The sequence below is a fragment of the Rhizobium skierniewicense Ch11 genome (assembly GCF_023757665.1).
GTDB lineage: Bacteria > Pseudomonadota > Alphaproteobacteria > Rhizobiales > Rhizobiaceae > Agrobacterium > Agrobacterium skierniewicense.
This window is the reverse complement of the sequence record NZ_RXPG01000006.1, coordinates 1-56,136: the sequence shown is the minus strand read 5'-3', so window position 1 is coordinate 56,136 and position 56,136 is coordinate 1. Positions and strand designations below refer to the sequence as shown.

Genomic DNA, 56,136 nt, shown 5'->3' with positions numbered 1-56,136 from the left:
CAAGCGTCCTCAACTCTCCGACCTTCGCGAATCGGGCTCCATCGAGCAGGACGCGGACGTGGTGCTGTTCGTGTTCCGTGAGGAATACTACGTCAAGAACATGGAGCCGCGCGATATTTCCGACCCGAAATATGCCGAATGGGAAGCGCTGTTCGACAAGGTCAAAGGCACAGCAGACGTCATCATCGCCAAACAGCGTCACGGACCGACGGGCACGGTGAAGCTGGCGTTCCAAGCGGAGTTTACCCGCTTTGCGGATCTGGCAGATCCATCGTTCACGCAATACGAAGAGCATTGATTTCCAATTCAGCCCCGCCACGAACGTTGCGGGGCTCAGTCTTTTCAAGCGCTTGGTGATATCGATTTACAAACCGATTCCGCGCAGCACAGCCACCGTCACCACGCCCGTTGCGGCGGCGGGCAGCAACGACAGGCGCGTTGCCGCAAGCGCCGTCACCGCGCAGGCAATGCTTTCGGCAAGACCGGTTGAAATGGCTGTGGGCGTGACAACCGCCATGAGTACGGCTGGTGGAACAGCCGTCAATGCTTTCTTGGTACGGCCGGTGAACTCCACGTAACGAAGGAGAAGCAGTCCGCCCATGCGTGTCGCGATTGTTGCGGCCGCCATGGCGAGGATGACAAGCAGGGTGTTTGCATCAAGCGTCATGCTGGCTGCTCCGCTTTTTGCCCGGTGAAAGCAGCAACCAGAAGCCCGGCCAGCGCACCGGCGGCGATGTACCATGCGCCTGCAATATAAGTATGCGTAAGGTAGGAAGCGGTCGCGCTTGCCAGCAGCACAAGACCCGTTTCGCTGCCCTTCCAGAAACCCATCAACAGCACGATGAAAACCGCCGGAAAGGCGAAATCCAGACCGATAATTGCCGTATCGCCCATGACCGACCCCAGCAAAGCGCCCGCCAGCGTGGAGATGTTCCACAGCGCGTAAATCGACAAGGCAGCGGCGGTGAAAAAGGCTGGCGTCAAATGGGTGCGCATGGCGCGAAATTCCGACAAGGCCCAGGATTCATCCGTAAGCACTGGCATGGCGGCGAATTTCTGCCATTCCTTGAAACCTTGCATTTTTCCCCGCAATCGACGCGCTCATTAACACATGCCGCAGGTTCACAAGCAGTGCGGCAAAGCCTAACGCTGTCCAGCTTGCCGGATGCCCCCATGAATCCATGGCCACGAATTGCGCGCCACCCGCAAAAACCAGAACTGACATGAGACAGGCTTCGAGTGGAGACAAACCCTTGGCCACAGCGACGGCACCGAACACCGCCCCAATCGGCACCATCGCAACGAGCAGAGGTGCGGCGGCTTTCAGTCCGGCGGCGAATTCGGCAGTCTCTATGGTCCGTGGCATGGCAATCTCCTATTTTGGAGATGCGATTAATGCTTGGTCGGTATCGCCGTCTTGAACGAAAATGACATCTGCCCTACGCCGCACGAAATTGTCCCGGTGTAATGCCCATCCGCGCTTTGAAATGGCGATTGAAGTGGGCCTGATCTGCAAAGCCGCACAGTGCTGCAATATCTGCCAGCGGTTCCCCGTTACGTAGAAACTTTTTGGCTTTGCGGATCCGCACATCCGTCAGATAGGCATGGGGTGTGATGTGGAACTCTTTGCGAAACGCCCGAATGAGATGGGCGCGGCTGAGACCTGCTGTTTTCGCCAGTTCCTCCAGCCCTATATCCACATCGAAATTGTCGTTCAGGTAATCCCGCGTGGTGTGGACCGCTGTTTTCTCACTCTTTTCCAACGGCAGGATGATGCTGCTGCCGTAACGGCGAAAAAGTTCCGCCATGACGCAATACATGCCCTCATCCGCCTCCAGAGCGCCAACCTTCATTTCCATGCGATGGTGGGCGATCTGAAATGCTGTGGCCATTTGCGGATCATACGGCAGGAAACGTGGGAAGGATGGCGTGCCGTGGAACGCGCGGCCTGTCACATCTTCAATCACATTACGCAGCAGAGCGATGGTTGGATAAATCATGCGGTAGCGATATCCGCAGCCGCCCGGGGCACCGTCGTGTATATCATCGGGGTTGATGAGGTAGAGATGCCCAGGCCCGGTCTGCTCTGTGGTGCCCTGAATGGTCGAGATTTGCAAGCCGCTTTCGATGGCGCCGATTGAAAATGTCTCGTGCGCGTGCGGAGAATATTCATGCGTCAGAAATGTCGCGCTCAGGCATTCCATGCCATCAAAACGCCCATCGCGCCAGAAACGTGTGGTTTCCGTTGCGGCAAGCGGCATGACATCTATGGCCTGTTCCTGCGAAACATTGGGCATAGCCACAGTTTAGTCCAAACGGACATTACCGTCTTGAACAAAAGTGATACAGCAATAACCATCCCCTCACCGGACGCCCGACGATGAATGATGAATTCGATGACACTCTGCCCGACGCGGAAATGGACGCTTTCGAGGCCGCTCCGCTTCGCCTGACGGTGGATCTTGGCGCACTGGCTGATAACTGGCGCGACATGAACACACGTTCCGGCAAGGCGCGCGCCAGCGCGGTGGTGAAGGCCGATGCCTATGGCATGGGGATCGAGGATTGCGGTGCGACGCTTTATCATGCAGGCGCGCGGGACTTCTTTGTCGCCACCGTGGCGGAAGGTGCCACACTTCGCCCGCATGCGCCGGAAGCCCGCATCTTCGTGCTATCGGGCATCTGGCCGGGGCAGGAAGCGCAGGTGTTCAACAACGACCTTGTGCCGGTGGTCGCCTCGGAAGAACAGCTTTCCTTCTGGATGAGCCTGATGGCAGACCGCGGCGATCATCCTTTCGCGCTGCATGTGGACACCGGTTTCAACCGGCTGGGTCTGCCGCTGGAGGACGCGCTCTATCTGGCCGATGATCCGACCCGTCCCGCCAGTTTCGACCCGGTGCTGGTGCTGTCTCACCTCGCCTGCGCCGATACGCCATCGTCGCCCATGAACAGGGCACAACTCGAATCATTCCGCAGGGTTAGCGCCGCCTTCGAAGGCATCGAATCAAGTCTGTCGGCTTCTGCCGGAATTTTCCTCGGCGCGGACTATCATTTCGATCTCACCCGTCCCGGCATCGCGCTCTATGGCGGTGAGGCCGTCAGCGACATGACCAACCCGATGCGGCCGGTCGCCAAGGCAGAAGCCCGCATCATCCAGATCCGTGATGCCGGTGAAGGCCAGACGGTGAGTTATGGCGGGACGTTTCGCCTGACACGCGCCAGCCGGTTGGCCATTGCCGCCGTCGGTTACGCCGACGGCTATCACCGCTCGCTCTCCGGATCGGGCATTCCGCTGCGCGACATGGGCTATGGCGGCGCTTACGGCTTCATCAACGGCTACGAAGTGCCCATTGCTGGCCGCGTGACAATGGACCTGACGATTTTTGACGTGACGGACGTCCCGCCAAACGCCATCCGTGCTGGAGACTACATCGAACTTTTCGGACCCAATGTGCCGGTGGATGAGGTGGCACGCGCGGCAGGCACCATCGGTTACGAAATGTTGACCGGCCTTGGATTGCGCTATGAGCGGCAATATCTGATCGAAGACGCGTGACGCTTTTCTTGCCTCTTGGAAAGCTGTTGTGACCTGTGCTATACGAGAACAAAAGGAGATCGAAATGACCGAAATTCATCTCAGCGAACAGGATCGCAAGTTTATTGATGAGCAGGTGAAGGCCGGCGTGTACAGGGACGCCGACGCGGTTGTTCATGCAAGCTTGCAGTTACTTGGAAGTGAACAAGAAGAACTCAAGCGAATGATTGCGGAAGCGGACGCGCAGTTTGAGCGTGGGGAATACCTCACATTCACGACAGCAGACAATTGGGCTGATTCTATTATAAAAAGAGGAATGAGCGAATTAGACAGAAGCAGCTAATTTACTCACCTCTCGCTGATCAAGACCTTCTTGAGATGTTTCTTTGGATCGCGGCTGATGACACGATGACGGCCTCAGCATTCATCCGCGATATAACAAGAAAAATAGAATGGATCGCGACCAGTGGTTTCCCTGGTCTACCGCGCGATGGGCTTTCCCAAGGATTGAAAGCGTTACCTTACAGGCAACGATGCATATAGTTTCGTATCGAGGCCGATACCGTACGCATTTTGCGTGTCATGCATGGCCGCAGACACCTGTCTCCTAAAGACTTCAAACAAGAAGAAAACTGACATTCATGGCCAAAGCCAAGACACAATTCATCTGCCAGAACTGCGGTACGGTCCACACCAGATGGGCGGGTAAGTGTGAGGGATGCGGCGAGTGGAACACCATCGTCGAAGAGGACCCGATGGGCGGCATCGGCTCTGGCCCCGGCAAAACGCCGAAAAAGGGCAGACCCGTTACCCTCACTTCACTTTCCGGTGAAATCGAGGAAGCGCCGCGTATTCCAACCGGTATGAGCGAGCTGGACCGGGCGACCGGCGGCGGCTTCGTGCGGGGGTCTGCGGTCCTGATCGGCGGTGATCCCGGCATTGGTAAATCCACGCTGCTGATGCAGGCGGCGGCCGCACTGTCGCGCCGCGGCCACCGCATCGTCTACGTCTCGGGCGAAGAGGCGGTGGCGCAGGTACGGCTGCGTGCGCAGCGTCTGGGTGCTGCCGACACAGATGTTCTCCTGGCGGCGGAGACCAATGTCGAGGACATTCTGGCGACGATTTCGGAAGGCAAACGGCCTGACCTGATCATCATCGACTCGATCCAGACGCTGTGGAGCGATACCGCCGATTCCGCTCCCGGCACGGTGACGCAGGTCCGCACCGGTGTTCAGGCGATGATCCGCTTTGCCAAGCAGACGGGGGCCACTATGGTTCTCGTCGGCCATGTGACGAAGGACGGACAGATCGCGGGGCCGCGCGTGGTGGAACACATGGTGGATGCCGTGCTCTATTTCGAAGGCGATCGCGGCCACCACTACCGTATTCTGCGCACCGTAAAGAACCGCTTCGGACCCACCGATGAAATCGGCGTGTTCGAGATGTCGGACAAGGGTTTGCGCGAGGTCTCCAACCCTTCCGAATTGTTCCTTGGCGAACGCAACGAGAAATCTCCCGGTGCAGCCGTCTTCGCGGGCATGGAGGGTACGCGCCCGGTACTGGTGGAAGTGCAGGCGCTGGTCGCGCCGACATCGCTTGGCACGCCGCGCCGTGCGGTCGTCGGCTGGGATTCATCGCGGCTTGCGATGATCCTTGCCGTGCTGGAAGCCCACTGTGGCGTGAAGCTTGGAAGCCACGATGTTTACCTCAATGTCGCAGGTGGCTATCGCATTTCCGAACCGGCGGCAGACATGGCGATTGCCTCTGCACTGGTTTCATCGCTTGCCGGTGTTGCACTGCCAGCCGATTGCGTCTATTTCGGCGAGGTCAGCCTGTCGGGTGCTGTCCGGCCCGTTTCGCACACGGGGCAGCGATTGAAAGAGGCTGAGAAGCTTGGCTTTGCCACCGCATGCCTGCCTTCGGCCTCTGCCGAGTTGCCAAAGGGTGCCAAAGGGCGCTGGACGGAAATCGAGAGCCTGCCGGATCTCGTGGCGCGTATCGCGGGTTCGGGTAACCGGTTCAGACAGGTTGAGGAAGAATGAGATTGATCCTTTCGCTGGCTAAGCGGCTAGTGTAATAGGAACGAAAGTTGGCACAGTGGCGCTCCCATTCAGTGTCGCGACCTCCGGAGTTGGTAAATGCCCATTACGATTTTCGACGGCATCGTTCTCGCCGTTGTCCTTTTCTCCGCTGTTCTCGCCATGGTGCGGGGGTTTTCGCGTGAAATTCTGTCCATCGCCAGCTGGGGCGGTTCGGTCGCCGCCGCCTATTATCTCTACCCGGTGTTGCTGCCCTATGCGCGCAACTATACCGATGACGACAAGATCGCGATTGCCGGTTCGGCAGGCATCATCTTCCTCGTCGCGTTGATCATCATCTCGTTCATCACCTCGCGCATTGCCGATTTCATCATTGACAGCCGCATTGGCGCACTCGACCGCACGCTTGGTTTCCTGTTCGGCGCTGCCCGCGGCATTCTGCTGCTGGTCGTTGCCGTTGCTTTCTGGAACTGGCTGGTGGATGTGAGAACGCAGCCAGAATGGGTCACACAGGCAAAGTCCAAGCCATTCCTCGATGGCCTCGTCGCCAAGCTCGAAGCCGGGCTGCCGGACAATATCGAACCGCAGATCCGTGCACGCATTCTCGGCAAGCCGCCAGAGGGCGCGACTGAACAGACGCCGGTGGACGATGCTCCGGCAACGACCGCCCCGACCACGACGAATTGACGCTGATGCGCGTCTTGCAATGCATGCAAGGCGCGCTATGTGTGCTAGACATTCACTTCAAGCAGCAGACAGACCACACTGGTAGAACAACGCTTACCAGGGCGGTTTTTGTTTTTGGTACTTAAGCAAAGGCAAGCCAGATGAACGAGCCGCTTTCGCATTCCACACTCAATGAAATCCTGGATGGCGATACCCTGCACGAAGAGTGCGGCGTGTTCGGCGTTCTTGGGCACCCGGATGCGGCGGCACTGACGGCACTTGGTCTGCACGCTCTCCAGCATCGTGGGCAGGAAGCCGCAGGCATGGTGTCGTTCGATGGCAAGCGTTTCTATCAGGAACGCCATATGGGCCTCGTCGGCGACCATTACACCAATCCGGCCACGCTGGCCCGCCTGCCTGGTTCGATCTGTATCGGCCACACCCGTTACTCTACAACCGGTGAAGTGGCGATGCGCAATGTGCAGCCTCTGTTTGCCGAGCTGGAAGAAGGCGGCATTGCGGTTGCCCACAACGGCAACTTCACCAACGGCCTGACGCTTCGCCGCCAGATCATCGCGACCGGCGCCATCTGTCAGTCCACGTCCGATACCGAAGTCGTGCTTCACCTCATCGCCCGCTCGCGCCATTCCTCCACGGCAGATCGCTTCATCGATGCCATCAGGCAGATGGAAGGTGGCTATTCGATGCTGGCCATGACGCGCACCAAGCTGATTGCCGCGCGCGATCCCACGGGCATTCGCCCGCTGGTGATGGGCGATCTCGACGGCAAGCCGATCTTCTGCTCGGAAACCTGCGCGCTCGATATTATCGGCGCCAAGTTCGTCCGCGATGTGGAAAATGGCGAAGTCATCATCTGCGAGATCCAGCCGGACGGTTCCGTGACCATCGATGCGCGCAAACCGGTCAAGCCGCAGCCGGAGCGTCTTTGCCTGTTCGAATATGTCTATTTCGCCCGCCCCGACTCTGTCGTTGGTGGTCGTAACGTCTACACCACCCGCAAGAACATGGGCAGCATCCTTGCCAAGGAAGCGCCGCTCGAAGCCGATGTCGTGGTGCCGGTGCCGGATGGCGGTACGCCAGCGGCGCTCGGCTTTGCGCAGGAGAGCGGGATTCCGTTCGAATACGGCATCATCCGCAACCACTATGTCGGCCGTACCTTCATCGAGCCGACGCAGTCGATCCGTGCGCTGGGCGTAAAGCTGAAGCATTCGGCCAACCGGGCGATGATCGAAGGCAAGCGCGTCGTTCTGGTGGATGACTCCATCGTGCGCGGCACGACATCGGTCAAGATCGTGCAGATGATCCGTGAAGCCGGGGCCAAGGAAGTTCACATCCGCGTTGCCAGCCCGATGATCTTCCACCCGGATTTCTACGGCATCGATACGCCTGACGCGGACAAGCTGCTGGCCAACCAGTATGCAGACGTCGCTGACATGGCGAAGTTCATCGGTGTCGATTCGCTGGCGTTCCTGTCCATCAATGGTCTCTATCAGGCCGTTGGCGGGGTGGACCGTAACAATGCGCGCCCGCAGTTCACCGACCACTATTTCACCGGTGAATACCCGACCCGCCTGCTCGACAAGAATGGCGAGTCCATGGGCAACAAGATTTCCATGCTGGCCAGCAACGGCTGACCACCCTTGCCCGCGCTTTGCGTGCGGGCTTTCGGCTCATTGCCGAACACATATCATTCTCGGGGGAGACTATGACGACAGACCTAAAGGGACGCATCGCGCTCGTGACCGGCGCATCCCGTGGCATAGGCTATTTCACGGCACTGGAGCTGGCAAAGGCAGGCGCCCATGTCATCGCCTGCGCCCGCACCGTTGGCGGCCTTGAGGATCTCGACGATGCGATCAAGGCTGTCGGTGGCACGGCCACGCTGGTACCCTTCGATCTTGCCGATATGAACGCCATCGATGCGCTCGGCGCGTCCATCAACGAACGCTGGGGCAAGCTGGATATTCTCGTTGCCAATGCTGGCGTACTTGGCGTCATCTCCCCGGTTGGCCACATCGAGGCGAAGGTGTTCGAAAAGGTCATGACGATCAACGTCACGGCGACATGGCGGCTGATCCGCTCGGTCGAGCCGCTGCTATTGAAATCCGATGCCGGCCGCGCACTCATCCTCTCCTCCGGCGCGCCGCATTCCTGTCGCCCATTCTGGGGTGCCTACTCCACCTCCAAGGCCGCGGTCGAGGCGCTGGCCCGCACATGGGCCGCCGAAACGGAAGCCACGGCTCTGCGTGTCAACAGCATCAATCCCGGTGCGACCCGTACGGCCATGCGCGCGCAGGCCATGCCGGGCGAAGACCCCGATACTCTGCCCCACCCGTCCGAGGTCGCCGCAGCCATTCTGCCGCTGGCGTCACCGGACGCCAAGGAAACAGGCAGGATCTACGTTGTGAGGGACCGGAAATTCGTGAGCTACCAAGCGCCTGCGTGAGGGTGCGCACCATCGCTCTTGACCAAATCCGCGCGCCGTTTCATAACGCAAGCCATGAAAACGATGATCTGCTGCTGTTGCTGAGTTAAATTTTGCTGGTCTCGCACCCGGCCAGATCGTTTTCGTCTTCCGAAAGGTCAAAGCAGACAAACGTTCCGGCTTGGGAAATGATTGCCCTTGAGGAAAATCCTTATGTCCCTGCGCCTGAAACTCCACAACACACTGACCCGCGGAAAGGCTGAGTTTCAGCCGATCTATACCGATAATGTGCGCATGTATGTCTGCGGCCCGACGGTCTATGATTTCGCCCATATTGGCAACGCGCGCCCCGTGATCGTCTTCGATGTTCTCTATCGTCTGCTGCGCCACGTCTATGGCGACGCGCATGTCACCTATGCGCGCAACATCACCGACGTTGACGACAAGATCAACGCACGGGCGCTGCGCGATTACCCCAACCTGCCTCTGAACGACGCGATCCATGCCGTGACAGAAAAGACCGCACAGCAGTTTCATGACGATGTCGCCATGCTCGGCTGCCTCGAGCCGACCGTCGAGCCGCGCGCCACCGACAACATTCCCCAGATGATCGCGATCATCGAAAAGCTGATTGCGCGTGGTCATGCCTATGTGGCCAGCGGTGAAGTGCTGTTCGACACCCAGTCCATGAGCGATTACGGCCAGCTTTCCAAGCGCCCGCTGGATGAGCAACAGGCTGGTGCGCGTGTGGCCGTCGAGGTGCACAAGAAAAGCCCCGGCGATTTTGTCCTCTGGAAGCTGTCCGGCCACAACGAACCTGGCTGGGAAAGCCCCTGGGGTCGCGGTCGTCCGGGCTGGCACATCGAATGCTCGGCCATGGCCGGGCGTTACGTCGGCGAAGTCTTCGACATCCATGGCGGCGGACTGGACCTCATCTTCCCGCACCACGAAAATGAAATCGCCCAGTCCCGCTGCGCCCATGGCACGCATGTCATGGCCAATGTCTGGATGCACAACGGCTTCGTGCAGGTCGAAGGCCGCAAGATGTCGAAGTCGGATGGCAACTTCATCACCATCCACGAGCTGCTGCATACGGACAAGTTTGGCGGCCGCCAATGGCCGGGCGAGGTTTTGCGTCTGGCGATGTTGATGACGCAATACCGCGAGCCGATCGATTTTTCGGTGAAGAGGCTGGAAGAAGCGGAGCGCCTGCTGGCCAAATGGCCTGCCGCCGAGATTGGTGATGCCGCGCCGGATCAGGCCGTTTTAGATGCGCTGGCTGATGATCTGAACACGGTAGCTGCCGTGCAAGCGCTCCACGCGCTGGCCCAAGCTGCCAACGCGGATCCGCAACACTTGCCCGTCTTCGCGGCCAGCGCGGCATTGCTCGGTGTTTTACCAAAAAAAGCCGAGGTCGATGAAGCTATCGCCGCCGCCGTCGACTCGCTCGTCGCCATGCGTCTCGAAATGCTGAAAGCGAAGAATTTTGCCGAAGCCGACCGTATCAGGGACGAGCTTTCGGCCAAGGGCATTCAGTTGAAGGATGGCAAGGACAAGGAGAGTGGTGAGCGGGTGACGACCTGGGAGATCAAGCGGTAGCCTCCATCGCGTATGAACGCTTTCTTGCGCCCTGCCCACATTCGGCCTATGCTACAGCATATGCCTGATAAGGAAGGTTGGGATGAGCGCAGAGCGACACGTCAAGCTATTTAGGAACGGACGCAATCAGGCCGTTCGAATTCCGGTGGAGTTCGAGCTTCCTGGTGACGAGGCGGTCATGCACAGAGATGGGGACCGCCTCATCATCGAACCGACTGATCGTCGCAAGGGCAATATGATCGAGTGGTTACGGCAGCAGAGCCCCCTTGACGAAGATGTCCCTGAATTCGATCTCGATGAACAGCCGCCGAGATCTGTTGATTTATGACGACAGCGCGCTACATGCTGGACACCAATATCGTGTCCGACGTGGTCCGAAATCCGTTTGGGCCTGCCGCAGAAAAGCTTTACCATCTCAGCCAAGATGACATCTGTATAAGCTCAATCGTTCTCTCCGAAATTCTGTTTGGTATTAAGCGCAAGGGATCGGCAAGGCTCTCGCATCTGGTCGAAGGCCTGCTCACCAGAATAGCTACTGTCGATTACGGCCCAGCTGCGGCCCGACATTATGCCGATATAAGAACGTCTCTGGAACAACGTGGCACTCTGATCGGCACCACAGACATGTTCATCGCGGCGCACGCACTCTCACTGGATATCATTCTCGTCACCAACAACGTCAGGGAGTTTTCTCGTGTCGAGGGATTAAAGATCGAAAACTGGATCGAAGGGAGCCAGCCATGACAACACGCATCCACACCGGCGGATGCCAATGCGGCGCTATCCGGTTTCGTGTCGAGGGTGACCTTGCCGATGCCTCCATCTGCCATTGTCGCATGTGCCAGAAGGCGTTCGGCGCCTATTATGCGCCGTTGGTTTCGGTGCGGGGCAAGGACTTTGCGTGGACGCGCGGAGAGCCGAAGCGGTTTAGGTCTTCCAGTGTGGTGAGCCGTGGCTTTTGCGGCGATTGCGGAACGCCACTGACCTATGAGGCACCGGATGGCATGGCCGTTGCTGCGGGCGCATTTGACGATCCCTCGACGTTCCCGCCGTCTATACAATGGGGTGTCGAGCGGAAGATCAGCTTCGTGGATCGCCTCCACACCCTGCCCGCCGTGCCGACCGAGGACGATTTGACATCGGTTGATTATCTGGCGAACCTCACATCCCATCAGCATCCCGACCACGACACGCAGGCATGGCCACAGGAGAAAAATCAATGAGCGATGCAGGTTATTCCGGCGGTTGCCAATGTGGCGCGGTTCGCTTTCACGCAGGCAAGCTTGGTCGCCCCTCCATCTGCCATTGTCGCATGTGTCAGAAGCAGTTCGGCAATTTCTTCGGCGCGCTCGTCACGGCCGATCAGGCGCATCTGACATGGACGCGCGGGCAGCCAAGCCTGTTTCGCTCGTCCGCCAAAATCCATCGCGGCTTCTGCAACAAATGCGGCACGCCGTTGACCTATCACCATCCGGGCGGCGTCGAAATTGCCATCGGCGCCTTCGATCACCCGCAGGAGGTCGAGCCACAGGTGCAAGTCAACACGCACATGCAGATGCCGTGGATCAAAACCCTGTTCGACAAGCCACATGCGCAGCAAAGTCTGGATGAGAGCTCCATGGTCTCCTTTCAACACCCTGATCAGGATACCCACGTCTGGCCACCTGAGGATACTGTGAATTGACGGGCGCGACGGCAGTCTCCGGCGGATGCCAGTGTGGCGCGGTGCGTTACAGGATAGAGGGTGACATCCGCTATCCGCATGTCTGCCACTGCCGCATGTGCCAGAAGGCATCGGGCAATTATTTTCTGCCGCTTGGCGCAAGCAGCCTTGATCGCTTCAGGCTCACACGCGGCAAGCCAAACTGGTTTCAATCGTCAGATCACGTTCGGCGCGGCTTTTGCGGCACCTGCGGGACGCCGTTGTTCTATGATATTCCGGACAAGAATTTCATCAATGTCACGCTGGGTTCGCTGGACGAACCGCTCGACATCATACCGGAAGCACAATCAAACCTTTCCAGCAAGATGCATTGGTTTTCTCATCTCGATACCCTGCCCGTAGAGGCGACGGACGGCCCAGAGCAGACCGTCAAAAACCACCAGCATCCAGACAAGGATACAGCGCATTGGCCACCACAGGAAAAGACGACATGAGCAACGCGTTGCGCGGTTTCTATCCGGAGATAGAGCCCTTCGATACCGGCATGCTGGATGTGGGTGACGGCCATGTGATCTATTGGGAACGTGTCGGCACGAAGGGTGCCAAGCCCGCCGTTTTCCTGCATGGCGGTCCCGGTGGCGGGGTCAACCCCACACAGAGAAGGGTGTTCGACCCGGCGCTTTACGATGTCATCCTCTTCGACCAGCGCGGCTGCGGCCGCTCCACACCGCATGCGTTTCTGGAGGCCAATACGACGTGGCATCTGGTGGCGGATATGGAAAAGCTGCGGCAAAAATTCGGTTTCGAGACATGGCAGGTGTTTGGCGGTTCCTGGGGCTCGACGCTGGCGCTTGCGTATGCGCAGACCCACCCGGATCGCGTCAGCGAACTCGTCCTGCGTGGCATCTACACACTGACCAAGCCGGAACTGGACTGGTACTATCAGTTCGGTGTCTCGGAAATGTATCCCGACCGCTGGGAAACCTTCATTGCGCCCATTCCCGAGGCCGAGCGCGGCGAGATGATGGTCGCCTATAATCGCTATCTCACCGGCACCGACGAAAAGAAGAAGCTGGAATGCGCCAAGGCCTGGAGCCAGTGGGAAGGTGCGACAATCTCGCTGGTGACGGATCAGGGCCGTGTCGATGATTTCGGCGAAGAGCAATATGCTATCGCGTTCGCGCGCATCGAAACCCATTATTTCGTCAATGCCGGCTGGTTCGAAGACGGCCAGTTGCTGCGCGATGCCCACACGCTGAAAGACATCCCCGGCGTCATCGTCCACGGACGCTACGACATGCCCTGCCCGCTGAAATATGCCTGGCAGTTGTCCAAGGCATGGCCGAAAGCGGATTTGCATATCGTCGAGGCTGCCGGTCATGCGATGAGCGAACCCGGTATTCTCGACCAGCTCATTCGCGCGACAGATCGGTTCGCGGGAAAATAATCATATATTACAAGGATTTAGCGTTGCCGCCTGACATTCCGATTCAGGCGGCACACTTATTATTTAAGCAGATGATGCTTTTTTCATCGCATCCTTCACGTAAATGAATTGGAATATAACGCCAAACAGGAATAGGCCGGTGCTTTCCGCTCGAGATTGGCAGTTCCCATGGCCGTTAACCAGACAATAGAGACGTCTCCGCCCGGCGATGGCGCGCGTGGTTTCGCCTACGCTTTTACCGCCTACATCCTATGGGGCTTTCTTCCGTTCTACATGAAGGCGGTTGCGCATGTGTCGCCATTGGAGGTCATTGCGCATCGCGTGGTGTGGTCCGTGCCGATTGCCGCCGCCGTTCTCATGCTGCTGGGGCGCACCGCCGAAATCAAGAAGGCACTCACGACGCCGCGCATGTTGGCCATGGCCTGTCTGACGGCCACCATCATCAGCATCAACTGGGGCGTCTATATCTGGGCGATCGGCACCGGCCGTGCGCTCGATGCGGCGCTGGGTTACTTCATCAATCCGCTGTTCAGCATTTTTCTGGGCGCCGTCCTGTTGAAGGAGAAGCTTAGCCGCTTTCAGATTTCGGCAATCGTCCTCTCCGCTCTGGCCGTTGCCCTGCTGACCTGGCACGCGGGCAACCTGCCATGGGTGTCGGTCGCCTTGACCGTCTCCTGGGGCTTTTACGCCTTCTTCCGCAAGACCCTTCCCATCGGGCCGACGCAAGGTTTTCTGCTGGAGGTGCTGTTGCTGACGCCGCCAGCAATCGCCTTCATCATCTATCTCATGAGCACCGGTCAGGCGCATTTCATGGCCGGAACCCCAACGGACACGTGGCTGCTGATCGCCAGCGGCATCGTCACCGCCACGCCGCTCATTCTCTACGGCAATGGTGCGAAGCTCTTGAAACTCTCCACCATCGGCATCATGCAATATATCGCACCGTCGATGATCTTCATCATCGCCGTGTTCGTCTTCAAGGAACCGTTCGACACGGTCAGGCTCGTCGCCTTCATCATGATCTGGGCAGCGTTGGTCATCTACACGGTGCCAGGTCTGATCGGACGCCGGAGAGCAAAGCGTGATTGAAGGACCGGCCCCGGGCACTGAGGGTCTCAGAGCTGGGAGATAACCGAGGGATCGCCCTGCGGGTTCTGCTGCGCGCTGGCGCGGTCGATGATGGCGGGAACGATAGCCCCGATCTCGTCAATCACCAGCGGGTTTAGAAGATGCGCGCGGTGAATGAAGCCCTGATCGCGCATATGGCGGATCAGCTCCAGCATGGGGTCCCAGAAGCCGTTGATGTTGGCAAAGACCATGGGCTTGGCGTGACGACCGAGCTGCGCCCATGTCATGATCTCGACGATCTCTTCCAGCGTGCCGATACCGCCTGGGAGCGTGACGAATGCATCCGAGCGCTCGAACATCATGTGCTTGCGCTCATGCATGTCCTTGGTGATGATCAATTCGTTCAATTGTCCGAGAGAATGGCGCGTGGCTTCCATATCGACGAGAAAATCCGGTATGATGCCGGTAACTTCGCCGCCGTTGGACAGGACACCGCTTGCCACGGCACCCATGATGCCCTTGGTTCCACCGCCGTAAACGAGGCGAATTCCGTGTTGGGCGATGGATTTTCCCAGTGCTCGGCCTGCGTCCATGTAGGCGGGGTCGCGTCCGGGCTGGGAACCGCAGTAAACGCAAATGGATCGAATCGATGTATTTTCTTCAGTCATGGAACGAAGGAACTATGGTGCCGCCGATCCGTCAAGAAAATTTGGGGACCGAGCCGCAGAAACGCTGGATTTACAGGGGTGCCGCTTGTGCGCGCACGACTTAAACGCTAGCTATCGCAACGTAAAGACAAGAATGTTACCCGGAGATCGACAATGAACAACAAAAGGGCCGGACTGCTGGCGCTTATCGTGCTGGGCGTCGCGACGCTGCTCATGGTCTTCTTCGTTCTCCCACGCATATCGAGCGACGACAAGCCGATCGGCGACGCCATCAACGATGCTGGCAACGCTGTTAAGAACAGCGTGGAGATGGGTGGCGAAAAGGCGGGCGATCTGTTGACGGACGCCGCCAAGGATACCGAAACCGTCGCAGACAAGGTCGGGCGTCTGGCGGAATCCGCCAACCAGTCCATCAAGGACATGACGGGACGTTTCGCTGACGGCAAGGTGCCTTCCAATGATGAGTTCACGGCCGCCCGCAAGACGGTCGAGGATTCGCTGAAGGAGCTGGAAAACATCGATATTCCCGAAGCAATCGATGAGAATACCTCACGTCTGCTGACCACTGCACGGTCTGCCGCTGAACGCACCATCGCCTTCCTGCGCGGATTGCCTGCAGACGCGTCTGCTGCCGCGGACCAGGTTCGCCGCCTGCCCGGCGTGTTTACCGGCACCGACGATGGCGCGCCACGGCCGACCCCTGCTGCTCCGGCAACACCTCCAGCCTCGCCTGCCTCGGCGCCTGCACCTGGCGATGCTGCACAACTGCCAACCTTCGATGTGTTGCGCGTCGAGCCGGATGGCTCCGCCGTCATCGCGGGCAAGGCACCGGCGGGAACGACGCTTGAAATCGTCAATAACGGGCAGGTCATCGCGAAAACGCCGGTCGAAAGCACTGGCGACTTTGCTGCCGTTCTCGACAACCCGCTTGCGCCCGGCGATCACCAGATCATTCTTCGCGCAACCGGCAAGGACGGCAAGGTCGCGCAATCCGCAGAGACCGCAACCGTTTCCGTGCCGTCTCAGAAGAATGGCGAGCTTCTGGCCATGGTGACGACTCCGGGCAAGGCAAGCCGCGTGATGACCATGCCGGATGCGGCACCGGGTGCCCTGCAAGCGCAGGCAACGCCACCGGCCAATGGTGCGACGGAACAGCCGCAAGCACAGACACAAGCCGCGGGTTCAACCCAGGCCGGATCCGCCACGACGCCATCGGCTCCAATGAACACGTCCACCCCGCAGCCCTCCCCCGAGGCGGCAACGATCCGCGTCGTTGCTGTCGAGTTCGAAGGCTCCAAGATTTTCGTTGCGGGTGCTGCTCCGGCAAATGCCGCCGTGCGCGTCCTGGTCGACGACAAACCGATCGGCGATGGCAAGGCGGAAGCCTCCGGTAGCTTCGTGATCGAGGGTAATGTCGATCTGGCTGTCGGCGACCATGTCGTGACGGCCGAAGCGCTGGACGCTGCTGGCAAGGTCACCGTGCGCGTTCGCGTTCCCTTCGCGCGTCCCGCCAACGATCAGGCAACCGTATCAGCGCAAAAGGCTCCGGCAGCGGCCCAGCCATCACCTGCCGCAAGCGCGCCGCAGACCCAGACCCAGACCCAGACCCAGGCCCAGGCGCAGGCACAGGCACAGACGGAAACACAAAGTGCCACCAGTGACCGTTCGGTTTTCGAATCCCTGCGTGAAGAGGTCTCGAAAGCCTACTCCATTCTCTCCGGCCTTTACTCAAACGGCAGAACGCCGAGCCTCGATGAAGTCGCGGCTGCGAAATCCGCCACAGCCATTGCGCTTCGTTCTCTGGCGGAATTCCGCACGGCTGCGACGGCAGACGTCGATTTCACCGCATTCGTCGGTGGCATCTCCGCCAAGGCCCGCGATTTGCTTTCTGTCATCGACAACCTGCCAAGTGATGTCGCGGTCATCGGCAATCGCATTGCCGGACTATCCGGTCGCTTTGCAGAGTTGAACGCGACCATGCCGGGTGCGGTGGAAGCTGCTCCGGTTCAGGCACAGGTCCAGACGCAGGCAGCGGCCTCTGCTGAAACAGGGCCGAAAACCTTCGAGCAGGCTCCATTGTCTCACAGTGAAGGCGCCGTCATCATCCGTCGTGGCGATACGCTGTGGCAGATTTCGCGCCGTGTTTACGGACAGGGCGTGCGCTACACCACGATCTATCTCGCCAATCAGGACCAGATCAAAAACCCTGATCTGATCGAGCCCGGCCAGATTTTCGGTGTGCCGGACAGCGCCCTGCCGAATGCCGAGGAAATCCATCGCAAACGCCTGATGACTCGTTGACTGCAAACCCTATCGGGATTGCGTGAAACGATTGACACGTTTATCTAATACAGAACGGCGGCACACATCTGGGCCGCCGTCTTGCTGTCTGCATCCCCGCAGATATCGGAGCAGAGCATGAGCGATCCCAACAAGACGATTTCCGCGGATTCCAGCAATCCGCTCCGCACCCTTGTCAATCTATGGCCCTATATGTGGCCACAGGGCAGACTTGACCTGAAAATGCGCGTCGTCTGGGCCACGGTCTTTCTCCTCATCGCAAAACTGGTGCTGATGCTGGTTCCCTATTTCTTCAAATGGGCGACCGATGCGCTGAATGGCAAGCTGGATATGGCCGGGCTGATGCCGACCTTTCTGCTGGGTGCGGTGGCTCTCGTGGTCGCCTACAATCTTGCACGCCTTGTTCAGGTCGGGCTGAACCAGCTGCGTGATGCGCTGTTTGCCAGCGTCGGGCAGCATGCCGTGCGGCAATTGGCCTACAAGACATTCGTGCATATGCACCGCCTCTCGCTGCGGTTTCATCTGGAGCGCAAGACCGGCGGTCTGTCGCGGGTCATCGAGCGAGGCACCAAAGGCATCGAAACGATTGTCCGTTTCACCATCCTGAACACGGCCCCGACCTTTATCGAGTTTCTGCTGACGGTCGTTATCTTCTGGGCGTCCTACGGTTTCTGGTACGTGCTGGTGACGGTGCTGACCGTATGGGCCTACATCTGGTTTACCGTGCGGGCCAGCAACTGGCGCATCGCCATTCGCCGCTCCATGAACGACAGTGACACCGACGCCAACACCAAGGCAATCGATTCGCTGCTCAACTTCGAGACCGTGAAATATTTCGGCAATGAAGACATGGAAGCAAGCCGGTTCGATGCGTCCATGGCGAAATACGAGAAATCAGCGACGGCGATCTGGACCTCTCTCGGCTGGCTGAACTTTGGCCAGGGCGTCATTTTCGGCCTCGGCTCCATGGTGATGATGGTGATGTCGGCACTGGCCGTGCAGCGCGGCGACCAGACGATTGGCGATTTCGTCTTCATCAACGCCTTGCTGTTGCAGCTTTCCGTTCCGCTGAATTTCATCGGCTTCGTCTACCGCGAAATCCGCCAGGGGCTGACCGACATCGAAGAGATGTTCGACCTTCTGGACGTACAGGCCGAAGTGATCGATGCACCCGATGCGAAGGAATTGCAAATCGGCACGGGTGCGCTCTGTTTTCGCGACGTCCACTTTGCCTATGACGCGGAGCGCCCTATTCTGAAGGGCATCTCCTTCGACGTCCCCGCTGGAAAGACCGTTGCCATCGTCGGTCCGTCGGGTGCGGGCAAATCGACGCTGTCACGCCTGCTCTACCGCTTTTACGATATCCAGTCAGGATCGATCACCATCGATGGTCAGGACATTCGGCAGGTGACACAGAAAAGCCTGCGCTCCGTCATCGGCATGGTGCCGCAGGATACGGTGCTGTTCAATGACACGCTGGCCTACAACATCCACTATGGACGGCCGGGGGCAACGGATGCCGATGTCACATCGGCTGCAAATGCCGCGCAGATCAGCGGTTTCATCAGCAAGCTGCCCCTGGGCTATGCGACCATGGTCGGCGAACGTGGCCTGAAACTGTCGGGTGGGGAAAAACAGCGCGTGGCGATTGCCCGCACGATCTTGAAGGCGCCGCCGATTCTCATTCTCGATGAGGCGACATCCGCCCTCGATACGCATACCGAGCAAGAAATCCAGAGCGCGCTCGACATCGTCTCGAAAAACCGGACCACGCTTGTGATCGCGCACCGCCTTTCGACCGTGATCAGTGCAGACGAGATCATCGTCTTGAAGGATGGCACGATTGCCGAGTGCGGCACCCATATGTCTCTCATCGACGCCGGTGGCCTCTACGCCTCCATGTGGAGCCGCCAGCGGGAGGCCATCCAGGCCGAGGAACGCCTTCGCGAAGTCCGTGAAAAGGATGATCTGGGCGTGGTGGATCGCGGCGCACCCGCGCATTGACGGTATAACCCCAGGTCAAACATTGGAAAATATTGCCGTTCAGGCGATTTGCCTGTAGTCACCAATGCGTGTTTTGTCGCGTGCGACCGTGAAATCGGCTGCCGAATGATTATATGCAGCACGTCACGCCAGAAACGATCGACCGTTTTGGTGAAAGGCGTTGTAGAGGATGGCCAAGGACTTGGGCACGCTGATCAACCCGATCGCGCCGAGACTGGCATGCTGAAAAGATAAACTCGGAGACGAAAGAGCAATGAACCTGTTCGACACCATTCGCAACACCATCGTGCCGGTCCACAAGGAAGGCTATGTTTTCGTCGCCGCCTTCTTCGTGGCATCCCTGGTGCTTGGCTGGATAGCCGAACCTCTCTTCTGGGTTGGCCTCGTGCTGACTGCCTGGTGCGCCTACTTCTTCCGCGACCCTGAACGCGTCACACCGCAGGACGACGACCTCGTCATCAGCCCTGCCGACGGAAAGGTTTCCGCCATCCAGACCGTGGTTCCACCATTGGAACTGGAACTCGGCAAGGAGCCCATGGTCCGCATCTCGGTGTTCATGAATGTTTTCAACTGCCATGTGAACCGTGCGCCTGTTCGTGGCCGCATCATCAATGTTGCCTACCGCCCCGGCCTGTTTCTCAACGCCGAAGTGGACAAGGCATCGGAAGACAACGAGCGCAATGGTCTCGTCATCGAAACCGCGCATGGCAAGGTCGGCGTCGTCCAGATCGCCGGCATGGTCGCCCGCCGCATCGTTTGCTGGGTGAAGCCGAACGAGCCTGTTGATGCCGGTGAACGTTTTGGCCTCATCCGTTTCGGTTCGCGCCTGGATATCTTCCTGCCGGAAGGCTTCCAGCCCCGCGTCTCCATCGGCCAGACGGCCATTGCCGGTGAAACGGTTCTGGCGGAATTCGGCTCTGCCAAGGGTCCGGTCATCAGCCGTCGCGGCTAAGACAACAGGAGACCAGCGCCATGGACACGCCTACGCCAGAGCCGACGACAAACGGCAAGCATGAGATCAGCAGTGACACCGGACGGGGCCCGCGCCTGCGCGAAATCCCGCTCCGCCTCGTCATTCCCAACCTTGTCACCGTGCTTGCAATCTGTGCTGGTCTCAGCGGCGTCAGGCTCGCATTCGAGGGTCGGTTCGAGCTTGCCGTGGGTATGGTTCTGCTGGCGGCGTTTCTGGATGGTGTCGATGGTCGCCTTGCCCGGATGATGAAGGCGACGTCGAAATTCGGCGCGCAGATGGATTCGCTGGCGGATATCGTCAATTTCGGCGTGGCCCCCGCGCTGGTGGTCTATGCCTACCTTCTGGACGATGTCCGCTCCATCGGCTGGATCGCAGCCCTCATTTACGTCATCGCCGCGGGTCTTCGCCTCGCGCGCTTCAATGTCATGACGGAACGCGAGATCAAGGCACCCTGGCAGAGCGAATTCTTCGTCGGGGTCCCTGCGCCGATGGGTGCCATGCTGGTGCTGTTGCCGGTTTATCTCGGCTTCATGGGCATCGAACCGGGCAAGACTTTCGCGTATATCGCAAGCGCATACACCGTGCTCATTGGCTACTTGCTCATCAGCCGTTTACCCGTCTGGTCTGGCAAATCCGAAAGCCGCATCCGTCGCGATCTTGTCTTGCCTGCCATCCTGATCGTCGTGCTCTACGTGGCGCTCCTGATGAGCTTCACCTGGGAAATTCTCGTCCTGACGGTTCTGGCCTATCTTGTCTTCCTGCCCTTCAGCGCCCGCATCTGGCACAAGCGTTACGGTACCTTGACGATCGAGGACGACCATGGTGACGGGCTGGACCATCGCGGCCTTTAGGGATCGATTACAACGGCGCGGAGCATTGTGGCATTTTCCAGTGCTGCGTCGAACACGAAATGTCGCAGTGTGCAATTTTCAATTGATTAAAATTGCCTCGAATTTGTCACGATTTCCCATGAGAGAGGTTTGCAGCAACGCTGTCAGATCGACGCGTTCAAGGGGAACTCCGGAGACAGACATGAGCGAGACACAGAAGACCGAAGCGGCTGCGAAGCCCGACCTGAACAGCCACTACCGACCTCTCGGTCTGAAGGCCGTCGCCGCCGCAGCCATGATGCTGACGCGCAAGCCGGTTCAGCCAAAGGTAGCCTGATCTTCAGGCAGCATCAGGGGATATAAGACAACAAACGGCGCATGATGCGCCGTTTTGCGTTTCCAGAGCACTTCCTCGTTTAAGGGAAACGCTCTAACTGGATCAAAACAGTGACATCTGCGCATCGTCCGGAGGCTCGATTTTCGGTGCGGGAATGGGCGCTACGGCCACCGGCTCCAGCAAGTCGGCGCCGATATTGGCGACCTTGTTGACCTTGTCCGAAACAGGGATCATCTCGAAAAAGTCGTCGTCAGCCGCCTTCATCAGATCGACGACGTCGCGTGGCTCCCGGGTTTTGCAATCCAGCCAGCGACTGAAATCCTCCGGCGCAATCACCACCGGCATGCGATCATGAATGCGCGCAATCGAGCGATTGGCGGAGGTGGTGAGAAACGCACCCGTATCGACTTCGGAGCCATCAGACGAAGACCATGTTTCCATCAATCCGGCAAAGGCGACGATACCGCCCCTTTTGGGCTTGATGTAATAGGCCTGCGATTGTCCACCCTGTTCTTTCGATGGCCTGTGCCATTCATAAAAACCTGTTGCGGGTATCAGCACCCGTCTGTGGCGAATCGCGGCGCGAAACGAGGCTTTCTCAATGGCTGTTTCGGAGCGGGCGTTGATCAGCAGAGGAAACTCCTTGGGGTCTTTGACCCAGCCCGGCAGAAAACCCCAGCGCACCAGCATCGCCTGCCGGTTCGGTAAATTGCTCCCGGGTTGAGGCTGCGCGCCCTCCAGCACGATGAGAATGGGCTGCGTTGGTGCGATATTAAACCGTGCCGGAAACTCTTCCAGACCGATCAGGTCCAGATATTCCGCCACATCTTCCGGCGTTGAATTCAAGACAAAGCGCCCGCACATGGCCTAACCTCTGGGTCCGAATAGAATAAGTGACGCACCGGCGAGGCAAATCGCACCGCCTGCCACATCCCAGCGGTCCGGCGCATGTCCCTCGACACTCCACAGCCAGATGAGCGAGGCGACAATATAGATGCCGCCATAGGCAGCGTAGGCCCGACCCGCCGCTTCCGTGGGGACCAACGTCAACAACCACGCAAAGGCCGCCAACGACACCATGCCCGGCACAAGCCATCCGATCGACCTCTCCATACGCAACCACGCCCAGAATGCAAAGCACCCGGCAATTTCGGCAAGCGCTGCGGCCGCGAAGACGAGATAGAGTTTCATTCGGATAGTCCGTGTCGATTCCTGGCACGCGATCATAGTGTCTCAGTGCTGTCGTGAAGCCTCTAAATGACGCAAAGACCGTTTTAACCACTCTTTTTTCGGCAATCGCGGCGGTTGCCACGTTTCCTGCAAGGTTGAGCGCATAATTGGAACTATCGTATAAGGATATTTCATGCCCCTGCCCCAACCTGCCTCTTCCGCAATCGTTCGACGTGGTGATCGTGTGCTGCTGGTGCGGCGTATCAATCCGCCATCGCAGGATATGTTCGCCTTTCCCGGCGGGCGCGGCGAGCCCGGAGAGACGCCTGCGGAGACCGCTTTGCGGGAACTGGAGGAGGAGACTGGGATCGTTGCCCGCAATCCACAGCTTTTCGCGACTTATGATTTGCCCAGCCGTGATGCTGACGGACGGTTGAGCAGTCACTTTTTTCTGTCGGTCTACACGGTGGAAGCCGATAGCGCAGCCGACGTGCTCGCGGCTGACGATGCCGCGGAGGCCGGGTGGTATACACTGGCGGAAATCCGCAGATTGCCTGCACCCGAGAGCGTGGTCGAATGCGCGGAACGTTTACTCGGCCCGTTGCAATGCTGAGCAGAATCGCGGCTAGTTGCCCTCAAGATGTTGCAACGTCACGGCGGGTCATGCGTAAACTGATGAAACGAGGTATCTGGCTCGCCGTGCTTTTCGGCCTTGGCACCGCGTTGCCTCTGGCGTCTCAAGCTGATGCGCAACCGGCCGTAAAGTCCGTCGCTCCGCCGCCAGAAGAAAAGCCCGCGCCCTACGATAATCAGATGGCGCGCCTGTCCGAAATTCTGGGCGCCGTTCAATATTTGCGCACGCTCTGCCCCGCAACGGGTTCTGAGGAATGGCGCAAATCGATGAGCGACCTTCTGGCTGCCGATACCGCCAACGAACCGCAGCGCAAGCAACGCATGACCGCTGCGTTCAATCGTGGGTATCGCACATTTGCCGCCGTACACACTGCCTGCACACCGGCGGCGATTGCAGCGGAAGAGAAATACCGTATCGAAGGGGCAACACTGGCGCAGGAAATTGCGTCGAGGTTCGGAAATTAGAGGTTTATTAACCTCTTTTGGTCGCAGCCCGTGCCGTTTTGATAAAAGACTGTTAGAGTTGTTAACAGGGTGGTAACGAGTTGCCTGCCTGTCGAGGATGAAAGATGCAAACAAGCCGTAACGAAATCCACGATATGATCGTGCATGAAAAAATGCAGGTCGCTCTGGAACACCAGAACGAAGCATGGGCCGACGGCATGGCCGACGGTATCGAGCCTGAGATCATCGCAGATGCCGCTGTTGCCCTTGCCATGCGCGAAACCATTCGCATGCACGGCGAAGCAGGTGCGGAAGCGATGCTCGAATCGCTGCGCCAGCGCATGCTCGAGGGCGAATTCTCCCCCCACCGCATCATTCAGTAAGCTGGAGTTCAGTCATGTCTTGCTCTCGCAAGGGGCTTTTGCGGTCGTCCGCCGCCGTGTCCTTGATGCTGTCCCTGACGCTCGCCACCGTCGGTTTTTCCCATAACGCATACGCGCTGTCAGAACTGAAACAGGTTCAGGATCCAGCGACCAGTGAAAGCGAAAAACCCGCTGAAAAACCACAGGCGTCCGAGCCCGAGGCCATCGAGGGTGATTCAGACGGCATTCCAATGCCAGACCCGCTTGTAAACCGAGCCTCGGGTGAACAGCCTGCCGCAGATCAGGCCGAGACTCCGCAGATTTCCGCCCAGATTGAACACGACATCGGCAAGGCACCGGAGCCGGTGCGTCGGCTGCGTCAACTCATTATCGATGCGGCATCGACAGGCGACATCGAAAAGCTGCGCCCACTCGTCAATCCAGGCCCCAACCAGGCGCGCGTGGATGGCGACAGCGGCAACGATCCGATTGCGGCGTTGAAAAGCTTTTCGGGTGATCCAGACGGGCTGGAAGTGCTCGCCATCATCATCGACCTCCTGTCGACGGGCTATGCAAAGATTGACGCTGGGACACCAGACGAGATGTATGTCTTCCCCTATTTCGCCGGAAAGTCGCTGACCACGCTGACGCCGACGGAAAAGGTCGAGCTGCTGCGCATCATCACCGCAGGTGATCTGGCCGACATGCAGGAATATGGCAATTACAGTTTTTACCGCATCGGTATCTCGCCAGATGGCCAGTGGAAATTCTTCACCGCCGGTGACTAGAGCGTTTCCTTGTTGAATGGAAACGCTCTAAGGTTACCGCGCTTGCCGTTGGCGCTCAAAGACCTTAACTGTTCGGGTAAACCAACCCGAATGGTAGAGCCTATGTCTTCCGCCTTTTTGACCGACCGCGCCTTCATCCATGTCTCCGGCAGTGGAGCCACGGATTTTCTGCAAAACCTGATTACTCCCGATCTCGAATCGCTGCCGGAGGGCGAAGCCCGCGCTGGCGCTTTGTTGACGCCGCAAGGCAAGATCATGTTTGATTTTTTGATCTGGCGGGATGGCGACAGCTTCGTTGCGGAGACAAGCGCAGATCAAAGGGACGCGTTGCTGCGACGCCTGACCCTGTACAAGCTGCGCGCGCCTGTGGAGCTGAAGGCTGACGACACGATGGGCGTCAGCGTCATCTGGAACGAAACCGCCCCGGCAGGTGCGATCAGGGACAGCCGTTTCGCCAAGGCGGGCATCGAGCTCTATCGATTGATGGGTTCCTCTGCCTCAGGCGACCCGGCTGCCTATGATGCATTGCGCGTTTCGAACGGGATAGCCGTGTCCGGCGCAGATTATGCGCTGAACGACGCGTTCCCCCATGACGTTTTGATGGACGTGAATGATGGCGTATCCTTCCACAAGGGCTGCTTTGTCGGACAGGAGGTCGTCTCCCGCATGAAGCATCGCGGAACAGCCCGCCGCCGTGTCGTGATCGTCAAGGCTGAGACTGAACTCCCGCCAAGCGGCACGGATATCACGGCCGGTGGCAAATCCATCGGCACCCTCGGTACCGTACACGGTTCGCAAGGTCTAGCCATCATCAGGACCGATCGCGCGGCAGACGCCATGGCATTGGGAACCGATATGACCGTTTCGGGCGTTCCCGTGACTGTTGCGCTGCCGACCTGGAGCGGGCTGAGCTTTCCCGCAGTGGATCCGACCAACGCTGCGGAAGACTGAACGTGGCGATCTCGAAAACACCCCGCGCATGGCAACGCATGCTGTCCGGCAGACGGCTGGACCTGCTGGATCCCTCACCGCTTGACATCGAGCTCGCCGATATTGCCCATGGCCTTGCGCGTGTGGCACGGTGGAACGGTCAGACCCGGGGTGACCATGCCTTTTCCGTTGCCCAGCATAGCCTGATCGTTGAAACCATTTTTTCTCGAATGAACCCATCTGCCACGCCGAATGAGATGTTGATGGCGCTGCTGCATGATGGCCCTGAATATGTCATCGGTGACATGATCTCTCCGTTCAAATCCGTGGTCGGTGGCGGCTACAAAATCGTCGAGAAACGGCTGGAGTCGGCTGTGCACCTGCGGTTTTCGCTTCCGCCCCATGCAAATGCCGATCTCAAACAGCGCATCAAGAAAGCGGACACCGTCGCCGCCTACTTTGAAGCGACGGAGCTTGCCGGTTTCTCCATGGCGGAAGCACGGACGTTCTTCGGTCTGCCAAGGGGCATCACCAAAGACATGATCGACATCGAGCCTGTGCCTGCAATCGAAGCCCAAAGTCGATTCGTCTCACGCTTCGACGCGATCGAATTGCTTCGAAAGGGCAAGCCATGACCGCCATCGTCGTCTCTCCCCTCTCCCGGATCGCCGAGATGGCCGTGCGCCACAAGTCGCGGGAAATGGTGACGCTGATTGCCAAAGAGCAGGCGTTTCACCGTCCCGCAATCATTTCCGCCGAGCGCCATCTGTCGCTGCAAATGAACGACATCACGTTCAAAGGCACCGACAAGCTGATTGCACCGGATGACGTCCACATTCAGCAACTGATCGAGTTTGCCCGCAGTTGGGATCAATCGGCCCCGCTGCTGGTCCATTGCTGGATGGGCGTTTCCCGCTCTCCCGCCGCAGCCGTCATCGTCGCGCTGACCGTCCAGCCGGAGCAGGACGATGCGGCGCTGGCCACACGGCTTCGTCGCGTGTCTCCCTATGCGACGCCCAACGCGCGTATCATTGAAATCGGAGATCGGCTTCTGGGTCGAGGTGGCGCTCTGACCGCCGCTATCAGAGGAATCGGACGCGGTGCCGATACGGACGGCAACGTGCCCTTCGTTCTTCCGCTTTCTGCCTGATCACACGAAAACCGGAACTCACCTCCTTGTCGCTCGTTACGAAACAGATGACATTTGAGACAATTTGAACAGGGGCAGTTTTATGGACCAGCAGGCTACCGATCTTATCGTTGCTTCTCAGGCGGCACTTCGACAGGCCAGCGCGTTGATGGTTCAATATTCATTTTCCATCGTCGGCGCGCTTCTTCTGCTGATCGTGGGCTGGATTGCAGCCATGCTGTTGCAGCGCTGGTCGTATGAAGGTCTTTCACGCATTCGCGGTTTCGATGAAACGCTGGCGCGTTTCTTTTCAGGCGCTGTTCGCTACATTGTTATTATTCTCGTGCTGGTCATGGTGCTCGGCCAGTTCGGTGTTCAGACAGCGTCCATTCTCGCAGCACTTGGCGCTGCAGGTCTTGCCGTGGGCCTTGCGCTCCAGGGCACGCTTCAGAATATCGCGGCGGGCATCATGCTTCTGGTGCTGCGTCCGTTTCGCGTGGGTGAATATATCGAGACGAGCTCTGTCTCGGGCACGGTGATTGAAATCGGCCTGTTCGCCACGGAATTGAAGACAAGCGAAGGACTTTATCGCCTTGCGCCCAACGCCACGCTCTGGAACGTGCCCATTACCAATTACAGCCGCTTCCCATCGCGTCGCCACGAACTGAGCGTCACCGTGCCCAGAGGTGACAGCACCACCGACGCCCAGGCCATGCTGATGGACGTCGCCCGCGCCGAAAGCCGTGTGCTTCTAGACCCTGCCCCGACCACCTTCATCGATTCCGTCAGCAACGACAGCTCCACGGTGAAGCTGCGCTACTGGGCACGCAGTGAAAACTGGTTTGCGACCACGCGCGATATGACGAAAGCCCTGAAGCGCGCATTCGACGAGCGGGATATGAAGGTGAGCGAACAGTCTTCGGAATAATCTCATGATAAAAAGGCTGAAGAGAAACAGCCTTTTTTCCTTGAGCTCACTGGCCCATTGTCGAACGATGTGCCCAGCCTGTCATACGCCGTTCAATCCACGCCATCACCGCGTACATCGCAATGCCTTCGACAGCGAGCATGAGCAACCCCGCAAAGACCAAGGGCACGTTGAACTGGCTTTGAGCCGAGCTCATCATATTGCCGAGACCGTAGTTCGACGCGACGGTTTCGGAGACAACGGAGCCGACGAAGGCCAATGTGATGGCGATTTTGAGCGAGCCAAAGAAGTAGGGCATGGAGCGGGGAATGCCGACTTTCAGCATGATGTCCATTTTCTTTGCGCCGAGCGCACGCAAAACGTCCTCCGTTTCCGGCTCTATCGTCGCAAGGCCGGTGGCGACATTGACGACGATGGGAAAGAACGAAATCAGAAAGGCTGTCAGCACCGCGGGTACCGTGCCGATGCCGAACCAGATGACGAGAATGGGGACGAGCGCGACTTTGGGAACCGCGTTGAACCCGATCATCAGCGGATAAAGTCCGGCATAGATCGTCTTCGACCAGCCGATGAAGAGGCCGATCCCCAGTCCCGCAACCACCGCGAGGGCAAAGCCCAGAGTGGTCGTATAAAGCGTCTGTAGCGAATTTTTCCAGATCGGCGACCAGTATTGCACGATGGCCTGGCCGACACGGGTGGGCGACGGCAGGATCGTTTGCGGCATTTTTAGTGCGTAGACCAGCAGTTCCCACGACAGGAAAAGCACGAGCGTATAGAGCCAGGGGGCTGCCTTGACCCAATTGATGCGGGCTACCAGCGGCAGGCGGGGCTGCTTTCTTGCCGTGTTTTCAAAAACCGCGCTCATGCCGCGACCCTCGCCTTTGCGATCTCGCCGTGCAATTGCTGGACCATGTCGTTGAAGCTTTTCTCGTACATCAGATCAAGTTGACGCGGACGGGCGAAGGGCACCTTGTACTCGGCCAGGATTCTGCCCGGTCGTGCGCTCATCACGAAGATCTTGTCGGCAAGAAACGTCGCCTCGCGCAGGTCATGGGTCACGAGAACGATCGTCACGCGTTTGGCGGCGTGGAGATCGCGGATGACGCACCACAATTCCTCACGGGTGAAGGCGTCCAGCGCGCCGAAGGGCTCATCCAGCATCAGCAGTTCAGGTTCGTGGATCAAGGCGCGGCACAGGTTGGCGCGTTGCTGCATGCCGCCGGACAGTTGCCAGGGAAATTTGGAGCCGAACCCCTTCAGCCCGACGATTTCCAGCAGGCGTTCTGCCTTGGCGACATATTCCGCCTTGTGCGCGCGCAGCCTGTGGCGATGTTTCTCAACGATTTCCAACGGCAGAAGTATGTTTTCAAGCGTGGTGCGCCATGGCAGCATGGTCGGGTTCTGAAACGCCATGCCCACGATCGATACCGGTTCCGTGACCTGCTTGTTGGCGACGATAACATTGCCCTTTTGCGGAATATGCAGGCCCGTGACGAGCTTCATCAACGTCGATTTACCGCAACCCGACGGTCCGACAACGGCTGCGAACTGGCCTTTTTTGACCTTGAGGTCGAGACCTGAAACGGCAAGCGTCCCTGATGCACCGCCATAGCGCATGTCGACGCCGTCGATTTCAACCAGATGAGGCATGCTTGTTCCTGACTCTGAATATCGCAGGCGCCCTGCTCGTCAGGCGACCCTATTTCCCGTCATACCGGCCCTGAGCCAGCATATGTCGGTGACGCGTTGCAGCGTGAAAGTGTCTGTGCCATCAAGGCAGCAAGCGCTCTTCCTTGGGTGGCAGATAGCTCGCGTCAAAAACCTGTTCTGCCTTCACATTGCCTTTGAGGCCGACGGACACTTTCAGCGTTTCCATGGATGCAGCCAGACGCGCCGGATCGACACCGCCCATGCCATTGGCGATGACGTAGGGAGTCTTGATGTTCATGGCGTTGGCCATGGTGAGGCGTTGCAATTCGATATCACTGTCGAGGATCTCGTTGCGCTTCAACACCGCCGCCACGCCCTCTTCCGGGTTCTTGACCGAATCGGCAAAGCCTTTTGCCAAAGCTTTCAGGAACCCCTTGACGGCAGCGGGGTTTTCCGTCGCAAAATCAGTGTTTACCAGGACGGCGTTGCCATACAGATTCAAGCCGTGTTCGGCCATGAGGATCGTGGCGATATCGTCATCCGCGATGCCCTGCGCCTTGAGGTTCAGAATGACGGAAAAAGCAAAGCCGAAAACGGAGTCCACCTCACCCTTCGCCAGCATGGGTTCGCGCACGGGAAAGCCGATGGACTGGATATCGATCTTGCTATCGTCGATCTTGGCGACCTGCTTGAACGCCTTCCACTGCGCAAAGGCACCATCCGGCGGCGGCGCGCCGAGCTTTTTGCCTTCGAGCGATTTGGGATCGGTCGTCACGCCAAGGGACTTGCGGCCGACAACCGCGAAGGTCGGGCGCTCATAGACCATGTAAACGGCCTTCACCTTCTGGGTCGGGTCTTCGTCCAGAAATTTCATGACGGAATTGATGTCACCGAAACCCATCTGGTAGGCACCTGTCGCCACGCGCGGGATCGCCTCGACGGATCCATTGCCGCTATCGATGGTGACATCGAGACCTTCAGCCTTGAAGTATCCCTTGTCCAAGGCCAGCAGGAAGCCGGCGGACGGACCTTCGAATTTCCAGTCGAGCGTAAATTTTACGGGCGTTTCCGCGAAGGCCGGCAGTGGTGCTGTTGTCATTGCGGACAAAGCAATGGCGGCCAAAGCCGCCGTTTTTGAAAACAGCCTTCGCGTCAACATTCTGATTTTTTCCCTCTGGAGATTTTTTATCCCGTTGGAAAACATAAAAGCCAATTTGAACTCCGATAGCAAGTACAAATCGCACATATTTTGCTCAAATTTTATAACGATTAAAATATAATCATTTTCTATTCCTGCCATGTGCAACCGCATATTTCACGGGCATGATCGAGGCCTGTCACACGATTGTTCACAAAATGAACGCATCGTCTTCAATCAGCGCCATTGCCAAATCTTGACGGCCGACGAAAATAGGCGACCAAGTGACAGAGGAAGCATTCATGACGTCTCCAGGTGGCATTCACCACATTACGATGATTACCCGCAAGGTGCAGGCCAACGTGGATTTTTACGTCGGCTTTTTAGGTCTGCGGCTGGTGAAGCAAACCGCCGGTTTTGAAGACGCGATGCAGCTTCATCTGCTTTACGGAGATTACGCCGCATCGCCCGGATCTTTGCTGACATTCCTCGTTTGGGAAGACGGCGGGCAAGGCCGTGTCGGTTATGGCCAAACGCTGGACGTATCGCTGGCCATCGATCCCGCCAGCATTGGCTTTTGGCTGACCCGCGCGCTGTCTGCAGGTGTTCGCACCGAAGGTCCGATGGAGGAGTTCGGCGAACCCGTCATCCGCCTGAAGGACCCTGATGGCATTATCCTCAAAATGGTCGGCACCCAAGCCTTTGCAGAGGCAGTTCCGCATGAGGCGCCCGGCATTCCTGCCGAACACGCGATTCGCCGCATTCGTGGCGCGACCGTGCTGAGTGAAGTGCCGGAGGAAACCGAAAGCTTTCTGGCGCGGCATTTCGGATATAGCCGGGTGCGCCAGCACGGCGCCATCCGGCGCACGGTGTCCGCCTCCGGTGATATTATCGACGTGCGCGACGCGACCGGATTCTGGTCCAGCGCCCCCGGCACCGGCACGGTGGATCACATCGCGTTCCGCGCGGCGGACCTGGACGCGTTGAATGACACATTACAGGCGCTGAAGTCGCTCAATTCCTCACCTACCAACGCGCATGATCGCAAATATTTTTCGTCGCTCTACGTCCGCGAACCGGGTGACGTTCTGATCGAAATGGCGACGGATGGTCCCGGCATGACGATCGATGAGCCGGAGGATACGTTGGGAGAGAAGCTCTTCATACCGCCACTGTTCATGCAGGATGAAGAGGATGTGCGCGTGGCGCTACCACAATTTTCCCTGCCCGGGAACGAGCGCATCATCTACCGCGACCTGCCGTTTGTGCACCGCTTCTACACACCGGCAGAACCGGATGGCAGCACCATCATCCTGCTTCATGGCTCCGGTGGCAGCGAAACCAGCCTGATGTCGCTGGCCCACACGGCCAGGCCACGGGCCACGCTGCTCGGCGTGCGAGGGCGGAGCACCGAAGAAGACATCGCCCGCTGGTTCAGGCGCTTTTCCGATCTGCGTTTCGACGAAAAGGATATCGCCTTCGAAGCGGAAGCCTTCGCCACCTTTCTGGAGGAGGCCATTCATGTCTACGATATCGACCCGAACACACTCAGCTTTATCGGCCATTCCAACGGCGCCAATTTCCTTGCCGCCGTCTGCGCGCTCTACCCGAACGCGGCCAGAGATGCTCTGCTCTTGCGCCCTATGCCTGTGCTGGAGCACTGGCCGCTCGCCGACCTCTCAGGGAGGCGCTTTACGCTTGCAGCCGGGGAAACGGACCGACACCGCGACAGCGCCGATGCTCTCAAGCAGCATCTTGTGGACAACGGTGCAGAGGTGCAGTTGACGCTTCTGCCCCATGGCCACGACCTGGGAGTGGAAGACGTGGAGCTGGCCAAACGATGGGGCAACGCGTTGTCCACAGCCAGACTTGCGTAATCATTCGGAAAAGGCTTAGAAAACAGGATCATATTTGGGGTTCTTATGACCGCGTTCCTGTTGCTTCTCATCGTCGGCTACATCGTTGCCTTCTTCTACACGCTCAATGCCAGCATCAAAAACTCCAGACGGCTAGAGGTTGTCGAGGCGGAGCTGAAAGCGTTGAAAGCGCACGTCGCAGAAGGCGGGATGTTGGTTTCCGAAACTGCGCAAGAGCAGGCCTTGGCCGTCGACGACGAGTTGACCGCAGGTGCGGCCTCGCCAGAGACGGGGCAAGACCAAACTGCCATAACCGCACAGGCCGCGGCAGATGAGACAACACCGAAGGACGCAGCTGAAACCTTCACGCTTCCGCCTGCTTTCACAAGCCAGAAAGAGAGTTTCGAAAGCCAGCTCGGTGCCCGTTGGGCCGTATGGGCCGGCGGCCTTGCACTGGCACTCGGCGGTATTTTCCTCGTCAAATACTCCATCGAAAGCGGCTTGCTGAGCCCCGCCGTGCGACTGGCTATGGCCGGTATTTTCGGTCTTGTGCTCGCAGCAGCCGGTGAAGCCATTCGCCGCAAGGCCGTTCCCGGTATCGCTGCGGCCTACTCCAACGCCATGGTTCCCGGCATCCTGACGGCTGCGGCGTCGCTGACGCTGTTCGGCGTGATCTTTGCCGCCTATGGAATTTACGACTATATCGGCCCAACCACAGCATTCGCCGCGCTTGCGCTTGTCGGTTTTGGCACCATTGCCCTGTCCCTGTTGCACGGACAAGCGCTGGCCGGTCTTGGCCTTCTCGGCTCGATGATCACGCCGCTTCTCATTTCGACCGAAACTCCCAGTATCTGGGGGCTGTTCAGTTTTCTCACAGCCTCATGGGTTGCGACGGCGATAGCATCGCGCCAACAGCGCTGGCATGTCGTTCCGGCCCTTGCCAATGTCGGCTTGGGCTTGTGGGCCATCGGTTACATGTTGTATGCGCCGCTCATCGAGGCGGAACCCGTCATCGCCAGCCTGATCGCCATGATTGCCGGTTCGATCTGGATATGGCCCGGCGCGTATGCTGGCGCGCCACACAGGACAACCGTTTATGGCCCGCCTCTGGATCCTTCCCGTTCAGATCGTTATCGGGCCGTTGTGACGGAATTGCTGGGACGTCAGCCGACAAGCCTTGGCGTCACGCTGTCGCTCGCCATCGTGCTGCCGGCGCTTGCCTTCTCCGTCATCGAGACCGGCATAACGCTCCACCCAGCCTTTGCCATGGCGGTGCTCGTTTTGGGTCTGGCTGCCATCGGCGCCGGACGCAACCACGCCGTCTGGCCCGCCATCTTTGCTTCGCTGGCGGCACTTGGTTGCGCCAATCTTCTGGCAGGCTTCGGTGTCAACTACCTTCCGTCGCTGACTGACGGCAGCGCAACGCTCTCCGCTATCAGTATCAACGATGCGATGCAGGGACCTGTAACCCGGATCATGGGTATCCTTTTTCTGCTGTTTTCATGGCAGGCAGTCCGGAGCAAGACGTCCCGAGACCCCTCCTTTGGCAGTCTCTGGGCTTTCATCGGCAGCGTCGTTCCGCTGGGTCTTGGCATCATAAGCTTTGTGGAATATGGCAACCTCACCCGCGACTGGCTGCATGCCGCCTACGGTCTGTCGATTGCGATGGTACTGCTGGGGGGAGCCTATCGGCTTGACCGGAGACAGGATGATGCGTTTACCGCGCCCGTGAATGTCATGGTCATCGGTTCCTTCCTGGCGCTCTCCTTTGCGGTTCACACGCTGACATCGGGTCTCGCCACCACCCTTCTCATCCCCATCATCGGCTTTGCCTATGTGCTTGCCGCACAGCGCATCTCTTGGGCGGCGTTGCCGTGGACCATGGCCCTTGCCTGCCTCTTCGTGCTCGGCCGGATCGCCTGGGAACCCACCATAGTCGGTCCACAGAACCTGGGCACGACACCGGTCTTCAACGCGCTATTGCCCGGTTATGGCATCCCGGCCTTGCTGGCCATTGCATCCGCGTGGCTGCTACGGAACTGGCCGGGGACGCGGGTCAAGAACTTCCTGCAAGCGATTGCAAGCCTCATGGCGCTTCTCGCCATCGCCATTCTCGTACGCCATGCCATGAACGGTGGCGTCTTGAACACCGCGGCACCGACGCTGGGGGAACAGTCGATCTACACGCTGCTGACCATCGGCATGTCCGGGGTTTTGATGACGCTGGATCTGAAAAGCCCAAGCCCTATCTTCCGGTACGGCTCCATGGTGGCGGGCGTCGCCGCCATGTTCAACGTGCTGCTTGCGCATTTTTACAGCCTCAACCCTTACATGACCGGCGAAAACACGGGTCCATGGCCGTTCTTCAACCTGCTGCTGATCGGATATCTGCTTCCAGCCTGCGCCTATGCGGGACTGACCTGGTATGCGCGCGGGAAGCGTCCAGCCCTCTACGTCACGCTGCTTGCCTTGTCCGGCGCGGCGCTTGGTTTCGCATGGGCCACGCTTTCGGTTCGCCGCTTCTGGCAGGGCGAAAATATCGCCGAATGGAAGGGCTTCCTTCAGGGTGAGACATATACCTATTCGGTCGTCTGGCTCGCCATCGGTGTGCTGCTGCTCGTTCTCGGCTCCCGCTTTGACGCCAGGAGCCTGCGCCTCGCCTCAGCCGCGCTGGTGTTGCTGGCCGTCGCCAAGGCGTTCCTCATCGATATGAGCAATCTCGAAGGTGTGTTGCGCGCGCTGTCCTTCATCGGTCTCGGCGTGGTGCTGATCGGTATCGGCCTCTTCTACCAGAAGATCCTGACGTCGCGGTCGAAGCCGGATGAAGCGCAGGCGTGATGGCACCTGCGGTCCCTCGTCCTTAGATAGCAAGCGTTCAAACGGGAGGAATCACATGCAGGCGCAGGCTTTCGCACCGTTCGCGGAATTGGCTGAAACGCTGATGCCGCATGCTGCCGAAGGTGATGATGGATCGCATGATCTGGCGCATATCCATCGGGTCTTTCGCAATGCCATGCGCATTCATGACCAAGAGGGCGGCAGCGGTAGGGTTCTCGCGGCGAGCGTCCTTCTTCATGATTGTGTCGCCGTGGAGAAGAATTCGCCACTGCGCGCACAGGCATCACGGCTGGCGGCGGAAAAGGCATCCGGCATTTTGCGCGGTATCGGCTGGAATGAGGCCGATGTCGATGCGGTTTCCCACGCCATTCTGACGCACAGTTTTTCGGCCAATATCGCGCCCGAAACGCTGGAGGCCAAAATTCTCCAGGATGCGGACCGGCTGGACGCCATCGGCATGGTGGGTGCGGCGCGCTGTTTCTACATTGCCGGACGTCTAGGTTCTGCTCTCTACGACCCCGAAGACCCGTTGGCCAGGCATCGCCCACTAGACGACCGGCGCTTTGCAATCGACCATTTCGAAAACAAGCTGTTCAAGCTGGCAGATGGTTTCCAGACTGAAACTGGACGCCAGATCGCCAAACAGCGGCACGAACGGCTGCAACAGGTGCTCGACCTGTTTCTGGACGAGATATGAGGCCTACATGCGCATTACCGAACTCAACATCTACCCACTGAAAAGTGGGCGTGGCATCTCGCTTTCCGAAAGCTCCATCACCGCGCAAGGGTTGAAGGGCGACCGTCGCCTGATGCTCGTTGAACCCTCCGGGCATTTCATCACCCAGCGCGAAATGCCCGAGATCGCTACCATCTCTGTCGAAGCGAAAGAGAGCGGCTATCACCTTTCCATCGCGGGAACGGGGCAAATCATCGCCACACCATCGCAACGTCGCATGGACGTGACGGTCTGGAAATCGGTGGTCGATGCGGCTGTTGCTGATGATGATGCCAATACGGTGCTCTCGGGCTGGCTTGGCCGGGATATCAGGCTGGTGTTCTTCGACGATCAGTCCGAGCGCAGTGCCAGTCTCGACTGGACCGGTAACGAGACGCCTGTCACCTTTGCCGATGGATATCAGATCCTTCTGACCACCACGGCATCCCTTGCCGCCCTGAACGAAGACATGGAAGCCCACGGCGAAGGCAGCGTTGGCATGGAACGCTTTCGTCCCAACATCGTCCTCGATACCGATGAGGTTTGGGCAGAAGACCGTTGGACGGCCATCGAGATCAACGGCATCCGCTTCGATCTCGTCAAGCCCTGCACCCGCTGCATCGTCACCGCGCAGGATCAGCAAACCGGGTCGCGTGAAGCGCCCTCCCCGATGAAAGCCATGGGGCGCATCCGCATGTCCGCAGATCGCCGTGTCCCTGGCGTCCTGTTTGGCTGGAACCTCACTCCACGTGGGCAAGGATCGATTGCCGTGGGTGATGTTGCGAACATCGTGGATGAACGCGCCGAGACATGGGCATTGAAAAAGCGCTGACGCGGTTGCGTTCGACGGTTAGATCCAAATCATTTCCCACAAGCATCAGTCGCAGTGATGGACCAGTCAAGAAAAGTGGTTGGCGAAGGGAATGCGCTGGCATTAATGTGTCGAAATCGCCGGGGAAAAAACATGCCGACCACTACGCGCTCGCCTATCGCCAATCCCATGCCGTGGCTCATCATCACAGCTGGCTCGCTGATTGCGGTTCTGACCTTCGGGCCACGTTCGGCGATGGGGTTTTTCCAACTGCCGATGCTGGCCGATACTGGGTGGGATCGGTCGACCTTCGGTTTTGCGATGGCGTTGCAGAACCTGTTCTGGGGCCTTGGGCAGCCGTTTTTCGGTGCGCTGGCTGACAAATACGGGACTGGCCGGGTGCTGGTGCTTTCGGGCCTGATCTATGCTGCGGGCCTTGTCTGCATGTCGATCGGCACCTCGCCGCTGTGGTTGCATCTGGGCGGCGGCGTCCTCGTCGGACTTGGTATTGCAGCAGGCTCTTTCAGCGTGATCCTGTCTGCCTTTGCCCGTCACGTCACGCCGGAACAGCGTACCATGGCGTTTGGTATCGGCACGGCCGCAGGGTCTGCCGGCATGTTTGTCTTTGCGCCGATCAGTCAGGGATTGATTACCGCCTATGGATGGTCCGACAGTCTCGTCTGGCTGGGTGCCATGATGCTGATCGTACCGCTTCTGGCGTGGCCGCTGCGTGGCAACTCCTCGTCCGGCACACAATCCCAGGCGCAGTTTCAGCAGACGGCGGGACAGGCCTTGAAGGAAGCGCTCGGTCACAAGAGCTACCTGCTTCTCGCCACCGGTTTTCTCGTCTGCGGGTTTCAGGTGGCTTTCATCACCGCTCATTTTCCCGCTTATCTCGGCGATATCAGCATCGAGCCCCGTTATGCCGTCATTGCCATGGCGTTGATCGGCTTTTTCAATATCGCCGGCTCGCTCGGCGCAGGCTACATCGCACAGCGATATTCCAAACCCTATCTCCTCGCCTACATCTATATTGGTCGCTCGATTGCCGTCACCGCATTCCTGTTGCTGCCGCAATCGCCCGTGTCGGTCATCATCTTTGCCGCCGTCATGGGCGTTCTCTGGCTGTCCACGGTGCCGCCCACGAATGGCCTCGTCGCCATCATGTTCGGCACGCGCCATCTCGGCATGCTGGGTGGCGTGGTGTTTCTGTCGCACCAGATCGGCTCTTTCCTCGGCGTATGGCTGGGCGGCTTTCTCTACGACACGTTCGGGTCTTACGATGTGGTCTGGTGGCTGGGCGTTGTCATGGGCCTGTTTGCCGCTGTGGTGCATTGGCCGATTGAGGAGCGCGCCGTCATCCGCCCTGCGGTCGCGTAAGTGATCAGCCCGCTTTGTTCAAAGCCTTCAATGCCGCCTGCACGAAGCCGTCGCGGGTGGCATTTTCGTTGAGGCCTCGCGGCTCGTAGACGTGTCTGTGCAGGAAATGTCCTGTCAAACGGAAAGCCGCTGCAAGGCTTTCGCAATCCGCCGCCTTCGAGTTTTCCTTGCTCAGAAATTCAGGCAACGCCAGCATACGGGCGGCATAGGGCGCACCGGCGCCTCTGGACACCGCCCTACCCGTCTTGGGAGAAACATAGATCAGGTCGTTGCGAAGACCCGTTGCTGCGCATTCGTCGAGATCGAGCCCGAAACCGAGATCGTTGAGCACGGCTAACTCGAATCGGACGAACAGTTCTCCCGCGTCGGCGGGATCGGAAAGATTATCGAGAATCACATCCAGCGCTTCAAACAGATGTGGATGCGGATCCCGTTCAGGCAGCAACCGTAAAAGTGCCGCCATGGCCTGGACGCCGTATACAGCGGTCGCCGTTTCCATCAATTGCGCTGCACGCAATTGCAGCGGTTCGATCCGGTATTCACCCAGATGATCATCCAGCCGCGCGCGCCAGATGACGTCAACGCGATTTCCCGGCTGGAGAACCGGCTGCATGCTGCGGGAGCGGCCCGAACGGACAAGGCCGAGATGCCGGCCACGGGTGCGCGTCATAAGCTCGGCGACGACGCTGGTCTCCCCGTGGCGCTTTACACCCAGAATAATTGCGTCGTCCTGCCACTGCATGGATGGTTTGCTCGATCCGCCGGTACAAAGCGCCGTTATAGCCTATCCGGCGCAAAAGCGCTTGCGTTTCACGCGCTCATGATGCGTGTGACGAATGTTTTCAGCTCGACTTCACCAAATGGTTTATCCAGAAGGTGGGAATCGGCAAAGTCCGGCGGGAAGCCGCTGGTATCCCCGTAACCGCTGACGAAGCCGAAGGGAATCGAGTGCTCTTTCAAGTGGCGAGCCAATTCGTAGCTCATGCCATCCGAGAGGCTGACATCCAGAAGGACACAGTCAGGCCGAGCCTGCAGAAGCGACTCCTTGGCCTGATATAAAGTCGTAGCAATATCAATGGTGTTAACGCCCATGGCCTGAAGAGACGTTTCAACGTCCATGGCAACCAGATATTCGTCCTCTACGATGAGAACCCGTTGAGGCAACATTTTTTATCTTTCTCCGGCTGCAAACAATACCACAGCATCAAAAAAATCCGTGAACATTCACAGAACCAATTTCTATGACATCGCAGATCGCCTCTGCTGCGTCATTTAAAAAAGACATATCAAATTAGCCTGAGATTTAAATCAGGAATTTCTAAATGAACGGTCTGGCGTTGCGCGAATCGGCTTCCCAACCGGCGGTTTTTGCCAAACCAGCGTCATCAAGCACGATGCAACCCTTGTCTGTCCAGCGAATCAATTCGCGATCGGCAAGCTTGCGCAAGGTCTTGTTGGTATGAACGATAGACAATCCCAACGTATCTGCCACGTGCTGCTGCGTCACCGGAATAGGCCCGTTCTTTTCCAGAAGCCCGACCCTGACGGCCTTATTGTAAAGGAATGCCAGAAGATAGGCTGCTCGTTCCAACGCCGTGCGTCGTCCGATGCTGAGAAGGTGGTTGTCGAGCATGCGCTCTTCGCTGGCTGCAATCCAGGTAATGTCGTAGGCAAGCGAAGGGTGATCGGAAAACAGGCTGTTCAACCGGCCGCGTTCAAAAACGCAAAGGGTGATGGGAGACAGCGCTTCGACCGAATGCTGCATCTCGCCCATCACTGTTCCCTGCAAGCCGACGAGATCTCCGGGCATCAGATAGTTGAGGATCTGACGGCGACCGTCTTCCAGCGTTTTATATCGGAAGCCCCAACCCTGCAGAATCGTATAGAGATGCGCGCTATGGGAGCCTTCCATCAGGACGATCGCGCCCGGCTCCACGGAAAGCTCACCGGTCTTGAAGCGAGACACGAAATCCAGTTCCGGCGCAGAGAAATCTCGAAAATATTTGAGGCCACGCAAGGGACACTGTTCGCAAGGCGTGGTCGACATTCCGTTTGGCTTCCTGGGCGACATGATGATCCATAAACAACAGAAACGATAAGGCTTTCAGAGCATTCACTCGGCAACCGTTATCGGTACCGTCACAGATCATCAGTGCCTTGGAAACTCCAGGCCCATCTCGCGGAAGCGCTCCGGATCGTCACCCCAGTTCTCACGCACCTTCACGAACAGGAAGAGATGCACCGTCTGTTCGAGAATTGCCGAAAGTTCCTTGCGCGAGGATGACGAGATGGCCTTGATAGCATCGCCGTTCTTGCCCAGCGCGATCTTCTTCTGGCTGTCACGCTCGACATAGATGACCTGCTCGATGCGAACAGAACCGTCCTTGCGCTCTTCCCACTTTTCGGTTTCGACGTGGGATGCGTAGGGAAGCTCCTGATGCAGACGCAGGAACAGCTTCTCGCGGGTAATTTCGGCGGCAAGCTGTCGCATGGGAAGATCGGAAATCTGGTCTTCAGGATAGTACCACGGTCCCTGTGGCAGCTCGTCCGAAAGGTAGTTCATCAGATCGTCGCAGCCCGAACCGTTCGTGGCCGAAATCATGAAGGTGCGGTCGAAATTGACGATCTCGTTTGCGGCAGACGCCAGCTTCAGCAAATCCTCGCGCTGAACCTGGTCGATCTTGTTCAGGCAGAGAATCTTCGTCTGCTTCACGTCCTTCAGGCCCTCGAGAATCGTCTGAGCATCGCCTTTGAGGCCACGCTCGCTGTCGATCAGCAGAAGAATGATATCAGCGTCCTTGGCGCCACCCCAGGCGGAGGTGACCATGGCGCGGTCCAGACGACGGCGGGGCTTGAAGATGCCGGGCGTGTCCATGAAGACGATCTGGGCGTTGTTGTGGATCGCGATACCGCGCATCACGGCGCGTGTCGTCTGCACCTTGTGGCTGACGATCGAAACCTTGGCGCCCACGAGATGGTTGACCAGCGTCGATTTGCCGGCGTTTGTCGGGCCGATCAGCGCGACAAACCCGGAATGGGTCGGTCTGGTCTCAACGGTTTCTTGTGACGGCGTCGCGTCAAGCTCATGTTCGGTCATGGGGTATCCAATCAATTTGCGGCAGATGATTTCTGCCAAACGCCTTCGCGTTCCAATAATTTCGTCGCGGCCACCTGCTCGGCGGCGCGCTTGGAGCGATCAACGCCCGTTTCCGGCGCAACGCCGGGCACTTCCACCGTCACCGTGAAGCTTGGATCGTGGTCCGGTCCGGTGCGATCGTCAATCCTGTAATGCGGAGTGGCTGCAAATTTCGCATGCGCCCATTCCTGCAATTCGGTCTTTGCATCCCGTCGTCCGGCGTCCACGCGGGTTGCGCGCTCGGTCCAGTATTTCAGAATGAAGCTGCGGCCTGCTTCCAGCCCACCATCGATGTAAATGGCGGCGATCAGGCTTTCCACCACATCGGCGCGCACGTTCAGCATCGCCTTGCCAGTCAGCTTCTTGACGTCGGCACCGGTGCGAATGAAGAGATGCAGCCCCATTTCATCGGCAATGGCGGCGCAGGACTCGGCACTGACCAGCTGGTTCAGACGCACGGACAGCTCACCCTCGGTCGCTGTTCGAAATGTCGTAAACAGCAATTCCGCGACGCAGAGGCCCAGCACGCGGTCACCCAGAAATTCCAGGCGCTCGTAATTGCCGGTTTTTCCAGCACTCGCGCTTGCATGGGTCAAGGCCCGGTCGAGCCGGGCCTTTTCCTTGAATTCATATCCTATCAGGGCTTCGAGTCGGCCGATTTCGTCTGCCGAAAGAGGCTTCACCTTGCTCATTGAACAACCTTGAGCAGGCGATCCCAACGCATGTTGGCGGGCCAGTCCCAGACACGGCTGAACGGTGTGTCGTTGCCGAGCGAGAAGAAGATGACGCTGGCGCGACCGATGAGGTTTTCAGCCGGAACGAAACCGACATCGAAGCGGCTGTCCAGCGAATTGTCGCGGTTATCGCCCATCATGAAGTAATGGCCTTCCGGCACGATGAATTCACGCGTGTTGTCACCACGGGAGTCCGGAGACTGGTCGAGCGTGTCGAAGGTCACACCATTGTCAAACGTTTCGCGGAAGACAGGAACGTTTGCGCCGGGATCGGCACGATAATCCGATGTAAAGACGCCATCCGGCTGCTTGGGAACGGGATTGCCATTGATGAGAAGCACGCCGTTCGTCACCTGAATACGATCGCCCGGCAGGCCCACAAGACGCTTGATGTAATCAACTTCAGGGTTGGGCGGCAGACGGAAGACGACGACGTCGCCACGCTTGGGCTCGCTGAACTGAAGGATACGGCCGGAGAAGAGATCGGGAGAAAACGGCAGCGAGTACTTCGAATAGCCATAGGAGAACTTGTTGACGAACAGATAGTCACCCACCAGAAGCGTCGGCATCATGGAGCCGGACGGAATGGTAAAAGGCTGGAAAAGCACCGTACGGATAATCATGGCCAGGAGCAACGCCTGGACGATGACCTTGACATTTTCCCATAGGGCGCTTTGCTTCTTTTCAGCTTGTTCGGACACTTAGAGACCTGCCTGCTCGTTCTTCGATTTCGACGGACTTCTCTAGAACCTTTCATGGGCAAAGGGAAGCGTTTCCATGGCCTGTAGCAGGTCTAAACCGGTCTGGCACCGGAATTTGCGGTTATTTGGTTACCGCGACGGCCTCGATGATCACAAACGCCTGAGCATAGGGAAACTCGTCGGTGATGGTGAGGTGGATGACGGCATCATGTCCGGCGGGCAAAAGCTTGGCGAGATGCTCTGCCGCGCCATTGGTCAGCTTCATCGTCGGCTTGCCGCTCGGCAGGTTGACGACACCCATGTCTCTCCAGAACACACCTTGTGCCAGACCCGTCCCCAAAGCCTTGGAGCAGGCCTCCTTGGCAGCAAATCTTTTGGCGTAGGACGCTGCCCGGTTCTTGCGGCCATCGGACTTCTTCTGCTCGATATCTGTAAAACAGCGATGCGTGAAGCGATCGCCAAAACGTGTAATGGATGTCTCGATGCGCCTGATGTCGATGAGGTCGCTGCCCATGCCGATAATCATTCTGTCGTTCCTGTTACGAGATTGGCATCGGATTTGCGCGCGGCGGCATTGGCGATGTGCTGCACCAGCATCTGATCCTTGCGGGCTCTGAAGCCGCGAATGACCATGTAAACGCTGACATAGGCAACGCCCGCCGACAATGTTGCGGGTATCAGCGCGCCGATGGTCATCGGCTCCAGAACCGGTTGCCATAGCTGAAGAAAATTCATGTGGCTGAAAATCTGCGAGAAATCGACGTGGGACGATACGTTCTGGTCGCTGCGTCCCAGAAGCAGATGACCGAGCTCCCATGTCGAGGCCCAGATCAGCGGAAATGTCAGGGGATTGGCGAATGTCGTGCCGAGCGCGGCTGCGACAAGGTTGGCTCTGATCACGAAGGCGAGCGCCATGGCAATCAGGATATGAATGCCGAGAAAAGGCGTCCATGCGACTGCAACGCCCACTGCCACACCCGCCGCCACGGAGTATGGGGACGCCGACAGCCGCACGAGCCTCAGCTTCAGATAGCGAAGCGAACGGCGAAAGCCCATGCGCGGCCACAGAAGGGCCCGCAGTCTTTCAAGATGGCCAGCAGGTTTACGACGACGAAACGGCATGGGGCAAACTTATTGCATCGTCTCGATAACGCCAAGTGCGAAACCGCGGCTTACGTCCAGAGAGCGCATGTTTGAATGCGCTCGGACCTAGCTTCACACCGGAATAGCCGGTATGCATTTTTGCATTAACGGCGGAACATGCCGCGATCGACTTCGCGCTGGCGGAATTCGAGGTCGATCCGCGATACGGAGTCGCTCAGGTAATCAAATTCACGTTCCTGAACAGACTTGCCACGAACGGCGCGGGCTAGCTTGCGAATTGGTCCAAACATCTTCGTTTCCTTTTTGAGATAGAGCGGCCCTGCAACTGCAGATACTGTCCGGCGGGCCGTATGCTTGCTCTTGATTTCTGATGTGAAGATAGTTCGGAAAACGCTTCATGACTACAGACAGGACAAGGCCGCTGCTATGCGCCTTACGCATAACACCGGCCTCAGTGATGATAATTACAGCAATATTGCCTTAATCAAAGGCACGTTTGACGGTGGAAACACAGTCCAGGTCTTTCAGCTGGGAAAGCAACTGGCTCAACTGGCGCAAATCCCAGACCTCGATGTCGATGGCCAATTCGGAGAAATCAGTACCGATGCGCACCATGTTCAATCCGCGAATGTTCACATCAACCGTCGCGATGGATTGCGCGACCGATGCCAGCGTTCCCGGCTCGTTGAGCGCATTGATCATGATGCGCGCCATGAATCGGGATTTGTTGGCTTCATCCAGATCCCAGCGCACATCAATCCAGCGTTCAGGCTCGTCATCGAAGCGTTGCAATGCCGGCGACTGGATCGGGTAGATGGTGATGCCCTTGCCCTTTTCCATAATCCCGACGATGCGATCTCCCGGGACGGCACCTGCCGCACCGAAATGGACCTCGACATTATCGGACAATCCACGGATGGGTAGCGGGTCAGGGCCATCGATGACCTCGGCGGCGCCATCGTCCTCCAGCACGGAGCGGGATTTGCCCGGTATCTTGAAGATCATCCCGGAGGCGCTGCGCATATTGAACCAGCCATCGTCACCAGTCATCTTCACGGTGACGCGTTCGTCCTGATAATCGGGATAGACGGCACGAAGCACATCGAGAGACGAGACTTCGCCGCGACCGACGGCTGCAATCGCGTCTTCCACATCCTTCTGCGCCAGCCTGTGGAGGACGGGCTTCAGCCCTTCGCGAGAAAACTGCTTTCCGGCACGCTCGAATGTCCGCTCCAGGATGCGATAGCCAAGACCGGCATATTGTTTGCGGATGGCCATCCGGGTGGCTCGGCGAATGGCGGAACGTGCCTTACCGGTGACGACCACCTCTTCCCATGCGGCGGGCGGAACCTGCACGCCGGAGCGGATGATCTCGACTTCATCGCCATTGTTCAGACGCGTCACCAGCGGCATGATCCGGCCGTTGATCTTGGCACCAACGGTGGTGTCACCGATATTGGTGTGGACGGCATAGGCGAAGTCGATGGGTGTCGCACCACGTGGCAACGCAATCAGCTTGCCCTTGGGCGTGAAGCAGAAGACCTGATCCTGAAACAGTTCGAGCTTGGTGTGCTCGAGAAACTCTTCCGGGCTGTCTCCCTCCGCCAAAGCCTCGATGGTATGGCGCAGCCAGGAATAGGCGTTGGATTCCGGCGACAGCACGTCACCGTCGCGAATCTCCCCATCCTTGTAGAGCGAATGGGCCGCGATCCCGTATTCCGCAATCTCGTGCATGCGCTTGGTGCGGATTTGCAGTTCGATACGTTGACGCGAGGGCCCGACGATGGTGGTATGGATGGAACGATAGTCGTTCTGTTTCGGTGTCGAGATATAGTCCTTGAACCGACCCGGCACCACCCGCCAGCGTGTGTGCACGATGCCCAGCGCGCGGTAGCATGCGGGCAGATCCTGCACGAGAATCCGGAAACCGTAGACGTCCGAGAGCTGCTCAAAAGACAGAGACTTCGACTGCATCTTGCGAAACACGGAATGCGGCTTCTTCTGCCGTCCCTTGACGTAAGCGCCTTCGACACCATTGGCGACAAGCAACTCGCGCAACTCGTCCTCAATCTTCTTGACGAGGCCCTGATTCTGCTCTTCCAGACCCAGAAGACGCTTCGTAACCGTCTCGAACGCTTCCGGGTTCAGGTAACGGAACGACAGGTCTTCCAACTCGTCGCGCATGTCCTGCATGCCCATGCGTCCGGCCAGCGGTGCATAGATTTCCATCGTTTCTTCGGAAATGCGGCTGCGCTTGTCCTCCGGCATATGCTCCATGGTGCGCATATTGTGGAGGCGGTCAGCCAGCTTGACCAGGAGAACACGGACGTCGTCAGATATGGCAAGCAGCAGCTTACGCAGGTTTTCTGCCTGTTTGGCCTTTTTGGTAACGAGATCGAGCTTCTTGAGCTTGGTGAGCCCCTCGACCAGACGGCCAATGTCTTCACCGAAAAGATCGTCGATTTCTGCCCGCGTGGCGCTGGTGTCTTCGATGGTGTCATGCAGCAGCGCGACAGCGATGGTCGACTCATCGAGATGCATCTCGGTGAGGATGGCTGCCACTTCCAGCGGATGCGAAATGTAGGGGTCGCCATTGGCGCGTTTTTGCTGGCCATGTTTCTGCATGGCATAAACATAGGCCTTGTTCAGCAAGGCCTCATTTGCGTCAGGCTTGTATTTTTGAACTCGCTCGACGAGTTCGTACTGTCGCATCATGTATGGGATGCCCCGAAAAAGAAAGCGCGCCAATCGTTAGACCGGCGCACAATGTTGCATAATCTGCGTTCAGATTATGACGACAAAGCTTTACAGAGCGTAACTGGAGATATTTCCAGCACGCATCCACAAATCAATAATCGTCGTTCTTTTCAGGCGGCACAAGACCTTCGATACCGGCCAGAAGATCTTCTTCCGTCATCTGGTCGAAATTGACGGTCTCTGGCGCGTCGTCGTCTTCTGCATCGCTGGAGGAACCGGCGGCAGCGATCGAAACTGGATCGGGCTCTGGCTCGTCCACTTCCACATGCTTCTGCAGCGAGTGGATGAGGTCTTCCTTCAGGTCGTCAGGCGACAATGTTTCATCGGCGATTTCGCGCAGGGCAACGACCGGATTCTTGTCGTTGTCGCGGTCGATGGTAATCTGCGACCCTTGCGAAATCTGGCGCGCACGATGGCTGGCCAGAAGGACGAGTTCGAAGCGGTTGTCTACTTTGTCGATGCAATCTTCTACGGTGACACGGGCCATTGCCTGTCCTTTGCGGTCTTAATGTCGCGGATTACCCGTCCCGATACAGGCATTGGGCACTGATTTCAAGTTTTTCCTGAAAACCACTCTGAAAAGCACATCCAGCCGATTTCAGTCAATTGCGCAAAAATCACACTTAATTCATATAGGGGACTGGACGTGTGGTCCATGAGCCTTATATGAATGCTTAATAATGTACTGCATTAGGCGTCCGTTCGGTAAGCCATTATTGTGAGAATTATTGGCGGCCCCGTTGCCAGAAAGGATTTGATTTTATGTTCGACCCACGCGAAAAAATCGCGCTTTTTATAGATGGGGCCAATCTTTACGCTGCGTCCAAAAGTCTTGGATTCGATATCGACTATCGTAAGCTTCTGAAAGCCTTCCAGAAGAGAGGCTACTTGCTGCGCGCCTATTATTACACCGCGCTCATCGAGGATCAGGAGTACTCTTCCATTCGCCCGCTGATCGACTGGCTTGACTATAACGGCTACAAGGTCGTGACGAAGCCCGCCAAGGAATTTACCGACGCGATGGGTCGCCGCAAGATCAAAGGCAATATGGATATCGAGCTTGCTGTCGACGCCATGGAACAGTCCGAAACGGTCGATCATCTCGTGCTATTTTCCGGCGACGGGGATTTCACCACGCTGGTGGAAGCACTTCAACGTCGTGGCCGCAAGGTCTCGGTCATCTCCACCATGTCCACACAGCCGCCCATGATTGCAGACGATTTGCGCCGTCAGGCCGATCACTTCATCGATCTGCTGTCACTGAAGGCAGAAATCGGTCGCGATCCAAGCGAACGCACGCAGCGCTTTGTGGAGCCGACAGAAGCGGTCGACTAGGTTTAGAAAAATCCGGTTTTTCGGGCGTGGGCATTCGAAACGATGCCCGCGCTTTTTTACGTGCATCCGTGGTCTTTGTTTTTCACCACAGCTGAATCAATGGACCGACATCATCCTCGACCGGCCCTTCATCCTTACAACGGTCTATTGATAAATCATCTCTCCATTACATTCGAAAACAGTTTGATTTTTCATCTTTTTATGATGGTAATAGCCACACTTCGTGTATCAAATGAGCGACATGTCCGGCTCCTTTTCTGCCGGCGCGGCAACGTGATCAGCAGATAAAAGGCCAATGGAAGCGATTACTTCTGAAGAACAGCGTCGCTTGGCAGCGCTTGAGAGCTACAACGTCCTCGACACGCCGCGTGAACAGGACTTTGACGACATTGCAGAACTCGCTGCGGCCCTGTGCGATACTCCCATCGCTGTCGTCAATCTCATTGGCGATGGTCGTCAGTTCTTCAAAGCCGAAGTCGGCATGGGTGTCCGGGAAACGCCTCTCGACACATCATTTTGCGCTAAAGCAATCCTTGAGCTGGATTTTCTTGTCGTGCCCGATGCGACGAAGGATGCGCGTTTCAACTGCAATCCCCTTGTGACGGGCGCACCCCATATTCGCTTTTACGCCGGCGCCCTGCTGAAATCCGATGACGAATTACCAATTGGAACCGTGTGCGTTCTGGGCTACGAGGCCAAGGAATTGTCGTCCGCGCAAAAAAACGGGCTGCAAGCGCTTGCGCGTCAGGTCATGTCGCTGCTGGAGTTGCGCCGTAATCTCCACGCCATGTCCCACGACCTGGCACTGGAGCGACGACTTTCGGCAAAACGCAGACTGCGCGCCACCAAGGCTGATGCCAAGGCCGAAGAACTACTCGTCAATGACGCACGTTCGAAAGCAGCGCATGATGCGGGTCGGATCGGAATATTCGAAGTCGATATCGCCTCAAACGAGATGATCGTCTCTGAAGAGTTCTGTCGTATTTACGGGGTGCCAGTTCAGCGCCACTATTCGGTGCCGGTTTTTCAAAACCTCATTATTGATGAGGATAAGAAAATCGAATCCGAAGCGGCCAGTCGGGGCGATAGCACAGCGCCGCTCAGCGTTGAATACCGGATCAGGCGCGGCAACGATCAGCGGGTGCGCTGGGTGGCGCGTCGCGCGCAGTTCATCGAAGATGAGACTGGCAAACCGGCAAAGATGATCGGTATCATTATCGATGTCACCGATTCCAAACGCAAGGATTCCCGCATTGCCGCACTTCTAACGCTGGGCGACCGCCTGCGTGTTGGCAAGACGGTGGAAGACATCTCCCGTATTGCCTCAGAAATTCTCTCGGAAGGCCTAGCTGTCAATCGCGCCGGGTATGCGACGGTCAAGAGCGGCACGGGCAGCTTGCTCGTGGAATACAATTGGGTTGCAAACGGCGTCCCGTCCATTGCCGGTCCCCACAAGCTGAGCGACTTCACTGCGACCGTGGAACGGCTTGAGCTGGGCGACACGCTGGCCGTGCCGAACATCAACGCGGCAAACTGGCTGGACAACGACGCCGCATCCTATGCAGCTATCGGCGTGCGCTCATTTGTGAATGTCCCCGTCATCGACAGGGGAAGCCTCGTCGGCGTTCTCTTCGCGCATGATTCCAGGCCGCGTTTCTGGAGCAAGCTGGAGCTCGACTTCGCCTGGGGCGTTGCCGACCGAGCCTACGCTGCCATCGCCAGACTGAATGCGGAGTCCGAGCAGCAGCTTCTCAATCAGGAGCTCAGCCACCGTCTCAAGAATACATTGTCCATCGTGCAAGCCATTGCGGCGCAAACACTGCGCAACGTGACAGAAAAAGACGCCGTGGCGGCATTCAACGGGCGGCTTCATGCCCTTAGCTCGGCGCATGACGTCCTTTTACAGCAATCATGGTCTACGGCCCGGCTGCGCGATGTCATCCGCAAGGTCATGCATCTTCATGCAGACCCTGAGAGGGTCCTGATCTCCGGACCCGAAGTCCCCCTTGGTCCGAAGGCTGGCCTCTCCTTGTCTTTGCTCCTGCACGAGCTTGGAACCAACGCCGTCAAATACGGCTCGCTTTCCACCGATATGGGCGTGGTCGATATCAGCTGGGACGTTGCTCAAGAAGACGAAAAGCCCATGCTGACGTTGAAGTGGGAAGAAAAAGGCGGTCCGCCTGCCCGTGAACCGGCACGCAGAGGTTTTGGCTCACGCCTCATCCGCATGGGCATCGCCGGAACCGGCGATGTGGACAAGCGCTTTACAAACAGCGGCTTGATCGCAACGTTTCGAGCACCCTTGTCTCTGGTCATGGAACTTGGCGAATAGCAAACCGTCTTTGCAACCAATGCTGCCCTAGCTGACACTCCCCTTCAGGATGCGCGATTTCTGGCGGTTCCAGTCGCGCTCCTTCTCGGTCTCGCGCTTGTCGTGCAGCTTCTTACCCTTTGCCAGGGCAAGCTCGAGCTTGGCGCGGCCCTTGTCGTTGAAATAGATCTTCAACGGGACCAGCGTCATCCCTTCACGATTGATGCCAACACGCATACGGCCAATTTCCCGCTTGGACAAAAGCAGCTTGCGGCGACGACGTGGCTCGTGGTTGAAGCGGTTGGCCTGCAGGTATTCCGGCAGATGCGAGTTGATCAGCCAGATCTCGTTGCCCTCATCAGAAGCGTAGGATTCAGCGATATTCGCCTTCCCCTCACGCAGCGATTTGACCTCCGTGCCAGTCAGCACGATGCCTGCCTCGTATGTGTCGAGGATTTCATAATTGAAACGAGCCTTGCGGTTTTCCGCAACGATCTTGTTCACGACACGCTGACTGCCTTTGGGGGCCATTTTTCAATCCGTTTTCATTCACCCGCACACTGTCTGCGGTGCGCACTATGTAGGGACAAAGACGCCGAAAGTGAAGATGCGCCGGTGTGGGCGCATCTCGATGGAGATCAGTTGATGAGACCAGCATGTTTCAGCGCGGCATCGATCGCTGCCTGCGTTGCCGGTTCCAGCGTATCTATCAACGGTGAGCGCACCGTTCGGTTTCCGTTTCGGGTGCGCGAAAGCGCGTATTTGGTCCCGCAGACACCAGGCTCGATAAAGATCGCCTTATGGAGCGGCATCAGCTTATCCTGATATTCCAGTGCCAGCGCATAATCTCCGGCAAGCGTAGCTGCCTGGAATTCTGCGCACAGGCGCGGCGCGACATTCGCTGCAACGGAGATGCAACCAACGCCACCGTGGGCGTTGAAGCCCAGCGCTGTTGCGTCTTCACCTGACAGCTGGACGAAGTCCTTGCCACAGGCGATGCGCTGCTCGGACACACGATCGATCTTGCCGGTCGCATCCTTCACACCGACGATATTCTCATGCGCCCTCACCAAAGCACCCATGGTTTCAGGAGACATATCGATGACGGAACGCGGCGGGATATTGTAAATGATGATGGGGAGCGTGACCGCCTCTGCGATCGCGGAGAAATGGGCAAACAGACCCTTTTGTGTCGGCTTGTTGTAATAGGGCGTAACGACCAGCAGCGCATCCGCGCCGACTTCCTGGGCATGAAGCGCAAGCTCGATTGCTTCGCGGGTGTTGTTGGAGCCGGCACCAGCTATCACGGGAACCCGTTTTGCCGCTGTTTCCACGCACAGTTCCACAACCCGTTTGTGCTCGTCATGGGACAGAGTTGGCGATTCCCCTGTGGTTCCCACGGGCACGAGGCCGCTGCTGCCTTCGGAAATCTGCCATTCTACATGGGCGGCAAACGCCGTTTCGTCCACGGCACCTTCAGCGGTGAACGGCGTGATGAGGGCGGGAATGGATCCCTTGAACATGCAAAACTCCTAGCGGCGAGCCAGTCCATGCTTCAGCCGCATTCCATGATTAAAACAGCGTCACATTAGTGTGGGGCAAAGCGACCGACAAGCTGTGAAAAGCGCCTTTTGACGTGTTGAAAGCAAATAGTTTGGCCGAAACGACGACCAGATGCACGATGCAGCCAAGATAAAGGCGAAAGCTTGTAAAGGCGCGGCACTGACCTAAATTTGATCTGAAGCGATGGAGTTCGGTAAGGTTTCGTTAATGCTGAAAGCGGCTAATGGAAGACATGTTGTCCGCCCCGACACCGAGCCGGAAAATTCGGTTCGACGACAAGCGCGACGCCTGAACTTTAACTTTGCGTGGCCGACATCAGCCACCCTGACATCGCGAGTAGAGGCATGAAGAAAACAGCTTTTGGACTGTTGGCTGCGGGTCTTGCCGCAACGGTCTGGAGCGCTTGGGCGGGGCCATCATCCGATGGCATGCAACCCCTGCCCTACATGAAGCCCAACCCTCCCGCAGTTCCTGCGTTCCTGCCAGCCACCCCCGATGTGACAGGATCGATTATCCGGCCCAACAAGCCGCTTGATGTGTCGGATCTAAAAGCCGGGCTTGATGCCCTTTCGAGCCGTGATTCCACGCGGGCGATGACCATCCGCAACGCACTTCCCATGACCAGTCTGGACCGGCATATCCTGACATGGGCGATTGCGATCTCCGGACAAAGAGACGTGCCTTCGAGCGAGATCATCGCTGCCCAGAACGTTTTGCAGGGGTGGCCCGGAATAGCCACCCTTCGTGCCAATTCCGAACGCGCTATGCTGCGCGAAAACCCAGAGCCTTCTGAGGTTATCGCCTATTTCACAAAGACTGCGCCGGAAACGCCGGAGGGGACATTGGCACTTGCCGCGGCCCTCAACGGTTCCGGCCAGGCTGATCAGGCACAGACGCTCATCCGCCGTCTCTGGACAAGCGAAACCATGAATACGGGTCTCGAAGACCGTGTCATGGGCCAGTTTTCCGCGTTTCTTTCGGTTGCCGATCACAAGGCACGAATGGACTACCTGATGTACCGCGACCGTGTCGATCAGGCAAAACGCTTTGGTGATCTGGGTAAGGTGCAACCCCTCTACACCGCCTGGGCGGCCGTTCTGCAAAGATCGAAGACTGCGGCTGTGGCGCTCAACGCGGTTCCGGCCAACCTGCGCCAAGACCGTGCTTATCTGTTCGCACGCATAGAGAATCTTCGTCATCAACAAAAATACGAAGAGGCCGCTGCTCTCTTCGAGCAAGCGCCGAAGGACGCAGCCAAGCTGGGCGACCCCGGGGCGTGGTGGAACGAGCGGCGCATCGTTGCGCGTGGCGTCGCAGACCTCGGGGATTTCAAACAGGCGTACCATATCGTCTCCAACCATAATGCGACGTCACCGGTAGATATTGCCGATGCCGAATTCCATGCGGGTTGGTACGCCTTGCGCGCGCTGCAAGATCCTGCGTCTGCGACCAAACACTTCAACGCGCTTTTGCAGGTCTCCAACCGCCCGCTTTCAGCGTCACGCGCCTATTATTGGCTCGGCCGTGCCGCTGAAGCGGGCGGAGCGGGTGACGCGCGGGACTATTTCACCAAGGCGGCGGCCAATCCGGGCACATTCTACGGTCAACTCGCAGCGGCCCGAATCGGCAAGACAACGATTAACGTCACCTACCCCTCCCCGACAGACAGCGACCGGCAGACCTTTGCCGACCGTGAAGCCGTGCGCGCCATCGAGCGCCTGGAGGCTGCCGGTTACAGTTGGCGCGCCGATAGTCTCTATCGGGCTCTGGCCGAACAGATGGACAGTCCAGGCGAACTGGCGATCCTTGCGACCCGCGCAGAAGCCAACAACAACCATCAGGTTTCGCTTCAGATCGGCAAGACAGCTTTCAGCCGCGGCATCGATGCGGCCGCCCTTGCCTACCCGATGGGGGTCATTCCGGGCAGCGCCAACATTTCCGGCTCCGGTAAGGCCTTGGCTTATGCCATCGCCAGACAGGAAAGTGCCTTCAATCCCGCAGCCGTTTCTCCTGCCAATGCGCGTGGACTTCTGCAACTGCTGCCGGGGACGGCAAAAGGCGTGGCGAGCCGCCATGGAATGGATTTCATACAGGCGAAGCTCACCACGGATGCCGGTTACAACGCCACACTCGGCGCACATTATCTGGGCGAGCAAATCGACAGTTTCGGCGGCTCCTACATCCTGACCTTCATCGCCTATAATGCAGGCCCGAAGCGTGTTCCTGAATGGATTGCCCGCTATGGCGATCCGCGCGGCAAGCCCATTGACGATGTGGTGGACTGGATCGAGCACATCCCCTTCCCCGAAACCCGCAACTATGTTCAGCGAGTGATGGAGAACTATCAGGTCTACAAGACACGGCTGGGCCAGAAGACAGACATTGTCACAGATTTGCGCGATGGCAGACCCGGCTGATTTTGAAACAACGGCCCCGTAAAGCGAAAGCTCTGGAGTGATCCAGAGCTTTTTTTGTGGTCTGCATTCGACAGGACACGCCTTTATAGCGACCGATCCAAAACGAAAAAACCCGGCTCGAAAGCCGGGTTTTCCTGAATGACTTGGAAAGTCAGATCAGATTAGAAGTCGCGCTGAAGGCGAACGAAGCCAGTGACCTGATCGTCATTGTCGTCTTCGTCGTAGTAGTTAGCAGTAACCTTCGTTGTCAGGCCTTCGGTGATTTTGTAATCAACCGTTACGCCAGCCGTCCAAGCATCGCGGCTCGACCAGTCGTCACCACGGGTAACTGTGGATCCTGCTACGAATGCGCCGTTGGTGACAGTGCCGAGAACGACGTCGTCAGAAACGTTTGCAAGGTACTGAGCAGCTGGTGTGATTGTCAGCTTGTCGGTTGCCTTGATGGCGTATTCAGCAGCAACAGTCCACTCGGACAGTGCGTAGTAAGCGTTGCCGCCGGATGCCCAAACGCCAGCCAGGCCGAGTGTGCCAGGACCGATGTCAGCAAACATCATAGCGCGGATAGCGCCTTCTTCCTGGTCTACGTCGTAAGAGCCGATGACCTGAAGAGTGGCTGCGCCGAACTTTGCGCCAACGCCAGCTGTGATACCAACGTTGTTGTCGGCTTCCTGGGAGTAGATGTCGATACCTGGGAGACCAGAAGGACCAACGCGACGAGCGAGCTGGCTGTTCAGGCCTTCAAGTTCGTCAACCGAAACGCCAGCCCAGAACGAGCCTGCATCGTATGTGTAACGAATGGAGTTGAACAGGGTGTTGGAAGACAGAAGGTCTGTTTCGCCAGAAAGATCGTCGTCCCACCAGCTGTAGAACTTACCAACGCGCAGGCCACCAAGTTCGATGAATGCCTGACGAGCTTCAACGCCGGAGGAAGCTGCGCTGCCGCCGTCTGCATCGGCGCGGAACTCGATGAAGCCACGCAGTGCGCCGAGTTCGGTGTCTGTGCGTGTGTCAACGTTGAACTGGGCGCGTGTGAAGGAGTCCCAATCAGATGTGCCGGATTCGTCGCGACCGAAGTCTGTCTGGAAACGGATGTAACCGCCGAACTTCAGGCAGGTTTCAGTGCCTGGAATGTAGAAGAAGCCTGTGCCGAAAGCGTCGCAAACGCGAACGTATTCAAGTGGCTCAGGTTCTGCAGCGACGATGGCGTCTGCTGCCTGTGCGCCGGATACGGCTGCGAGTGCTGCAGCGGAGCCGATCAGAAAGCTCTTAATGTTCATGGTGACCTCCAAGTCAATTCAGTAAAGCAGCGGGTGGGAATGTTGCTGCTCTTGAACTGGATTAAAACCATTCGCGCAGAGTCGCGCAATCGTGATGCGAATGATTTAGCACTTCAACCGCGTCGTTGCCCTCATGCTGTTGCAAGTTCGACACAAATCAACCGCACGGCGGTCAAAGTGTTAATCAGCTCTTAAGAGACCGCTGACGTGTTTCGGGGAAAAATGCGCGGGGCCAACAGCCGCGGCAGGTCGAAATCAGCCGAAACGTCTACCGCTGCCCGTGATTCGCGAACCATGAGAATCAGTTCCAAGCAAATATTTTGAGTATCTGAACCGACTTGGTGTCGTGCAAACGAAAAAACCCGGCTCAAAAGCCGGGTCAGACTGCTGACAAACCCGCCGATTTTTGTCGGTGGGTTTTTGCGTTTTTGGGCTTCTCGTTCAGGTGGTGTT

At 58.0% G+C, this 56,136-nt stretch carries 59 protein-coding genes and 1 pseudogene (1 of these 60 only partly in view); 36 read left to right on the top strand and 24 right to left on the bottom strand.

The genetic code is table 11. The annotated features are described in order from the left end of the window. On the top strand, positions 1-298 hold the end of the coding sequence (locus tag EKM04_RS06520) for a replicative DNA helicase (RefSeq protein ID WP_183897491.1). 1,199 nt of this gene lie to the left of the window's left edge; the window shows 298 of its 1,497 coding nt (coding positions 1,200-1,497); the start codon falls outside the window, past its left edge; its stop codon occupies positions 296-298. A 66-nt stretch (positions 299-364) separates the two neighbouring features. On the opposite strand, the gene EKM04_RS06515 is transcribed toward EKM04_RS06520, so the two are convergent. The 3 genes and pseudogenes from EKM04_RS06515 to EKM04_RS06505 all read right to left on the bottom strand — a co-directional run bounded on the left by EKM04_RS06515 (position 365) and on the right by EKM04_RS06505 (position 2,297). Continuing rightward, the gene (locus tag EKM04_RS06515) at positions 365-667 is read right to left on the bottom strand and encodes an AzlD family protein (protein ID WP_183897490.1); all 303 of its coding nucleotides are present in this window, start codon (positions 665-667) and stop codon (positions 365-367) included. Beyond that, positions 664-1,366, bottom strand: a pseudogene (locus EKM04_RS06510) (AzlC family ABC transporter permease). Before EKM04_RS06510 ends, EKM04_RS06515 begins: the two are co-directional and overlap by 4 nt. Positions 1,367-1,439: 73 nt before the next feature. Further along, the gene (locus EKM04_RS06505) at positions 1,440-2,297 is read right to left on the bottom strand and encodes an AraC family transcriptional regulator (protein ID WP_183897531.1); all 858 of its coding nucleotides are present in this window, start codon (positions 2,295-2,297) and stop codon (positions 1,440-1,442) included. A gap of 83 nt (positions 2,298-2,380) precedes the next feature. Here EKM04_RS06505 and alr point away from each other — a divergent pair, with 83 nt between their 5' ends. The 14 genes from alr to rarD all read left to right on the top strand — a co-directional run bounded on the left by alr (position 2,381) and on the right by rarD (position 14,484). Continuing rightward, a complete protein-coding gene (alr, locus tag EKM04_RS06500; RefSeq protein ID WP_183897489.1) occupies positions 2,381-3,556 on the top strand; it encodes an alanine racemase in 1,176 nt (391 codons plus the stop codon). Positions 3,557-3,620: 64 nt separating this feature from the next. Then, positions 3,621-3,878: a type II toxin-antitoxin system ParD family antitoxin gene (locus tag EKM04_RS06495; protein ID WP_183897488.1), complete on the top strand. Its 258-nt coding sequence runs from the start codon at positions 3,621-3,623 to the stop codon at positions 3,876-3,878. 298 nt (positions 3,879-4,176) lie between these two features. Further along, positions 4,177-5,577: a DNA repair protein RadA gene (gene radA / locus EKM04_RS06490; RefSeq protein ID WP_174152574.1), complete on the top strand. Its 1,401-nt coding sequence runs from the start codon at positions 4,177-4,179 to the stop codon at positions 5,575-5,577. A 96-nt stretch (positions 5,578-5,673) separates the two neighbouring features. Next, positions 5,674-6,261 carry a CvpA family protein gene (locus EKM04_RS06485; RefSeq protein WP_183897487.1) on the top strand — a complete coding sequence of 196 codons (588 nt, stop codon included), beginning with the start codon at positions 5,674-5,676 and terminating at the stop codon, positions 6,259-6,261. A gap of 140 nt (positions 6,262-6,401) precedes the next feature. Then, positions 6,402-7,895, top strand: a complete 1,494-nt coding sequence (gene purF / locus EKM04_RS06480) for an amidophosphoribosyltransferase (RefSeq protein WP_174152572.1) — start codon at positions 6,402-6,404, stop codon at positions 7,893-7,895. A 71-nt stretch (positions 7,896-7,966) separates the two neighbouring features. Next, positions 7,967-8,707 carry an SDR family NAD(P)-dependent oxidoreductase gene (locus tag EKM04_RS06475; RefSeq protein ID WP_183897486.1) on the top strand — a complete coding sequence of 247 codons (741 nt, stop codon included), beginning with the start codon at positions 7,967-7,969 and terminating at the stop codon, positions 8,705-8,707. A 192-nt stretch (positions 8,708-8,899) separates the two neighbouring features. After that, a complete protein-coding gene (cysS, locus tag EKM04_RS06470; RefSeq protein WP_183897485.1) occupies positions 8,900-10,285 on the top strand; it encodes a cysteine--tRNA ligase in 1,386 nt (461 codons plus the stop codon). A gap of 82 nt (positions 10,286-10,367) precedes the next feature. After that, positions 10,368-10,613 (top strand): antitoxin, encoded by a 246-nt coding sequence (locus EKM04_RS06465; protein ID WP_183897484.1) that lies wholly within the window; start codon positions 10,368-10,370, stop codon positions 10,611-10,613. Then, complete coding sequence (locus EKM04_RS06460; protein ID WP_183897483.1) at positions 10,610-11,029, top strand: type II toxin-antitoxin system VapC family toxin; 420 nt, start codon at positions 10,610-10,612, stop codon at positions 11,027-11,029. The genes EKM04_RS06465 and EKM04_RS06460 overlap by 4 nt, the downstream gene beginning before the upstream one ends. Continuing rightward, a complete protein-coding gene (locus EKM04_RS06455; RefSeq protein WP_183897482.1) occupies positions 11,026-11,508 on the top strand; it encodes a GFA family protein in 483 nt (160 codons plus the stop codon). The genes EKM04_RS06460 and EKM04_RS06455 overlap by 4 nt, the downstream gene beginning before the upstream one ends. Beyond that, positions 11,505-11,969, top strand: a complete 465-nt coding sequence (locus EKM04_RS06450; protein ID WP_183897481.1) for a GFA family protein — start codon at positions 11,505-11,507, stop codon at positions 11,967-11,969. The genes EKM04_RS06455 and EKM04_RS06450 overlap by 4 nt, the downstream gene beginning before the upstream one ends. Beyond that, positions 11,966-12,442 carry a GFA family protein gene (locus EKM04_RS06445; RefSeq protein ID WP_234911034.1) on the top strand — a complete coding sequence of 159 codons (477 nt, stop codon included), beginning with the start codon at positions 11,966-11,968 and terminating at the stop codon, positions 12,440-12,442. Before EKM04_RS06450 ends, EKM04_RS06445 begins: the two co-directional genes overlap by 4 nt. After that, positions 12,439-13,395, top strand: a complete 957-nt coding sequence (gene pip, locus EKM04_RS06440) for a prolyl aminopeptidase (protein WP_183897480.1) — start codon at positions 12,439-12,441, stop codon at positions 13,393-13,395. The genes EKM04_RS06445 and pip overlap by 4 nt, the downstream gene beginning before the upstream one ends. Positions 13,396-13,563: 168 nt before the next feature. Continuing rightward, positions 13,564-14,484 carry an EamA family transporter RarD gene (gene rarD / locus EKM04_RS06435; protein WP_174152564.1) on the top strand — a complete coding sequence of 307 codons (921 nt, stop codon included), beginning with the start codon at positions 13,564-13,566 and terminating at the stop codon, positions 14,482-14,484. 26 nt (positions 14,485-14,510) lie between these two features. Here rarD and EKM04_RS06430 read toward each other — a convergent pair whose 3' ends face one another. Beyond that, positions 14,511-15,131: an LOG family protein gene (locus tag EKM04_RS06430; RefSeq protein ID WP_183897479.1), complete on the bottom strand. Its 621-nt coding sequence runs from the start codon at positions 15,129-15,131 to the stop codon at positions 14,511-14,513. 153 nt (positions 15,132-15,284) lie between these two features. Between EKM04_RS06430 and EKM04_RS06425 the strand changes: the two genes are divergently transcribed. From EKM04_RS06425 to EKM04_RS22900, 5 genes are all read left to right on the top strand, one after another. Next, the gene (locus EKM04_RS06425) at positions 15,285-17,432 is read left to right on the top strand and encodes a LysM peptidoglycan-binding domain-containing protein (protein ID WP_183897478.1); all 2,148 of its coding nucleotides are present in this window, start codon (positions 15,285-15,287) and stop codon (positions 17,430-17,432) included. 117 nt (positions 17,433-17,549) lie between these two features. Beyond that, positions 17,550-19,436, top strand: a complete 1,887-nt coding sequence (locus EKM04_RS06420; RefSeq protein WP_183897477.1) for an ABCB family ABC transporter ATP-binding protein/permease — start codon at positions 17,550-17,552, stop codon at positions 19,434-19,436. Positions 19,437-19,689: 253 nt separating this feature from the next. After that, the gene (locus tag EKM04_RS06415) at positions 19,690-20,388 is read left to right on the top strand and encodes a phosphatidylserine decarboxylase (RefSeq protein WP_174152560.1); all 699 of its coding nucleotides are present in this window, start codon (positions 19,690-19,692) and stop codon (positions 20,386-20,388) included. A gap of 20 nt (positions 20,389-20,408) precedes the next feature. After that, entirely contained in the window at positions 20,409-21,260 is an 852-nt protein-coding gene (pssA, locus tag EKM04_RS06410; RefSeq protein ID WP_174152559.1) for a CDP-diacylglycerol--serine O-phosphatidyltransferase, read from the top strand. 181 nt (positions 21,261-21,441) lie between these two features. Then, a complete protein-coding gene (locus tag EKM04_RS22900) occupies positions 21,442-21,576 on the top strand; it encodes a hypothetical protein (protein WP_268842323.1) in 135 nt (44 codons plus the stop codon). A 102-nt stretch (positions 21,577-21,678) separates the two neighbouring features. Here EKM04_RS22900 and EKM04_RS06405 read toward each other — a convergent pair whose 3' ends face one another. Both EKM04_RS06405 and EKM04_RS06400 read right to left on the bottom strand, forming a co-directional pair. Next, the gene (locus EKM04_RS06405) at positions 21,679-22,440 is read right to left on the bottom strand and encodes an SOS response-associated peptidase (RefSeq protein WP_183897476.1); all 762 of its coding nucleotides are present in this window, start codon (positions 22,438-22,440) and stop codon (positions 21,679-21,681) included. A gap of 3 nt (positions 22,441-22,443) precedes the next feature. Next, the gene (locus tag EKM04_RS06400) at positions 22,444-22,767 is read right to left on the bottom strand and encodes a YnfA family protein (RefSeq protein ID WP_174152557.1); all 324 of its coding nucleotides are present in this window, start codon (positions 22,765-22,767) and stop codon (positions 22,444-22,446) included. Between the two features lie 172 nt (positions 22,768-22,939). On the opposite strand from EKM04_RS06400, the gene EKM04_RS06395 reads away from it, so the two are divergent. From EKM04_RS06395 to EKM04_RS06360, 8 genes are all read left to right on the top strand, one after another. Next, positions 22,940-23,359 (top strand): NUDIX hydrolase, encoded by a 420-nt coding sequence (locus tag EKM04_RS06395; RefSeq protein ID WP_174152556.1) that lies wholly within the window; start codon positions 22,940-22,942, stop codon positions 23,357-23,359. Between the two features lie 62 nt (positions 23,360-23,421). Then, on the top strand, positions 23,422-23,844 hold the full coding sequence (locus EKM04_RS06390; protein ID WP_183897475.1) for a TIGR02301 family protein: 423 nt from the start codon (positions 23,422-23,424) through the stop codon (positions 23,842-23,844). A 104-nt stretch (positions 23,845-23,948) separates the two neighbouring features. Next, on the top strand, positions 23,949-24,206 hold the full coding sequence (locus EKM04_RS06385; protein ID WP_174152554.1) for a hypothetical protein: 258 nt from the start codon (positions 23,949-23,951) through the stop codon (positions 24,204-24,206). A gap of 14 nt (positions 24,207-24,220) precedes the next feature. After that, positions 24,221-24,973 (top strand): hypothetical protein, encoded by a 753-nt coding sequence (locus EKM04_RS06380; protein ID WP_183897474.1) that lies wholly within the window; start codon positions 24,221-24,223, stop codon positions 24,971-24,973. A 102-nt stretch (positions 24,974-25,075) separates the two neighbouring features. Beyond that, complete coding sequence (ygfZ, locus tag EKM04_RS06375) at positions 25,076-25,924, top strand: CAF17-like 4Fe-4S cluster assembly/insertion protein YgfZ (RefSeq protein WP_183897473.1); 849 nt, start codon at positions 25,076-25,078, stop codon at positions 25,922-25,924. Positions 25,925-25,926: 2 nt separating this feature from the next. Continuing rightward, the gene (locus EKM04_RS06370; RefSeq protein WP_183897472.1) at positions 25,927-26,538 is read left to right on the top strand and encodes a YfbR-like 5'-deoxynucleotidase; all 612 of its coding nucleotides are present in this window, start codon (positions 25,927-25,929) and stop codon (positions 26,536-26,538) included. Then, positions 26,535-27,053, top strand: a complete 519-nt coding sequence (locus EKM04_RS06365) for a tyrosine phosphatase family protein (protein ID WP_183897471.1) — start codon at positions 26,535-26,537, stop codon at positions 27,051-27,053. Before EKM04_RS06370 ends, EKM04_RS06365 begins: the two co-directional genes overlap by 4 nt. An 82-nt stretch (positions 27,054-27,135) precedes the next feature. After that, positions 27,136-27,960 (top strand): mechanosensitive ion channel family protein, encoded by an 825-nt coding sequence (locus EKM04_RS06360; RefSeq protein WP_183897470.1) that lies wholly within the window; start codon positions 27,136-27,138, stop codon positions 27,958-27,960. A 46-nt stretch (positions 27,961-28,006) separates the two neighbouring features. Here EKM04_RS06360 and EKM04_RS06355 read toward each other — a convergent pair whose 3' ends face one another. The 3 genes from EKM04_RS06355 to EKM04_RS06345 form a co-directional block, all read right to left on the bottom strand. Continuing rightward, positions 28,007-28,825: an ABC transporter permease gene (locus EKM04_RS06355; RefSeq protein WP_183897469.1), complete on the bottom strand. Its 819-nt coding sequence runs from the start codon at positions 28,823-28,825 to the stop codon at positions 28,007-28,009. Continuing rightward, positions 28,822-29,610: an ABC transporter ATP-binding protein gene (locus EKM04_RS06350; RefSeq protein WP_183897468.1), complete on the bottom strand. Its 789-nt coding sequence runs from the start codon at positions 29,608-29,610 to the stop codon at positions 28,822-28,824. The genes EKM04_RS06355 and EKM04_RS06350 overlap by 4 nt, the downstream gene beginning before the upstream one ends. A 121-nt stretch (positions 29,611-29,731) precedes the next feature. Continuing rightward, complete coding sequence (locus tag EKM04_RS06345) at positions 29,732-30,769, bottom strand: ABC transporter substrate-binding protein (RefSeq protein WP_183897467.1); 1,038 nt, start codon at positions 30,767-30,769, stop codon at positions 29,732-29,734. 281 nt (positions 30,770-31,050) lie between these two features. On the opposite strand from EKM04_RS06345, the gene EKM04_RS06340 reads away from it, so the two are divergent. The 5 genes from EKM04_RS06340 to EKM04_RS06320 all read left to right on the top strand — a co-directional run bounded on the left by EKM04_RS06340 (position 31,051) and on the right by EKM04_RS06320 (position 38,348). Further along, positions 31,051-32,625 (top strand): VOC family protein, encoded by a 1,575-nt coding sequence (locus EKM04_RS06340; RefSeq protein WP_183897466.1) that lies wholly within the window; start codon positions 31,051-31,053, stop codon positions 32,623-32,625. 45 nt (positions 32,626-32,670) lie between these two features. After that, positions 32,671-35,442, top strand: coding sequence for a DUF2339 domain-containing protein (locus EKM04_RS06335; protein WP_183897465.1), 2,772 nt, complete (start codon positions 32,671-32,673; stop codon positions 35,440-35,442). Between the two features lie 55 nt (positions 35,443-35,497). Beyond that, positions 35,498-36,139: an HD domain-containing protein gene (locus EKM04_RS06330; protein WP_183897464.1), complete on the top strand. Its 642-nt coding sequence runs from the start codon at positions 35,498-35,500 to the stop codon at positions 36,137-36,139. 7 nt (positions 36,140-36,146) lie between these two features. Further along, positions 36,147-36,989 (top strand): MOSC domain-containing protein, encoded by an 843-nt coding sequence (locus EKM04_RS06325; protein WP_183897463.1) that lies wholly within the window; start codon positions 36,147-36,149, stop codon positions 36,987-36,989. Positions 36,990-37,121: 132 nt separating this feature from the next. Continuing rightward, on the top strand, positions 37,122-38,348 hold the full coding sequence (locus EKM04_RS06320) for an MFS transporter (protein WP_234911033.1): 1,227 nt from the start codon (positions 37,122-37,124) through the stop codon (positions 38,346-38,348). A gap of 4 nt (positions 38,349-38,352) precedes the next feature. Here EKM04_RS06320 and recO read toward each other — a convergent pair whose 3' ends face one another. The 11 genes from recO to rpoZ form a co-directional block, all read right to left on the bottom strand. Next, positions 38,353-39,090 carry a DNA repair protein RecO gene (gene recO, locus EKM04_RS06315; RefSeq protein WP_183897461.1) on the bottom strand — a complete coding sequence of 246 codons (738 nt, stop codon included), beginning with the start codon at positions 39,088-39,090 and terminating at the stop codon, positions 38,353-38,355. A 68-nt stretch (positions 39,091-39,158) separates the two neighbouring features. Further along, positions 39,159-39,515, bottom strand: a complete 357-nt coding sequence (locus EKM04_RS06310) for a response regulator (protein WP_174152539.1) — start codon at positions 39,513-39,515, stop codon at positions 39,159-39,161. A gap of 151 nt (positions 39,516-39,666) precedes the next feature. Further along, positions 39,667-40,419: a Crp/Fnr family transcriptional regulator gene (locus EKM04_RS06305; RefSeq protein WP_174152538.1), complete on the bottom strand. Its 753-nt coding sequence runs from the start codon at positions 40,417-40,419 to the stop codon at positions 39,667-39,669. Between the two features lie 78 nt (positions 40,420-40,497). After that, positions 40,498-41,445: a GTPase Era gene (gene era / locus EKM04_RS06300; RefSeq protein ID WP_174152537.1), complete on the bottom strand. Its 948-nt coding sequence runs from the start codon at positions 41,443-41,445 to the stop codon at positions 40,498-40,500. An 11-nt stretch (positions 41,446-41,456) separates the two neighbouring features. Beyond that, the gene (gene rnc / locus EKM04_RS06295; RefSeq protein ID WP_183897460.1) at positions 41,457-42,176 is read right to left on the bottom strand and encodes a ribonuclease III; all 720 of its coding nucleotides are present in this window, start codon (positions 42,174-42,176) and stop codon (positions 41,457-41,459) included. Next, on the bottom strand, positions 42,173-42,919 hold the full coding sequence (lepB, locus tag EKM04_RS06290; protein WP_174152535.1) for a signal peptidase I: 747 nt from the start codon (positions 42,917-42,919) through the stop codon (positions 42,173-42,175). The genes rnc and lepB overlap by 4 nt, the downstream gene beginning before the upstream one ends. A 121-nt stretch (positions 42,920-43,040) precedes the next feature. Continuing rightward, the gene (gene acpS, locus EKM04_RS06285) at positions 43,041-43,445 is read right to left on the bottom strand and encodes a holo-ACP synthase (RefSeq protein ID WP_174152534.1); all 405 of its coding nucleotides are present in this window, start codon (positions 43,443-43,445) and stop codon (positions 43,041-43,043) included. Beyond that, complete coding sequence (locus EKM04_RS06280) at positions 43,442-44,041, bottom strand: DUF2062 domain-containing protein (RefSeq protein ID WP_183897459.1); 600 nt, start codon at positions 44,039-44,041, stop codon at positions 43,442-43,444. Before EKM04_RS06280 ends, acpS begins: the two co-directional genes overlap by 4 nt. 125 nt (positions 44,042-44,166) lie before the next feature. After that, complete coding sequence (locus EKM04_RS06275) at positions 44,167-44,313, bottom strand: DUF3563 domain-containing protein (RefSeq protein WP_174152532.1); 147 nt, start codon at positions 44,311-44,313, stop codon at positions 44,167-44,169. 190 nt (positions 44,314-44,503) lie between these two features. Beyond that, the gene (locus tag EKM04_RS06270; protein WP_183897458.1) at positions 44,504-46,738 is read right to left on the bottom strand and encodes a RelA/SpoT family protein; all 2,235 of its coding nucleotides are present in this window, start codon (positions 46,736-46,738) and stop codon (positions 44,504-44,506) included. A gap of 133 nt (positions 46,739-46,871) precedes the next feature. Further along, entirely contained in the window at positions 46,872-47,267 is a 396-nt protein-coding gene (gene rpoZ, locus EKM04_RS06265) for a DNA-directed RNA polymerase subunit omega (RefSeq protein ID WP_045231783.1), read from the bottom strand. A 275-nt stretch (positions 47,268-47,542) separates the two neighbouring features. Between rpoZ and EKM04_RS06260 the strand changes: the two genes are divergently transcribed. Further along, a complete protein-coding gene (locus EKM04_RS06260) occupies positions 47,543-48,115 on the top strand; it encodes a LabA-like NYN domain-containing protein (RefSeq protein ID WP_174152530.1) in 573 nt (190 codons plus the stop codon). Between the two features lie 295 nt (positions 48,116-48,410). Next, complete coding sequence (locus EKM04_RS06255) at positions 48,411-50,447, top strand: HWE histidine kinase domain-containing protein (RefSeq protein WP_174152529.1); 2,037 nt, start codon at positions 48,411-48,413, stop codon at positions 50,445-50,447. A 27-nt stretch (positions 50,448-50,474) separates the two neighbouring features. Here EKM04_RS06255 and smpB read toward each other — a convergent pair whose 3' ends face one another. Then, positions 50,475-50,957, bottom strand: coding sequence for an SsrA-binding protein SmpB (gene smpB / locus EKM04_RS06250; RefSeq protein ID WP_174152528.1), 483 nt, complete (start codon positions 50,955-50,957; stop codon positions 50,475-50,477). Positions 50,958-51,064: 107 nt separating this feature from the next. Beyond that, positions 51,065-51,949 (bottom strand): 4-hydroxy-tetrahydrodipicolinate synthase, encoded by an 885-nt coding sequence (dapA, locus tag EKM04_RS06245; RefSeq protein WP_183897457.1) that lies wholly within the window; start codon positions 51,947-51,949, stop codon positions 51,065-51,067. Between the two features lie 384 nt (positions 51,950-52,333). On the opposite strand from dapA, the gene EKM04_RS06240 reads away from it, so the two are divergent. After that, a complete protein-coding gene (locus tag EKM04_RS06240) occupies positions 52,334-54,406 on the top strand; it encodes a lytic transglycosylase domain-containing protein (RefSeq protein ID WP_183897456.1) in 2,073 nt (690 codons plus the stop codon). 161 nt (positions 54,407-54,567) lie between these two features. Here EKM04_RS06240 and EKM04_RS06235 read toward each other — a convergent pair whose 3' ends face one another. Both EKM04_RS06235 and EKM04_RS06230 read right to left on the bottom strand, forming a co-directional pair. After that, positions 54,568-55,683, bottom strand: coding sequence for a porin (locus EKM04_RS06235; protein ID WP_174152525.1), 1,116 nt, complete (start codon positions 55,681-55,683; stop codon positions 54,568-54,570). A 191-nt stretch (positions 55,684-55,874) separates the two neighbouring features. Beyond that, on the bottom strand, positions 55,875-56,136 hold a 262-nt coding region (locus EKM04_RS06230; protein WP_252094046.1), incomplete at its 5' end, for a hypothetical protein.

Bases quoted from the DNA above. Each gene is read 5' to 3' on its own strand.
- EKM04_RS06515 (WP_183897490.1), bottom strand. From the start codon at position 667: ATGACGCTTGATGCAAACACCCTGCTTGTCATCCTCGCCATGGCGGCC.
- EKM04_RS06505 (WP_183897531.1), bottom strand. From the start codon at position 2,297: ATGCCCAATGTTTCGCAGGAACAGGCCATAGATGTCATGCCGCTTGCC.
- alr (WP_183897489.1), top strand. From the start codon at position 2,381: ATGAATGATGAATTCGATGACACTCTGCCCGACGCGGAAATGGACGCT.
- EKM04_RS06495 (WP_183897488.1), top strand. From the start codon at position 3,621: ATGACCGAAATTCATCTCAGCGAACAGGATCGCAAGTTTATTGATGAG.
- radA (WP_174152574.1), top strand. From the start codon at position 4,177: ATGGCCAAAGCCAAGACACAATTCATCTGCCAGAACTGCGGTACGGTC.
- EKM04_RS06485 (WP_183897487.1), top strand. From the start codon at position 5,674: ATGCCCATTACGATTTTCGACGGCATCGTTCTCGCCGTTGTCCTTTTC.
- purF (WP_174152572.1), top strand. From the start codon at position 6,402: ATGAACGAGCCGCTTTCGCATTCCACACTCAATGAAATCCTGGATGGC.
- EKM04_RS06475 (WP_183897486.1), top strand. From the start codon at position 7,967: ATGACGACAGACCTAAAGGGACGCATCGCGCTCGTGACCGGCGCATCC.
- cysS (WP_183897485.1), top strand. From the start codon at position 8,900: ATGTCCCTGCGCCTGAAACTCCACAACACACTGACCCGCGGAAAGGCT.
- EKM04_RS06465 (WP_183897484.1), top strand. From the start codon at position 10,368: ATGAGCGCAGAGCGACACGTCAAGCTATTTAGGAACGGACGCAATCAG.
- EKM04_RS06460 (WP_183897483.1), top strand. From the start codon at position 10,610: ATGACGACAGCGCGCTACATGCTGGACACCAATATCGTGTCCGACGTG.
- EKM04_RS06455 (WP_183897482.1), top strand. From the start codon at position 11,026: ATGACAACACGCATCCACACCGGCGGATGCCAATGCGGCGCTATCCGG.
- EKM04_RS06450 (WP_183897481.1), top strand. From the start codon at position 11,505: ATGAGCGATGCAGGTTATTCCGGCGGTTGCCAATGTGGCGCGGTTCGC.
- pip (WP_183897480.1), top strand. From the start codon at position 12,439: ATGAGCAACGCGTTGCGCGGTTTCTATCCGGAGATAGAGCCCTTCGAT.
- rarD (WP_174152564.1), top strand. From the start codon at position 13,564: ATGGCCGTTAACCAGACAATAGAGACGTCTCCGCCCGGCGATGGCGCG.
- EKM04_RS06430 (WP_183897479.1), bottom strand. From the start codon at position 15,131: ATGACTGAAGAAAATACATCGATTCGATCCATTTGCGTTTACTGCGGT.
- EKM04_RS06425 (WP_183897478.1), top strand. From the start codon at position 15,285: ATGAACAACAAAAGGGCCGGACTGCTGGCGCTTATCGTGCTGGGCGTC.
- EKM04_RS06420 (WP_183897477.1), top strand. From the start codon at position 17,550: ATGAGCGATCCCAACAAGACGATTTCCGCGGATTCCAGCAATCCGCTC.
- EKM04_RS06415 (WP_174152560.1), top strand. From the start codon at position 19,690: ATGAACCTGTTCGACACCATTCGCAACACCATCGTGCCGGTCCACAAG.
- pssA (WP_174152559.1), top strand. From the start codon at position 20,409: ATGGACACGCCTACGCCAGAGCCGACGACAAACGGCAAGCATGAGATC.
- EKM04_RS22900 (WP_268842323.1), top strand. From the start codon at position 21,442: ATGAGCGAGACACAGAAGACCGAAGCGGCTGCGAAGCCCGACCTGAAC.
- EKM04_RS06405 (WP_183897476.1), bottom strand. From the start codon at position 22,440: ATGTGCGGGCGCTTTGTCTTGAATTCAACGCCGGAAGATGTGGCGGAA.
- EKM04_RS06400 (WP_174152557.1), bottom strand. From the start codon at position 22,767: ATGAAACTCTATCTCGTCTTCGCGGCCGCAGCGCTTGCCGAAATTGCC.
- EKM04_RS06395 (WP_174152556.1), top strand. From the start codon at position 22,940: ATGCCCCTGCCCCAACCTGCCTCTTCCGCAATCGTTCGACGTGGTGAT.
- EKM04_RS06390 (WP_183897475.1), top strand. From the start codon at position 23,422: ATGAAACGAGGTATCTGGCTCGCCGTGCTTTTCGGCCTTGGCACCGCG.
- EKM04_RS06385 (WP_174152554.1), top strand. From the start codon at position 23,949: ATGCAAACAAGCCGTAACGAAATCCACGATATGATCGTGCATGAAAAA.
- EKM04_RS06380 (WP_183897474.1), top strand. From the start codon at position 24,221: ATGTCTTGCTCTCGCAAGGGGCTTTTGCGGTCGTCCGCCGCCGTGTCC.
- ygfZ (WP_183897473.1), top strand. From the start codon at position 25,076: ATGTCTTCCGCCTTTTTGACCGACCGCGCCTTCATCCATGTCTCCGGC.
- EKM04_RS06365 (WP_183897471.1), top strand. From the start codon at position 26,535: ATGACCGCCATCGTCGTCTCTCCCCTCTCCCGGATCGCCGAGATGGCC.
- EKM04_RS06360 (WP_183897470.1), top strand. From the start codon at position 27,136: ATGGACCAGCAGGCTACCGATCTTATCGTTGCTTCTCAGGCGGCACTT.
- EKM04_RS06355 (WP_183897469.1), bottom strand. From the start codon at position 28,825: ATGAGCGCGGTTTTTGAAAACACGGCAAGAAAGCAGCCCCGCCTGCCG.
- EKM04_RS06350 (WP_183897468.1), bottom strand. From the start codon at position 29,610: ATGCCTCATCTGGTTGAAATCGACGGCGTCGACATGCGCTATGGCGGT.
- EKM04_RS06345 (WP_183897467.1), bottom strand. From the start codon at position 30,769: ATGTTGACGCGAAGGCTGTTTTCAAAAACGGCGGCTTTGGCCGCCATT.
- EKM04_RS06340 (WP_183897466.1), top strand. From the start codon at position 31,051: ATGACGTCTCCAGGTGGCATTCACCACATTACGATGATTACCCGCAAG.
- EKM04_RS06335 (WP_183897465.1), top strand. From the start codon at position 32,671: ATGACCGCGTTCCTGTTGCTTCTCATCGTCGGCTACATCGTTGCCTTC.
- EKM04_RS06330 (WP_183897464.1), top strand. From the start codon at position 35,498: ATGCAGGCGCAGGCTTTCGCACCGTTCGCGGAATTGGCTGAAACGCTG.
- EKM04_RS06325 (WP_183897463.1), top strand. From the start codon at position 36,147: ATGCGCATTACCGAACTCAACATCTACCCACTGAAAAGTGGGCGTGGC.
- EKM04_RS06320 (WP_234911033.1), top strand. From the start codon at position 37,122: ATGCCGACCACTACGCGCTCGCCTATCGCCAATCCCATGCCGTGGCTC.
- recO (WP_183897461.1), bottom strand. From the start codon at position 39,090: ATGCAGTGGCAGGACGACGCAATTATTCTGGGTGTAAAGCGCCACGGG.
- EKM04_RS06310 (WP_174152539.1), bottom strand. From the start codon at position 39,515: ATGTTGCCTCAACGGGTTCTCATCGTAGAGGACGAATATCTGGTTGCC.
- EKM04_RS06305 (WP_174152538.1), bottom strand. From the start codon at position 40,419: ATGTCGCCCAGGAAGCCAAACGGAATGTCGACCACGCCTTGCGAACAG.
- era (WP_174152537.1), bottom strand. From the start codon at position 41,445: ATGACCGAACATGAGCTTGACGCGACGCCGTCACAAGAAACCGTTGAG.
- rnc (WP_183897460.1), bottom strand. From the start codon at position 42,176: ATGAGCAAGGTGAAGCCTCTTTCGGCAGACGAAATCGGCCGACTCGAA.
- acpS (WP_174152534.1), bottom strand. From the start codon at position 43,445: ATGATTATCGGCATGGGCAGCGACCTCATCGACATCAGGCGCATCGAG.
- EKM04_RS06280 (WP_183897459.1), bottom strand. From the start codon at position 44,041: ATGCCGTTTCGTCGTCGTAAACCTGCTGGCCATCTTGAAAGACTGCGG.
- EKM04_RS06275 (WP_174152532.1), bottom strand. From the start codon at position 44,313: ATGTTTGGACCAATTCGCAAGCTAGCCCGCGCCGTTCGTGGCAAGTCT.
- EKM04_RS06270 (WP_183897458.1), bottom strand. From the start codon at position 46,738: ATGATGCGACAGTACGAACTCGTCGAGCGAGTTCAAAAATACAAGCCT.
- rpoZ (WP_045231783.1), bottom strand. From the start codon at position 47,267: ATGGCCCGTGTCACCGTAGAAGATTGCATCGACAAAGTAGACAACCGC.
- EKM04_RS06260 (WP_174152530.1), top strand. From the start codon at position 47,543: ATGTTCGACCCACGCGAAAAAATCGCGCTTTTTATAGATGGGGCCAAT.
- EKM04_RS06255 (WP_174152529.1), top strand. From the start codon at position 48,411: ATGGAAGCGATTACTTCTGAAGAACAGCGTCGCTTGGCAGCGCTTGAG.
- smpB (WP_174152528.1), bottom strand. From the start codon at position 50,957: ATGGCCCCCAAAGGCAGTCAGCGTGTCGTGAACAAGATCGTTGCGGAA.
- dapA (WP_183897457.1), bottom strand. From the start codon at position 51,949: ATGTTCAAGGGATCCATTCCCGCCCTCATCACGCCGTTCACCGCTGAA.
- EKM04_RS06240 (WP_183897456.1), top strand. From the start codon at position 52,334: ATGAAGAAAACAGCTTTTGGACTGTTGGCTGCGGGTCTTGCCGCAACG.
- EKM04_RS06235 (WP_174152525.1), bottom strand. From the start codon at position 55,683: ATGAACATTAAGAGCTTTCTGATCGGCTCCGCTGCAGCACTCGCAGCC.